A 53,701-nucleotide genomic window follows, 5' to 3' on the forward strand; every position below is an offset into this window, starting at 1 on the left:
GCCATCGCGGGTCCCGGACAGAAGCCGCCCAGCCCCCAGCCCACACCAAACAACAGCGCCCCCAGCACAAGCTTGCCATCCAGTCTGGTCGAGGGTTTGCCCGGATAGGCCTCGCCCATCGGCGAGGTCTTGCGTTTCGCGGCAACCCGCCATGCCACGACCATCGGCAGAACAGCCCCGCCCAGCACAAATATCAATGTCGGATCCCATGCGCCAAACACATCCAGAAAGCCGCGCACTTTCTGGGTGTCGGTCATGCCCGAGACCATAAGCCCCAATCCGAAGACTACCCCCGACAGCAACGAGACAAAAACACGCATCAGATCACTCCCAGAAGATGACGCGCCACAGCCACTGCAATCATGCCGAAGCCGACATAGACGCAGGTTGCAACAATCGAACGCAGCGAAAACCGCGACATACCGCAGACGCCATGTCCCGAGGTACAACCATTTCCAAGCCTCGCCCCGAACCCGACCAGAAGTCCGGCCACAATCAACACAAGCAAGTTACCGCTCGCATGTGTCTCCGGCGCACCCCAGACAAGCCCCACAAGCGCAGGCGCTCCAACAAGACCCAAAGCGAAGGCAACCCGTTCTTTGAAGACCTGCCCGCCCGGCTGCATCAATCCGGCAAGGATACCGCTCGCCCCCATAATCCGCGCATTGACCAAGAGCATGACCACGGCGGCACCGCCAATCATCAAGCCCCCCAATAGCCCCCAGATCCAGTCCAATGGCACGCTCATCCCGGCCTCCATATCGCCAAGCAAAACTTCAAGACGATATGTAGCACAACACATTCCGCTTTCAATATACGAATGTACTTAAAAACACCGCTGAGCTTTCTGAGCTATGCCCCATCCCTTGGACAGGATCTGGCGTAAATTACGCTATTCGTTGTACTTGCTGATCGGGTTGGTTCATATCATTTCTCTGCCAACAGGCTAGCGCCGGAGGCTGGCCGCCCAGGGCTGAATGCGGGCGCTGGTGGTTATAGAAGGTCATCCAGTTCCGGATGGCCGCCTTTATCTCCGACCCAACGCACGCTGGTCGCTAGATTTCGTCCACGACCAGTTCGCGGGCGGCCAGCGCTTCCGGGTGCTCAACGTGGTCGACGATGTCACCCGTGAATGTCTCGCGGCAATCCTGGATACCTCGATCTCGAGGCGCCGTGTCGCGCGTGAACTCACGGCCCTGATCGAGCGTCGTGGAAAGCCCGGCATGGTTGTCAGCGACAACGGAACCAAACTGACCAGTAACGCCATTCTGCGATGGTGTTCCGAACACAAGGTCGAATAGCACTACATCGCGCCGGGCAAGCCCGTGCAGAACGGTTTCGTCGAAAGTTTCAACGGCCGGATGCGTGAGGAACTGCTCAACGAGACCATGTTCTGCAATCTGGCTCATGCCCGTGTTGTGATCGCAACCTGGGTCACAGACTACAACACCGAGCGTCCCCATTCGGCCCTAGATTACCAGACCCCGGCTGACTACGCGCGGGCCCTGACCACCGCAATCGCCCGCCCCGCTGCTCGAGATGAAAGCTCCGCGCGTCGGGCGATTGCTCAACCTGCGCCAATCGGCGTAAACACTAAACGGACTCCAGTCGCTGCTGGAGGAAAGCCCCATGGCCGGTCAGTCGGGCCACGGCTGAAGACAAATCATATAGAAATGACTCTGGATCCACAATTTCCGGAAAATCGTTTAGAACCAACGAGCGTTGGTAATTTCATGGAGGCCTCGGAAGATCGAATGAACTTATGAGGCCTCTTAAATCGTTCAAAGAACCGCTACCCTTTATGGTCTTTGTCGCATCGAGATTTCTTGAAGCTGGATTGCTCGAACACGCCCGCCAAAATGCAGGCAATATTGATCAAATCTTTTTTCTTCATCGCCCCCCCGAGTAGAGCCGCCTCACCCTCGAAAGAAAAAAGCAGCCGAATTGGCTGCTTTTAAATCACCCCTTGGCCCAATTTTTGTAAAGCTGGGCGAGTTCATCGACCTGCTGCTCAACGCTTCTCAGAACAGGCTTAACTTGAGGGGAATGTCGATAGCGCTCCGGATCCTCGTCAATCTTCTGAAGCGCGCCACGCACGCCTGCAACAGTCTGGACTTCGACCACAAATCCATTTTCACCCTCAATAACATCAGAGCCAATCGCACCCTGATCAGAGGCAACAACCCAAGCTCCTGCAGCCAATGCTTCCCGAGTGACCAAACCGTAGCTTTCTGGCCAAGTAGATGGCGCCATCAGCACGTCGATTTGCGCGTACAGCTTTTCAACCTCATCCTGCGCAAACTTGCCGCGTCGAATAACCGGAGTGTTGCCCCAAGTCTCTTGAATCTCGATGTCAGGCGACAATGCGTGATCGATCACGAGCAGCTCGAGGTTATCAAAATCCGTCGTCAAAAGCGTATTCCGCACATGGTGATAGCCTTTGTGCCGGCTAGCTCCACCAATATGGGCCAAGCGCACTCGGCCATTCTTGGACGGCACTTTCACAACGTTCGGTAGGTTCGAGACACCATTCTCGACAACATGAAGTTTTTCAACTCCCGCTCCAGCAACGACACGACCGAACGCCTCGGAAACGGGCAAGATAGCCGCAGCGCCAAGAAGTGCGCGGCGCAAGCCCTGAGCACGTTCAGGAAGCTCTGACACGTCTTTCTTGTAATCGTAAAAACTGGCGTTGCCGGCGTTATCCAGCACGAACTGGTTTTTAGAGATCCACCAGGCATCATGCATTGTGATCACGTAGGGAATCTGACGCAAGCGAGCCGCATGAACAATGGATGTCGTCAATCGCTGGATACAATGGAAGTGGACAAGATCTGGCTGGACCTTATCCAAGATTTCTTCGAACGCCGCGCCCATTTGCTCGTCGGTGATCGGATGATCGACATTGGGGATATCCGGCGTCGCGATCGCCCATACCCGCACGCCGTCACGCGCGTACCGCTGTACCTCATATCCCTTGCGTCCGCCCTCGTAGGTGCAGATCACATCGATCTCGAACTCATCGCCATATTTCTCGCGCAGCACCCGAACATTGTCATGCACGACACGGGTCGCCCCACCAATAGCCTGCGGTGGGTAGAAAACGTTCACAATAGCAATGCGCTTTTTCCGCATAGATGACGGTCGGACAGCCTCAAAGATGCTGCGCAGATTTTCCCCCATTGCCGGGAGAGAATACTCCTTCAGAACCGTCTCACGTGCAGCGGCACCGACGGAGGCGCGAAGGGCCTTATCACCTATCAAGCGATCCAGAGCTTTCGAGAAATCTTCGGTCGTTTCACAGAGGAAGCCCGTTTCACCATTAACGATTTTTTCTTCATGTGTCCGGGTCGCGCTGACGACGGACGGAGTGCCAAACATAGCAGCTTCCATCCACTTGATCTCGCTCTTTGCATCCGTCAGCAATGAGGGCGAGAGAATGGAGAGATTGATGTCAGCTTGCGCGACAAGGCCACAATACTCTTCAAAATCCCATACAGGCTTCAGCATCTTCACGTTATGCTTTTTCAGATCCAAGTGATTGAACTTGTCGAAATATCCGATCAAGTGGATCTCGATTTTACGCCCATATTTTCGCGCCATTTCCGCAAGCGCTGGCTCGAGAATTTCGTGGAAATCCTCTTTATGCGCTTTTGTACCAGAACCATAGAACAGAACAATCGGACCATCGGCCTTTTTCAAAGCCATTTCATGGTCGGCAATCGCGAGCATATGCAATCGACCTAAAGCATTTTGATGCTCAAAGACTTGACCGCTGCGTACCTTCTTAGCCATCAATTCGCGCAGCGTGGCTGTGGACGCGATGCCGTATTCACATAGCTCCATTGCGCGCTCGAACAGGGGCACGCCACATGCCATAGCGTTATATTCGCGCCGGGTAATCTGGTTCGCGTAACTTTCGAAACTCGGGGGGAAATGTGCGGTATCGAATACGATATCGTCGATTTCATAAAAAGTCGCCAAGCCTGCTTGGCCGGCCTGAACGATCGCATCCATGATCTGAGGGAAAGCAGGAACTCTGAAGAAAATCACCGCCTGGAACCGGTCCAAGGCACCAAGAAAATCATTCAAGTCATTGGAAGGCGAGAACACCTGAACTTCAAAGCCCGCCTCACGCAGCTGCTCTGCCTTTTGATCAACGCGGTAGAGCTTGCATTGATAGAGATCCTCGTTGCCAACCAACGCAACACTACGGATAGGCTCGGACCGCGACGCATAATTATGCTCGGGATTTGGGCGATAGCTTTGAACAAGATGACGCAGATCAGCTCGTGCTTTGTCCAAGCCGAAAACCTCTGCTCGGTCCGCGATCGTGTCCCAGAGTTTCCAGAAGCCATCTGTCGCAAGCGCTTTATGACGATCACGCATGACGATGTCATGCTCGATCTGAAGCGCGCTCTTTTGGAGAACTTCTGCGGCCTCGTCAAATTTACCCTGACCCAATAACAACTCGGTCAGATTCAAGGAATTCCAACCGTTTTCACGCGTTATAGGAACTCTACGGCGCAAGACGCGCGCCGTCGCACCTTGTCCTGTCCGTTGAAGCAAGTCGGCCATAGCCATGTTTGCTTTTACATGACGCTCATTGGCTTCAAGCACTAGACTGTAGAGCCAACGGCCAAGAGGCGCATCTCCAGCAATGACTTTGGAGTCCCCTAAATTTCGCACGAAACTCTGGCTCACACGAGCAGATAGATCGACCCACTCCAACCCTGGGCGAGGATGGTCTCTTAGGTGCTCCAAAACGCGCTTAGCGCTGCTTTCCTTCGGGAGCCCCTCACTCCCCATCTTAAACCGATCTAGTTGCGATAGTATTTCTTGAGGAACAAGCGTTCCAAAGATCACCTTACCTAGACGAGGTAAGTTCGGAGCATCATCCAAAAGGATACCAACCGACAGCCAGTGCTTATAGAGCGCCTGCGCCTCGGTTAGGCCCGCAGGCCCTTTCAACAGGGGATGATAAGATTTCTTATAAAAGTCTGCATCAAAATGGAGATCAGGCCGTATAGGCTGAATCGACTTCCATCCATCCCTACAAAAACTCTGAACGATGGACACTCTTGAGGGCAGCTTTAAAGAATTTGATTTGGAAACACGGGAGAAACCGTAACTGTAGCCCTCTTCAAACAGGTTTGCCAAAATCGGCGCAAACCCGTTCAATATGAAGAGCTCAGCTTCATTCATTGCGTAAGGGCCAGGGCCCTTCTGCCTGCGAAGTTCCCTTAAAGCTTGAGGTCCATTTAATGCCTCAGGCAAGGAGACACCATACACTTCACCAATAAGTTGTGGATCCCAGCTATCTGGATAGCCCGTTTCGCCCTTCTCCAAGCCAAATTCCAAAAAATGCAAATGAATAGCGGTCGCGTCAAAGGTAGTTTTAAGAATATCAGGGTTAGCCGCAGCATAACTGGTATAATTGAACCCGGATGATAGCCAACCTGCACGCGGATGACTTTTCAAAATATTCGGCAAAGACTTACTTTGAGTCGCAACCAATCGTTCAAAATATTGAAACCACTCACCTGATGAATTTGCTTTATGAAATTCAGCGGGTATCAAACGACTAGAAAAATCGCTGAGTCCGATTTCGTTTTCAAAAACGCGTCGATACTCAGATGCTCCATAATTACAATAATGTTGTAAAGCATCATGCTCCAAGTTGCGTGAAGCCTTCAAGGCTTCCGCAACATCTGGATTATATTTTAAGTATTGATCTGAATTAAACCCAGGCAGATCGAAGACCACAGGTGTATTTTTTTTCAAAACTTTTTTTAAAGAGGTGCTGATCGACTTCATACACTTACGCCCTATTACTTGTTTTGATCACAAGCTGCATACCTTCTCTGCACATTTAATCCCCTACCAGTCAACCAAACAGACTTTCCATAAGACTGAAAATGAAACCGCCTTAGGGGTACATAGCAATTGAATTTACAACGCAACACCTAGCGAAGAAATGATAGAGTTCCCCAAAAACGAGCGGCAAACACGCTTCCCCCTTGAACGTAAACTCGCGAACTTGTTGTGGGTCAAAACCTTCTATATGACTAGCTCCCTGAATGAACATAACTTTCGATAGTTAAAGTTACGAAGACCGATCGCCTTAATAGCAAAGAAGCAAAGGACCGCATATGGAACCGAAACTAATAATTTGCGGCATGGAACATACGGGAACTACACTAGTTTCGGATTTATTCCGGCAGGTTCCTGGTCTCGACTCTGGATTTGAGTGCGGCGTACTGCTTCGCGAAACACCTAAAGAATTCCTCTCATTGCAGCCCTTTTCTCAAAATATGCTTAAGGGGTGGGGCTTAACTCCAGAGGAACTGGAGACAATGTGTAGATGTGAGAGTCACTCTGAATTTTACGAAAAACTTATACATTTTTCTCGTACACTCCCCGAAGGTACATCTCAAATTTTTGACAAAACGCCTCGCTATTTGTCGGAGCTATCTTCAGTATTAAAGCGCGTTTCGTCACCCGTAATTGTGACATACAAGGACCCAAGAGCCATTGTATGTTCAGATTTCAAACGGGCTAAAACAGAAAATTTCGATGCATGGTATTCAGATTATCTACCAAAGAAAAAACCTTATTTGATTAACTGTTATTCGGAATTCAAAAAACATTCGGCCTCTAAACGAACATTTTATGTGGGGTTAGAGAACCTAGCCATGAACGCGCGCGCTTTGATGGAAGGAATGTTTGATCATGCGGGCGAAAAATTTAAAATTGATTATGCAATCATAAAAGAACTTCGGTACGTAAACACGAAAAATAATACTGTTTCCGCCGATATTGCCTTTGAGTATCTTCGTGTACTTAAAAGTGAGTGGCAGAAGAAAATTGAAACTGACTTTCATGAAGCAAGCGACTGGTTCTACGCTTAAGAACCTCACGCTCGAAATCAAAGCCCCCCTTGTTACAGGAACAAAAGGGGGGCTTTAATCCGAGGTATCCAGCTAAAGATATAGAAACATTGAGTTGTTATTTGAGCCTCTCAGATTAGTTTGGCTTCAAGATATTGAAGCACACTTTGTACATCCACCTTCCAGCGCAAACGGTTCAAATCATCCCCAGAGGCGGATACCGTCGTACCGATTAAGGCGTGAACATCATAGCCTGCAGCCGTAGCGAAAGTTTGATAGTACGGAAGAAAGTGCCAAGTTTCTGAAGGCAACAATACCAACAGCTTTGCTGAGACATCCATGTAAGGCATATTCATGAACGCGTTGCCTATGGGACCTACTGCAATCTCAGCATCTCGAAATATCGAAATTTGATCTTCCACACTGTGCTCACCAAGCATCACCTCTACAAAGCCAAAACGTGCGGCCAATTCAGCTATAAGTTCGCTTTCATTTTCCAATATTCTATTTGGGGTATCCCTGCGTGAACAATATATGCGTTTCCCCTTACCTGTCCCACTAACCTTCGTTGCAATGGTTTCAAGAAAGTCAAACATTTCTTTTTGAGCGAAAATTGTGCTTACAGGTGGCCGAAAATTATTTAGCGGCGCAACAACGACTAAGTCGCGCACTTTAATCCATTCATGATCTGCTATCCTGTGGATCTGCCCCATACCAACCCCAGCAAGGCCCAACATTGTTGCCTGAGTACTGCCCGGTTTACACCATTGATTCGCTCGATGCTTGTAGCCAGTAAGCACCGAATAAGGTCGGAAACCGAGCAATTGCTGGGCAAGTCCAAGTCTTGCAAAGTTATCGTATGTCCAATGACCATAGTGGACAGGCCAAACGCCATTCAAAGCGACTACAGGACCATCTGACAAAACTTTAATAGGGGCGCATGGAGAAGCTCTAAGCTCAGCAAAATCTTCATTGACAGACATAATATGCGGGGGCCTCAAATTGCTCTCCGGCAGTAACTTGCCTTCTTCAGTCAGAACTAAGCCCTCTCCCGAAACACATGCGTTTCTCAATCTTACGACAGCCACTTCAGGATAATGTCGACTAGTTGCACCTAATTCAGAACGTTGCTCATCCCCTATTTTTTTGTCCGGGTCATGAACGGCAAGCGCCTTCATGGGAACATCTTGAGAATGCCTGAAAATTTGGACTGCTACTGAGTCAGATGGAGATGCATCAAAATCATGCACACAAACGGCACGATCAACCTTCCTATCAAGCTCAATACGAACAGACATTGTTAACCCCGCTAAAAGATTTTCCTTTGTACACCAATCATTGGGATGAGCCTGAAATACACATTCCCAATGGATACGAGTGACTTTAATCATTCTATTAAATCAGCTACAAGCAAGCGGTTCGAAGCCTCCCCCTTAGCTAAGCGGCTATTGGATTATAGCAGGGAAGATCAAATGAAAATCGCAATTGTAGGTGCTGGGTGGTACGGCTGCCACCTCGCTACGTTCCTAAAGCAAATCGGATTTGAAGTAGCCATTTTTGATAGATCGACCTCAGTTTTTTCCGGAGCGTCCGGCAAAAACCAAAATCGCCTTCATCTAGGCTTTCATTACGCCAGAGACTACACTACGCGTTTTCAATCGCGCGATGGCTTCTCTCGTTTCACCGAGCGATATCCTCATTTGTCTTCGCCGATAAGCTCAAACCTTTATGCCGTGCCCAAGGGAACGAGTTTAATAGATTTTCGGACTTATAAAGCAATCATGGCAAGCTCAGGTATTGAGTTTGAAGACATTGACATGAATCGACCAAATGTGAAAATGGTGTCGAATATTTCTGGCATCGTAAATACACATGAACGTGTTGTTGAAACGTCAAAAGCAGCTACTTTTTTTGGTAATTCCCTATCAAACATCTTAAGACTTAACACTCAAGTTGCATTAAGTGACATTGCAACATTTGACGATCGCGTTGAGGTATTTGGTGAATCTTTTGATTATCTCATTGATGCAACTTGGGGAAAGTTAACTCCACTGGACATTCAAGTTTTCTACGAACCAACGCTATTGTTATATTATCGCAGCAAAGTAGCAGACTGGGCGCTAACTATGGTAGACGGACCATTATGCTCAATTTACCCTACAGATAATCCAGAGATCATAACTCTATCATCAGTTCCTCATACTCCACTTGGGCGCTTCGATAATATTGCTGCAGCGGAGAGCTTTGTACGTTCTATTGATGACGCTATGATTGCTCATAAAAGATCACTCTTTGAAGCACAAATCGAGGAATACTTGCCTGCTTTCAAGGACTTGTTTTCCTACGAAGGTCCGCAGATCTCGATGAAAACCAAGCCTATTGGCGCAGAAGACAATCGTGCTTGTTATGTCTTCCGTCATGGCAGAACGTTTAGTGTAATGTCTGGCAAAATAGATACAATCTTCATTGCTGCAGAACGCATAATTAGCAGCATCGGTCGGCTAGACGAACAAAACTAACGGGAGAGTTTTTAATGAACAGCGTGATAATCGGAAATACGGGTTTTGTTGGTTCAAATCTATGCCAACAGACCAAATTCGATATAGAAATAAATTCAAAAAACATCGGTGATATTACCGGTGGAAACTTTGATACAATCGTTTGTGCTGGCGTGTCGGCGATAAAATGGAAAGCGAATCAAGACCCCTCTGCAGATCTTCTCGGCATTAAGAAGCTGACAGACGTTTTAAAAACGGTGACTGCAAAACAATTCGTTTTAATTTCAACAGTAGACGTATTTTCCGATCCCAACGGAAAAACTGAAGCTTCGAAAGTAGAAACTGAGGGACTACACCCCTATGGCCTTCACCGTTTCAATCTTGAGCGTGAGCTTTCCAATCACTTTCCTGCCTGTCATATTCTAAGGCTTCCGGCACTATTTGGATCTAATCTCAAAAAGAATATCCTATTTGACCTTGCGCACAAGAACATGCTGGAAAAGATCAATCCTGCGTCCTCTTTCCAATGGTACCCCTTGAATAGATTGTGGTCTGATATCTGCTCGATGACCGACGCCCAGTTACCTCTTGTACATCTTGCAGTAGAACCGATTGCCACTTCGAAGATACTATCTGAATTTTTTGCTGATGTGGAAGTTGGTTCTGATGCGGCGCCGGTGGCACACTACAACTTCCATACCCAGTTCGCGGAGCATTTTGGAGGGGTATCACCATATATTATGCCCAGTCAGAAAGTTCTAGCTGAAATAGGCAAATGGGTCTCGGAAAACAAATGATGCAATTAAGCGTATCCAACATTGCATGGCAAAAAGAGCACGATTATGAGGCGTACTCATTATTATCAGATATGGGTATCAATTGGATCGAACTGGCACCCGCTAGAATCGCGAATTGGGACTCCATTTCGATAGCGCTAATCGAAGATTACCTTGCGGACCTGCAGAAGTATAAATTGTCAGTCAGCTCACTCCAAGGCATCTTCTTCGGCAAAAAAGGAATATCACTAACAGGAGAAGATGAACAATTTGATGCCTTCCTTAAGCACGTCGAATTTGTTGCCAAAATCGCAGACACTGTCGGGTGCAAACCTGGCGTTTTTGGAGCGCCCCTTATCAAACTTCGAGGTGAAAAATCAAAAGCAGATCTCGATCAAATTGTCTGCGAACGCCTTAAGTTGGTAGGTGAAACTATACAACACACAAATTTCATACTAAGCCTCGAACCTGTACCAAGCTACTATGGGGCTGATTATTTAACATCTACATCCGAAATTTTAGCAATGCTAGAGAAGGTAAATCACCCCAACATCGGCTTACACCTTGACATAGCTTGTGTGCAGCTGGGTGAGCAAGATATCTCGAGCATTATAAAATCGCTTGAAAAATCTACTATTAAACATTTCCATATTTCAGAACCAGATCTCAAAAATTTCAGCAACCCTATTATGAGTCATAGAAATGCGGCTCAGGCTTTAAGGGCAATAAATTACGATCGCTTTGTGACAATAGAAATGAAAGCAGTAGAAAATACTTGGAAGGCAAACCTCCAACAAGCAATAACGTATTGCCGCAATACCTACTTTGGCCAACTTACCTAAACCTAACCTTTTAGATAGGTTTCCAAGATATACCGAACCATGCATATAGGCAGCCGACATAACGATTGACTTGGTTCGTATATATCGAGTTTCAGGGGAGCCAACCGGCTCCCCTTTTCCTTTCCCCTCACGCGGCGTTGCGCACCCAGATCACACCGTCATAGGCATAGCCCGACAGGAGCGTCTGCACGAGCTCCAGCCGGCCATTCCCGTCCGTCGTGAACTGCGCCGAGACGATCGAGGTCGGGTCTGCCGTGCCGCTATGCTCGACACTGGTGCCGTCCGAGCCCGTCCAGAGCGCATTGGTCACGCTGGTCGATTTGCGCGAAGCCGTGAAGTCGATATCGAGCACCGTGTTCGGGGCCGCATACAGCTCGATCTTCACCGCCTGCGCGGTGTTCCACGAACAGGACCGGCGCGTGAACTCGATGTAATCCAGAGTGCCCTGCCACTCGGCGTTCCCGTCCGCACGGCCCGTCGAGTTATAAAGCACCGCCGCCCCGGTATAGGTGCCCTTCGCCGTCAGGCCCCCATAGCTGCCGTCGTAATTCAGCACCTTATCGGCAGGCCCGTCAAAATAGGTCCCCGTCTCGGTGAAGCTCAGCCGGTGACAGCCATGCACGATCTGCGGCGAGATCAGCACGAAGGCGTTGATCGCGGGCGCGGTGATCTCCGGGGCAAAATCCGCCCAGCCGAAGCGGACCGCCTTCCGGCTGCCCCTGACCAGCGGCGCCAGACGCTCGGCAAACCAACCACGCAGCCGCTCCTGCCCGTCCGCGTCCGGATGCACGATGTCATCGGTCTCGAAGAAATGCGCCCGATGCGCATAGACCCAATCGTTGAAGCAGGTCACGGCGGTCATGTCATCGTAATACCCGTCCGCAAACAGCGTGCTCTTGGCCGCCAGCAGCTTCGCTTTGAGCCAGCTGTTGTAATTGGCCGCGGTCGAGACCGCATCGGCCTTGGTGGTGACATAGGGCGTGCGCCAGCTGATATCGGACCAGAGCACCTGCCCCGGGCGCGTGGCGATGACCGCAAGCATGGCATCGACCTCGGCCTCGAAACCCGCCTGATCCTGAGCATTGGTCGCATTGTTGCCGCCCGCATGCAGGCAGAACAGCGTGTCATCGCCGGGATAGGCGTCCAGCGCCTCCTGCAACAGCGGCTGGATCTGCGCCACCGTATAGCCGCCCACCGCGCGGCAACGGACCTCGACCCCCGGCGCGCCATTGGCCGCCAGCTTGGCCTCCATATCGGCCCAGGAGCCGCCCGAGGAATCCTCGGCAAGGCTGGCCCCGCCGAAGGTGCGGTTCATGATCGAGGCCCCGACAAAGACGATGCGCTTGAAACGCTTGCGCCCCGCCGGACGCCCGCCCAGAGCCCGCAGCGGGCGCGACACCGGCCCCGCCCCGAGCGCGTTCACCGCCCGCAGTTGCAGCAGGTGGCTGCCGGTGCCAAGCGCCAGCGTGTAGCTGCCGCCCGCCACATCGGGCAGCGCGGTCCAGCTGATCCCCTGATCGAGGCTGTATTCCAGCGCGGTCAGCGGGCTGCCGCCATCATAGGGCGCGACCAGATCGAGCGTCACCTCGCCCTCGCCCGCCCCCGGCGCAAGCCGTGCCTCGCGCACCGGCTGCGGCAACAGCATCCCCGCATGCGAGACGCTGGCCGCCCCGCCCATCAGCCCCCAGGCCCAAAGCGTATCGGCCCCCGCGATGCCGGGAAACAGCGTGGCGATCTCCACATCGCGCAGCGCCCCTGCCGGAAGCCGCTGCGCCCCCGCAAGGCTGCGCGGTGCCTCATCGCCTACGCCGGCCAGCAGGTAAATGTCGAAGCCGCCCGAGTTCTGCACCCGTGCCGCCTGCGCATCGGCCCGCATCAGGGCGACAAATTCACCCGCAGGCAGCGGGAAGGTATAGCTGACCATAACGGTCCTCCTGTTCTGAAACGGATAGAGCCGGCGCGCGATCCGCCCGCGCGCCAGTCAAAGATCACGCGGCCAGCGCCGCGATCTTGGCCTCGGCCAGATCCTGCAGCACCTGCGCCGAAGGGCCGAGCCTGGTGATCGCGTCAGGCACCGAGGTTCTGGCGTAATCGACGGCGGCCTGTGTCAGCGCCGTGGGGCCCGCCCCTGCCCCCAGCCGCGCCAGCGCGAGCTGCGCGCCGGTCATCAGCGCCGAATGCAGCGCCTCGCGGTGACGGGCCTCGATCTCGATACCGAAGCGGCGTTTGACCTCGGCGGCGATCCAGCCGACCAGCGCGGTGACCCCCAGCGCCAGCAGTTGCAGAATGTGCGGCATCAGCGCCGCGATAATTGCGTCAAGCATGGGAGATCCTTTCAGAGCTTGAGAAGATGGGAATGGAGCGCGCCGCGCGTGGCGGGGCCTGCGAGGCCGTCGACCGTCAGACCGGCCAGGCGCTGGAAGGCGCGCACGTCGTTCGGGCCCTGCCCCAGCAGCACCAGCCCCGCGCGGGTATAGAGGGCCAGCCGGTCGGCATAGCCGTTCAGCCCGCCATTGATGCGGCGGGTGATCATCTCGATATCGCCTTTATCGGCATAGGCATTGAGGCTGCGCCCCGCCCCCGCCTGCCAGAACCAGACCGCCGACAGCCCGAGCCACGGATCGCCCATGACCGCATCGGGCACCGCCTCGAAATCCGGCCCCTCGGCCCAGACGGTGAAGCGGGCATAATTCGTCCGCCCCGTGATCTGGATCGGCCCGCGCCCGCGAAAGCGGTAGCCATCACCCGCCTGCAGATTGCCCAGATCGCGCCGCCCCTCATAGCGGCGCTGCGCGCGCGTCGGCCCCCAGGATTCGGCGGCATAGCGGAAGCGCGCGCTTTCATGCGCGATCTGCGCGACAAACTGCGCCAGCCGGTGTGGCAGGGCCATATCCCGCGCGCGGGGATCGGCCAGACCGGCCACCACCGACCGCATAAGCGGGGTTTCCCGACGGCCCGCGATGGCCGCCAGATGTGCTGTGCTCAGCATGTGGTTTCTCCATGAAAAAACCCCGCCCAAAGGGCGGGGTGTGGGGGTTAGGGTTCGGGCGTCAAAAAGAATTAATAAATATTACTTTTTGGATTGACCCGAATATCTGATATTCTAGATGGACTCACCGAATTTAGTTGCGTTTCAAATATCGACCTCCCGCATGCATACATATCAAACTGACAAAGTTCGGCGCCATATCGGTGAAGCTCTCGTGGCTTTCGGCCTTGCGGTGGTGGCATTCAACCTCTTGGGATGGAGCTTCGATCTTCAGCCCCTCGTCCGGTTTCCGGATGCGGCAATGGTGCCCAGCACGGCGGTCAGCCTTGCGCTTCTGTTTATAGGCAGCGCGGCGGTTTTCGCCCTGCCTCCCAAAAACAACACCGCAAGAATTTGCAGTCTTACGGCTGCGGTCATCGCAATGGTCAATATCGGGTTGCGGCTGACCGCAGATCTGGATCTGGATTACCTTATCCCCAACCGGACAGCGGGCGACCGGATGTCCGGAGGCACGATCCTGTGCATCATGGTCAGCGCGGCAACGATTTTGGCGCTCTCTTCCGAAAAGCTGCGGAAGTTCGAATTCCACCTCTCCGGCGCGATTGCCGGCCTTCAACTGATCATCGCCGTTTTCTTTCTGTGCCGGTTCGTTCCGGGCACACCGCAGGCCCCTCTCATCTTCGAGGCCATGTCACTCTACACGGCAGTTTGTTTTCTGGTCCTGTTCATCATCCTCTTCGTGGCAGCCGTCATCCTGCCGCTCCTGCAGCCGGAAGACATCGATGCGTGAGACCCCGCCAAACGGCGATCGTGTGGCATCCACCTTCCGCAAAGTTACGGCGCGTCAGAATTCGCGCGACGCGGGTATTTCCCTTGAACGGATAGATGGTCGCGGCCTAGGCTAGGAACATCAACACGCATTGTTTTGATACCCTCAAAAAGGATACTTGGGCGCGGGTGGCAGCATAGTCCCGCGCCTCTTTCTTTTAGCCCCTCACAAACAGCTTCCGCCACCTTCCGCCGTTTTCCGGCGGCGGGGTAAAGAGGGCGGCTCAGATCAACCGGCCGGCCCCCGAGCGGTTCGAAATGATCAGCTCGCGCGCCTCGGTCGCACCTTTGGCAGCCACGCTATATTTCAGCGCCACCTCCTCGAAGTCGAAACCCGCGAATATCTCGCGGATCTCGGGCGTGTCATTGATCGACAAGATGAAGCCGCCCTTGATCTGCGCCAGCTGCGCGGCCATCACCGCGAACTGGCTACGGTCAAACAGACCCTTGCCGTAATCGCTCTCGCCGCCATGATAGGGCGGGTCGAGATAGAAGAGCGTGCCCTTGCTATCATAGCGGCGCACCAGATCGGCCCAATCGAGGCACTCGAACACGACCCCTTCCAACCGCTCATGGGCATCTTCCAGAAGCGGCCCGATCCGCGACAGCGAGAACCGCGCGCGATCGGTCGAGACCCCGAACACCCCGCCCAGCTGGCCGCCGAAGGCCAGCCGCTGCAGATAAAGAAAGCGCGCCGCCCGTTCGAGGTCGGTCAGGCTTTCGGGCGGCGTGTTGCGCAGCCGTTCGAATTCCCGCCTCGACACGATCTGGAACTTCATCACCTCCATCAGCTGCGGGTAATGGCGCTGCAGGATTCGGAAAAGATTGACGATCTCGCCATTGATATCATTGGCCACTTCCAGCTTCGGCTTGAAGCGCCGCCGCAGGAACACCCCGCCCATACCCACGAAGGGCTCGACATAGGCGTGATGATCGATGGCCTCAATCTTTTGCACAAGACGCGCCGAGAGGTGTTTCTTGCCACCCAGCCACGGAGCAACGGGCTGGGCACTTTTGACTTGATTATACATATGATTCTGCCGGATACGGCGCCCGCCCTCTCTAGGGTCAGGCGACCATTCTTGCAGTAGCTTGGGTCGGTGCGGTTCGTTAGCGCGTGTCGCACGGTCGGGGTGGTGGAACACCCCGGCCCCTGAAATCAGGAGCCAAGCAAAAACCCCGCCCAAAGGGCGGGGTGTGTCAGTTCCAGAACTTGGACCCTGTGGCCCATAGGAAGGCTTTCTCGCCGATCCGCCCGTGGCAGGCGTGGCGCACATCGGCGTAGCTCTCGGCCAGCTGGGCCTCGGTCAGGCCGACCACCAGCGCCTCGAACTCCATGCGCCCGACCGCGCGGATCTGCGGCCTGTCATCGAACCGCGCGGGCACCCGCACCGCCTGACCGTGGCGAGCGCCCAGCCACCAGACAAGGCCGAGGAAATCGCAGCCCGAGCGGTAGCGCTCGGCCCAGCCCCTGATCCGCACGCCCTCTTCGGTCTGCGTGACCTGCGTAATGTGCAACGGCCCCGAGACCGGCCAGAGCTGGCTTTCCACCCAGGGCGGCACCGTCACGAAGACCAGATAGCCCACAACCAGCCGGAACCAGATCTCGCGCTCCCGCAGAAGCTGCCGCCATAGCGCCTCGAACATCACTTCTTCCCCGTGAACTTATGGCTTTGCGCGTCGATCATGGCGATCACGACCTTGGCCACCGACATACCGCCCACCCCCGCCAGAAACCCCGCCGTGGTGGCGTCTCCGGCATCGGGCCACATACCGACGCCCGCCAGCCAGTTCGCGATGACCGGCCCCAGATAGCGGGCAAAGACCGCCCCCGTGATCACGGCGGTGACCCCGTCGAGGAGGACTCGCAGAAAGCTGATCGGGCTCTTGCCCTTGATTTCCATGATCCAGCGCACCGCGCCGCCGACCCCGCCCGACACATAGATCTGACCCGCCGCGCCGGTCGCCCATGTGATGATCAATGACAGGTAGAGCCAGATATTTTCCCAGAGGCTGGGGTCTTTTTCAGGCATTGTTTCGTCTTTCCGGTTGGCCGCGCATATCGGGATGCGCAGGTGTTCCCATAAAAAACCGCCTCGGTGGGCGGGTCAGAGCGTGTCTTCAGGGGCGGGATCTTCGGGCGGGGCCTCGGGCGGCTCGGGCAAGGGCACCGGCCCGCTGGCCACCGTCACCGGCACGGGAAACCGCTGCGCCTCGGAGGCGCTGTCCCCGATCGGCAGGAGAAGCGTGACGGTCCAGTCATCGCCATCACGGACGGCGCTCTGGATGTAGCCGGCATCGAACGCAAGGCCCGTCTCGGGATCCACGGCCAGCGCGGCGAGATCCTGCGCCTGACCGTTGAGAGTCAGCGTGGAGCCAGACACCGAGAGCGTATCAAGTGCGTCATCCGTACCGGGGCGGCGGACGATTGGTGAAAAGATGATGTTCACGAGGTGATCCTTATTTCCAGCGACCAATGGCCTTCAGGTGGATGATTTTTGCGCTTCCCGCTGCCATTGCGACAACGGACCAAGCCCTGTAATTGGCAGAAGTTGCACCGACACCATTGAAGGTCATGCCACCGACGACGGTCGTGCCCGTCTCGATTGACCCCGTAATCGTCAGGTTACTATTGTCAACGAATGCTGCGGGATATGTCCAAGTGTTGCTGGTATCCTGGCGATATACAGCGCCCTGCGCCGTGGCCCACGCAGCGTCCGCAGCGCTTATCCTTGCATGACAAATTTGCGTCCCATCGGGAAGACGGACATAATTGCCATTCGCATTCGAGCCATATTCAGGATGCATCGCCGTCCACCCCGTCCAGACGCCGAACATACGATGACGGAAATACCGCTGCCTGAGTGCGGATGTCGGATAGATCGGGGTGAATTCCTGACAAATATTTCCGTTATCAATCGCCATCGTTCTCACGAAACCGATCGAGGCCGATCCGGGCAGATTTGTAGCAATGGGATAGCAGTTGATCAGCGAGCCTATCGGGGCATCATCGAGACTTGTGATGCCAACTGCGGTCGCATTGACCACCGGCCCCAATATGCCGTTATCACCCGCCTTCAACAGCCGGCCAGTGGTGGTGTCGAACTTGCTCTGCGTGACCGCCGTACCGCTTGCCAGACCACCGGCCACTTTCAACGCGCCGGACTGGCTCAGAAGGGACCGCCCGTCCGCCGTCAGATCCGCCATCGCCATTGCGCCCGCGCCGGTAAAATAGGGCAGCTTGTTGGCGGCGCCGGTCAGATGGGCGAAGGCTGCGATATTCTCGGAGGGCACATCGCCGATCATGGTCTCGATCCAGTCGCCCATGTCCTGCATGTACTGGCCCATCACCGGAAACCAGCCCAGAAAGCCTTGCGCATCGGCGGCGAAGGTCGGGCTGCCAAGGATCGGCGGGTCATTGGGCGCGGGGGTGAGGGTGGGTTTTGCCATCAGGCGACTCCTGTCAGGGAAAGGGTTGCAATCGTATGCCCGCCGCCCGAAAGCGCGGGGAAGAAGTCATCGGCCACGCCATAGACGGCGAGGGCGAAGGGCGTCATGTCATCGCCCGGGTAGAAATAGGCCGGCGCCCCGCGTGCCTGTTCGAGCGCGCGCTGGATGCGGCGGTTGGCGGTGGCCTCGAACGAGAGCTGCCATTCGGCCTTGCGGGCGGTGGCGCGTTTGACGATCGAGATATTGCCGAAATCATCCACCTCGCGGCGCGAGTAATCGGTGAAGCCCGATTTGGACCCTTCCAGCACCTCGCCCAGCAATTCGCCCCGCCCCATCACGATCTCGGAGACCGAGGCCGTGCCGCCGGGATTGGCGATGGTGATCTCGAGCGTGAAACCCGACAGCGCGCCCAGATCGGCAAAGATCTGTTCGGGGTCGAAGCTGTCCTCATAGGTGAAGAAATCCAGCCAGCTCTGGATCGCGCCCGTGTCCAGCAGATTGGCGGTGCGGTCATAGACCACACTGCCGCCACTGTCGCGGATCACCAGCTGCAGCGACACCGCCACCAGCCCGATAAAGGCCACCGCATCGACCCGCGCCGGCAGGCCGATGCGATAGGTGATCGCCTCGGGCCAGCTGGTGACCAGCCCGAGCGTCGCGTCAAAAGCCCGCCAGCGATTGGTCGAGCCCGCCGCCACCCAATATTGCGCCGACAGATCCGCGCCCTCGGGGGCAATGCCGGAGTTCTCGTCCGCCAGACTTTCGTAGATCTGGTGACGGGCGGCCAGAATGACCCGCTCGCCCGTCTGATAGACCGCAGCGGCGTCCCATTCGGGATGGTCTTCCTCGGTCACATTCGTGGCCTGCATCGCCCCCGCGCCAATCGCCACGGGGATGATCATCAGAGCTTGGGTCATTGCGCCTCGGCCTCCCGCCGTTCTTCAAGGGTGCGGATCTTGCGCAGATCGCTATTGCCATTGAGCTGCAGCTGGCGGTTCTCCTGCCGCAGGCTCTTCAGCTCGGCGATCACCTCGCGCAGAAGCCCGTCCTGCGCGCCCTCCCCGCCCGAAAGCATCCTGCGGGTCTGGTCCGCCGTCCAGATCCGGCTGGCACCGGTGGCCTCCAGCTCGGGGCCGTTCTCGCCCACCAACCGCAGCCCGCCGCCATGCAGCCCGCCGCGCGCGAATTGCGGGATCTCGATATCGACCCCCATCGCCTGCAGCTCCTGCGCCGCCGCCACCAGCGCCTCCTGCAGCCCCGATTGCTTGAGCTGTTCGGCGGCGGCATCGGCATTGAGCGTCTGCGCATAGGCCAGCGCTTTCTCATAGGCCGAGCGGTTGAGCGCATTGACCGCCGTCAGATAGGCCTCGCTGCCATCGGAGCGGCTGAGACCGGCCAGCGAGGGGTCGCTGGCGCTGGCCTTGAAGGTCTGGCCCGCCACCACATAGCTTTGCAGCCCCGTGCTGACATAGGAGCCCAGCTTCATCAGCTGCGTCACCGCGCTATAGACCGGCAGCGCCACCGCCTGCGCGGGCGAGAACGCGGCCAGCTCTTCGGCCAGCGCCGCATAGCTGGCCTGCGCCTGCGCCAGCTTCACCTCCTGCGCCTGGGCCTGGGCGAAGGCGGTCTGCGCCTGCACCGCGACCCGCAGCGCGTTGAGATGGTTGCGCAGCTGCACCATCGTTTCGCGCGCGGCCTGTAGCGGCACCTCGACCGTGCTGCCCAGCAGGCTGGCAAAGGCCGCGCCCGGATCGAAGCTGAAGCTGCCGCCCAGCCGGATCGTGGCCGAGGCCCCGCCCGAAAGCGCCGCCACCAGCGTCTTTTGCGCCGCGCTCAGCCCCGACTGGTCGACCGCCACCGCCACCGTGCGGGTCATCGCGCGGTCGGTGGCCAGAAGGGCCGCGCGCAGATCGGCCTCGAGCCCCTGCGCCAGATAGACCCGCACCCCGCGCGCCAGCGTCGAATTGCCCGCCAGCGCCAGCGCCATCTCCTGCGCATCGAGGCTGTTGACCGCCCAGAGCCGCACCTGTTTCTGCAGGCTCGAGGTGGTCGCCAGTGCCAGCGCGGTCAGATCCACGCCCAGATCGTTCTGCGCCAGATAGGTGACCGTCTTCACATGTTCCGAGGCCCCCGTCAGCGCCAGCCATTTCTGCTCGGCGCTCAGATCCGAGCGGGCGATGAAATCCACATAGCGGCTCACCCCCGTGGCGCTATCGGCCAGCATCGCCTTGAGATAGGCGGGGATCTGCGCGTCCTCGACCACATCGATGGCCAGATCGATCTGCTTGCGCAGCCCCGCATAATTGAGCGCGGCAGCGGCGGTGATCGCCTCGTCCAGCGCGCCCAGCTGCGTCTCGAGCACCCCGATCTGCGCATCGCTCAGCGCATTGCCCGCCGCCAGATAATCGCGGGCCTCGGTCAGCAGATCGACCTGGCTCTGGCTCAGGCTGGCCATCGCCTCGGCGCGTGCGCCCTCGATCTGCGCGATGCCCTGCGTCTGGCCCAGATCGGCGGCCACCCGCGCCTGTGCCCGCGCCAGCTCAAGCGCCGTGCCCGCCTGATCGCCCATCCGGTCGAGATAGGCCTGCGCCACCTGCGTCAGACCGGTGACCGCGTCCAGATCCCCCGCCTGAGCGGCGGCCAGCGTCATCTGGTAGCGCCCCTGCGCATAGGACAGCGCCGCCCCGGGCGAGGTCATCGCCGAGGAGGTGCCGCGCATCTCGGCGATAAAGGCCGCGATTGTATCGGCGGCCTTGTACCAGTTGGTGGCGGCCTGCGCCGAGGCCTGCTGGGCGGCGGTATAGGCCGAGATCGAGCTGTCGAGCGAGGTCGAGACTGTGCCCGACAGCGCCTCGATCTGCGCGGTGAAACTGGCGACCTGCGGCAGGATCTCGTCGAACACCCCCGCCATGCCGACCAGCGCCGCCCAGAGGCTGCGCCCGCCCGCCGTGCCAAGATCCAGCGCCTCGACCAGCGCGCGGTATTGCGCGCGCGAGGCGGGCATGCTCAGCCCCAGTTCCGCCAGCGCCTCGGTGGTCTGGCGCGTGGTGGTGGCCAGCCGTTCGCTCTCGGAATAGACGGCCTGATAATAGCTGCTGACCGCCGTGCCGAACGCCTCGTCGCCGCCCAGAAGCTGGGTCAGCTGGCTGGCCATATCGGCCCCCACCAGCCCCGTGGCGCGGAACGTATTGCCCAGAGTGTCCATCGCCGCATTGACCGTGGCCAGCGCCGAGGCCAGACGGGTGATCGTGGCCATCGCGCCCTCGCCTTCCGCCTGGAACGCCGCCAGCCCCTCGATCTGGCCGGCATAGGCATCGCCCAGACCGGTCAGCTTCTCTTCCAGCACCTCGAGCGCCTCGTCTTTCGACAGGCCCTTGGTCGAGAACTTCAGCGCATAGGTGAAACCGTCAAAGGCCTCGGCCCCGATCTCGAGACTGTCCGCCGCCGCCACGATCGAGGCCTGCACGTCATAGACCGCGCGGGTGACCGGATCGGCCAGATCGGCAGAGGCCGCGCTATATTTGGTCTTCGTGGACTTGGACAGCCCCCAGAATCTGGATTTCTCGATCAGCTGGTAGGTCTGCACGGTGACATCGCTGCCCGAGATCAGCGCGCGGATGCCGGTATCGAGCACCTTGGTCTTGCCGATCAGCCCCGAGATCAGCAGGCTGACGGCGGCAACCGGCAGGGCAATCGCCCCGACGGCTGCGGCAAAGCCCGACAGGCTGGAGGTGGCCCCGCCCAGCACCGAGCTGAGATAGGTGCCCGCCGCCCCGAAGCCGCCGCCTGCGCCGGTGAGGCTGGTCCAGAGCCCCGCCGCCCCCGACAGCGCGGACGACCCCAGACCGCCGATCGTGCCCGCAAGCCCCAGCCCGTTGGCCGAGGCCGCCCCGCCCGAAGCCGTCGCACCAGAGCCCGCCGCCGCCGTTCCGGCCACGCCGGTGAGCGAGCCGGTCAGCCCCATCGCCACCACGATGCGGTTCTTGGCCGCCGTGGCGATCATCTGTTTGAGCCAGGTTTTGAACATATCCCCGATATCTCCCAATGTGCCGCGGAAGCCCGCAAACAGCCCGTCGACCAGCGTGTCGGTCAGCTCGCCCGCCAGCGGCAGGCTATCGGCCAGCCCGGCATTGAGCTGCGCCATTGCCTTGTGCACCTCTTGCGGGGTCAGCAGGCCCTTCGTGGCCAGCGTGTTCAGCTCGGCCAGCTCGCGGCGGTATTTGTTGAGCGGATCGATCAGATCGCGCCAGCGTTCGGCCTCTTTCGCCTGTGCCTTCTCGAGCCGCTCGGCGGCCTTCGCACCTGCCGTGCCCGCCTTGGTCGCCGCCTTTTGCGCCGCCGTCAGCCGGTCGAGCGTGGCCAGATCCTTCTCCATCGTGTCGATCTTCTGGTTATGGCTCAGAAGCTGTGCATCGGCCAAAGCCAGATCCACCCCTTCCGCCACCGACTTGTCGCGCAGCGCCTGCGCCTCAAGCCGAAGCCCCGCGATGCGCGTGGCATTGGCCACGTTCTGCTTGTTGCGCGTGGCCTCGATCTGCACATCGAGCATGGCGATCTGGTTGTCGAGATTGGCCGAGAACCCCGAAGCCGCCGCCATCGCCGAGGCCAGACGCTGGGCGGCATCGGCGGCGCTATCGAGGCTCACGGGCAGCCCCGCCGCCAGCTTATCGGACAGCTCGAAGAGGTTGCGCATCTGGAACGCCTCGACCGTCGTCTGGGCCGCCGCCAGCCGTGCCTCGCGCAGACCCTTGGGGATCTTGCCCGTCTCGTCCACGGTCAGGCCCAGAAGGCGGTAGAGTTCCTGCGTGGCCGCCGCGACCTCCTGCGGGCTTTTGGCTTTGGCCATCTCGTCCATCGCGGTTTTGACCTTGCGCGCCTGATCGATCGTCAGGCCGTATTTCCGGTTCAGCTCATCAACCGCCGCACCGGCCTGATCGTAGAGCATGAAGGACGTGCCGGTCTGCGTGATGGCATCATCATAGTCCTGCAAGCTCCCGATCACGCCTTTCAGGCTGTTCTGGATGGCCTTGGTTTTTTCTCCGATCTGGTCGAACCCCTCGATCTTCTTGGCATCGAGGATGGCGATGTTCATCTCGCGCGCGGCCTCGGCATTGTCTCCGAACTCCTTGCGCAGCGCGGCCAAGGGGGTGGTCGCGGTCTCAAGCGCCGAACGCAGATCCCCGAGCGAGCTTTCCAGATCGCTGGTCGCGGTATCGAGGTCTTTGGCCTTCTTGCCGAAATCGGTCAGCAGGGGCAGCACGACCGCCCCCACGGCCACGATCGTGCCGAGCGCCGAGCCCACCATCGCGAGTTTGCCCGAGAACCCCAGCGCGCCCAGAAGCTGCGGCGCCTGCATCGCGAAGGCGCGCATCGCATCGGTGCCGCCCGCGATCTGCACGAAGAAGTCCTGCACCTGGAACGAGGCGTTCGAGAAGGCCGAGGACATCCGCCCCGAGACCCCGCCCGCCTTCTGCATCACGCCATTGGTGGCCGAAAGCTGCTGGCCCAGAAGCTTCAGCGTATTGGCCCTCGCGCGGTCATCGATGACCCCCGCCGCCTGCGCCGCATTGAGCACCTCGACCGCCTGCTTGTAGCGCTGCGAGCTGGCATAGAGCGGGTCGACCGAGGCGCGCAGGCTCTCATAGGCGCGCGCCGCACTGGCCGCGCTGCGGGCCTGTTCGGCCTGCGCCGCCTCCCCCGCCCGCACCGCCTGCGCCGCGCGATCGGCGGCGGTCGCCACGCCCAGATATTTGGCCGCCGCCTGTTCAAGCACCTGATTGGCCGCGCGCTGGCTGGCCACGCCGCTTTCGACAAAACCCGCCACCTGACGCTGGATATCGGCATAGCGCTGGCTGGCCGCAAAGGCCGGATCGATCGAGGCGCGCAGCTGGTCAAACGACCGCGCCGCCTTCCCCTCGACCGAGGCCCGCACCCCCGCCCAGGCCTGATTGATATTGCCCGCCATCTTCTGCGCCTCGGCACTCGCCGCCCGCGCTCCGGACTGGAACTGGCTCAGGTCCAGCCCCAGCTTCGCCTGCATCGCTCCCGCTTGGCCCATAGCCATAACGCACCTCATTCGCATAGAAAAAGGGGCAGACCGTGAGGTCCGCCCCTAGGGGATTGGTTGGAGGAATGATCGCTATCGGATGCTCATTCCTTGCTCAGTGACAATGGACACGCCCGCCATTGCTATTGTCAGCGTGGCAGCATTGGCCCGGTGGGGATGATTTACGGCAACCACCCCCATGTGCTTCGGCTACGCTGGCCGAAAGCGATAAGACATAGAGCGAGACTGCAATCAGGGCAGAGAACTTCATAGGAGCATTCCAACGTAAAATGAATGAGATCGGCATTGGCAAAAGAGAAACTGATTAAGCAATCCAAAAATATCACCAACATACTGATTGCCTAGGTCTATTCGTCCAAACTCGTTAATCCCACCGCCAGCGGATCCTCCCCCGCCTGCCTTGCCTCGAAATACCCCGCGCACATGTCGAACAGGAGTTCCGCCTCCCAGCCCTCGCTGATCCGGCCCGTGGCCTGCATGAAGGCGCAGAGTTCGGGCCAGTCGGTGGCGCGCAGATCCAGCCCCGTGGAGCGCACCGGATCGAGGCGGATCATCGCCTCGACCAGATAGGCCCCCGCATCCAGATCGGGCAGGCCCAGAGGCCGCCCCATCCGGCGCGCAAAGGCCAGCCGGGTCTCCTTCCACGAGCGGGGCGTGGAATGGAGATGGCCCAGCTGGCGGGCATAGCGGATCAGCGCGCGTTTGCGTTTCCCAGATAGCTCTCGCGGGTGGAGGCGAAGGCCAGCACCTGTTCGACAAAGCTCTTCTCGCCCTCCTGCCCGTTGAGCATCTGCAGGTTCAAAAACCAGCGCAAATCATCTTCGGAGGTGGTCAGCGCCGCTTCGCCCCGCGCGATATTCTCGAAGCCCGTGACCAGCGGCACGGCGCTATCGACCATCTGGCCGTGCAGATCCTCGAGCGAGCGGACCTCCTCGTCCTTCTTGGGCTTGTCCTTCAGCTTGGCGCGCTGCAGCGCCCGCAGCGCCGCCTGCACGCTCCGGCTTTCAGTGCCCCGCACCAGCACGATGCAGGGCTTGGTGCGCCCGGCATCGGCAAAGAGCGGCTCGCCATTGGCGGGGTCCTTCAGATGCAGGCGGGCGGGGGTGTCCGCGGCAGAGCGGCTGTCGAATTTGGTAAAGTCCATGAGGTAAATCCCTGTGGTTCCGGTTCAGAAGAAACGGCCCGGAATGCGTGAACCACGCGCGCCCCGGGCCGTACAGCCACGCCAGTCTTCCAGCGTGGATCAGGGGTTAGGGCGCCACGCGCACCAGCGCCGAGTTGATGCGGAACTGGCCGGTCATGCCCTTGGCGGTGGAGGCCGTGCGCGAACGGTCGCGGACATTGGCGACCTTGGCGTGGAGATAGACCACCTCGCCATCGGGATCGGTGATCTTCACCGACACGTCGTCATTGCTGTTCGATTTGGCCTTCAGGATCTCCTGCCCCGCATCCGTGTTGCCGGTCACGAGGAAGGTAAAATCGCAGGTGCCGCCATCGAGCGCGCCGTTGACGTGGAGCGTGCGGCCCTTGAGCGTGGTCTCGGTGGTGTCTTCCGAGGTGTCGCCGATCTCCCCGAACTCGAGGATCTCGCCCACCTCGGCAAAGCCGGTCATCGCGCCGAAGCCCGCCGCATCCAGCGTGGCCGGTTTGCCTTCGGCCACTTCCACGGTGGCGCCGATATAGGTGCGTTGGGTCATCGCTTAGCCTTTCTTCTCGGGGGTGGTGGTGGCGGGTTTGGCCTCCGCCGCAAGGGTGATCGCGCCAGAGCGGATCCGCCCGCCCAGCACATTGCGGTTGTCGATCAGATCGAGCACCGATTGCGCGATCTCGGTCTCTTTGCCCGCAGGCAGGACGTGACCGCTGGGCAGGGTCAGATCACTGGCCCCGGTATTCTTGACCTTCGGCATCGCGAAGCTCCTTTGCTATGAGGAAAGATCCCCGCGCCTTAGCCGCGCAGGGGTTTGAGATAGTTGAGGGTGAAGCTGACCACGGCGGTGCCGATCACCGCCTCGCCCTCGCCATTGAGCGTGGTGGTGACCTCTTCGGGGGTCAGCGTCAGCCGCTCGGCCCCGAAGGCCCCCATCACCGCCGCCTCGATCGCCGCCGCATCGCGGTCGAGCTGATCCTCGATCTCGGCACCGCCGAGGCGTTTGATCACCACCTGCAACAGCACCTCGCGCTCGAAGGCATTGAGCGTGCCCGGACGCCCCCGCTCGCGCGGGGTGGCGACCCCCATCACCGGCAGGTCACTGGCCGAGAAGTTGCCCGCCCAGGCCGAGACCAGCGTGACCCCCGCAAGATCGGGGGCGCTGGCAAGGGCGGCCTTGGCCCGCGCGCGATAGAGGGCGCAGCTCATGGCTGCACCTTGCGCAGCTCGCAGATGACAAAGGCATCCCCTGCGGGCGAGCCCGAGGGGCGGATCAGCTCGACGGTGTAAAGCGTCCCCGTCTGCGGATCGATCCGGTCGCCCCTAGCCAGCTCCGGCACCAGATCGCGGCCCACCCGCCAGCTGGGGGCGATGATGACGATCGGGTGGCCGTCCTGATCTTCCGCCTCGATCGGTTCGGTGCGGAAGATCGAGCGGATCTCGCGCGGGGCCCCGCCTTTGGGCGTGTAGAGCACCGGCCCGCCCAGCACATCGGCCAGCACCCCCGCCATGCCCTCGAAGACCCCCGTCACCGGATCGCGCCGTCCAGTAGCACCACACCGACGGCGGACGGATCGACCGTCGCCTCGAGCGCGACCCCCACCAGCGTATTGCCCGAGGCGGTGGTGGTCAGCACATCGCCCTCTGCCGCCAGATAGACCTTGGCCCCTGCCGTCCAGGCCTGCGCCTCCGTCTTGGGCAGCTCGAACACGCCACGGCGGACCAGCGTCACCGGATCGCCCAGAGCGGCATCGTGCTGCGCCACCCCCGTCACCGCGCCGATCTTCACCAGCTGGCCTGCGGTCACCGCAGCCTCTGCCGTCAGGGTGATATGCTCGCCCGGTGCTACATAGTTCTTCATCACAAGCTCCTGTCGCTTAACGTCAAAACGGCGACGGGCACCCGTCATGGATGCCCGTTCGCCCGATCATGGAAACCGGTCTATGCGACCCGCTTATTGGCCCGCATTCTTGTAGACGCCGCGATATTCCACCGCCGCCGCCCCGAAGATGTGGCGGGCATTCATCGTCACCACATCGGGGTTCATGCCATCGAGCGTCTCGACGGTGGGGGCCTCGTAGCCTTCGAGATAGGCGTGCTGGATCGGGGGCATATCGCTAGAGACAAGATACCAGGCCGTATCCGAGCCGCCCGCCGCCGCGCCGAGATTGCCCACGGTCGAGGGGGTGAGCGAGTTCGAGAACGGGTTGGCATCGGCATTCTTGGCCGGCGTGATGGCAGCGGCGAACTGCATGGCGGGCAGCTCCAGCGCCGGCGGCACGATCAGCCGGTCGGGCTCGATCGACAGGAAGTCATCGCTGTCTTTCGAGCCGAAGGCCCGCTGTTCCCACATCGCCTTGCGCGCGGCGGCCACCGAGGTGACCGAGATCGCCGCCGCCTGCGCCGCGAGATTGCCGTGATCGGCATGGAACAGCGTCTTGCCGTCGGATTTGAGCTTGGCATTGGTGCGGAACAGCGTCCAGACCATCGACGCCTCCATCAGCCGCGCGGCGGTGGCGAACTCGGTCGGGATGCGCTGGAAGGCCCCCATATCGTCATTGATCACCGCCTCGAAGGTCAGGTTGATGGTGCGGCCCCGACGTTCGACCTTCAGGCCTTCGGCCTCATCGACCAGACGGGCCTGTTTATATTCGCCGTTCTCGCCCACGGGCTTGAGCTGGAAGTCCCCGCCGAAGCGCACCGCATGCAGCTCGCGGAAATCGGCCGCCGAGATCGGCGCGCCGGTCACCAGCTGCCAGCTGGCCGCGCGGCGGTTATAGGCCTCGATCAGGGTGCGCTTCATCACCTCGGTGGTGATATAGGCGAAATCGCTGACGCCCAATGCGCCGCCCGTCATGGTGGTGGCCATCATGCCGCGCTTGACCTGTGCGGCCTCGTCATAGCCGCGCGAGCCACCCGCGAGATCCATCGCCATGCGCTTGAGGCGCAGCCCGCGATAGTCCGCTGCCGGACCGTCGGTCTTCTTCATCAGCGCGCCGATCATCCCTTCCATGCGGGTGTCGGTCTCGTCGCGGGTGATCTGCGCCGGTGCATGGCTGCGGGTGGGGGCCTCTGCCGCCGCCATCTGCGCCATCAGCCGCAGACCGGCCTCTGCCACCTGCGTGCCGTCATCGACAAGCGCGTCGATATCGGCCTGCATCAACCGGCCCGAGGTCAGAAACGGCGCCGCCATCTCGCGGATGCCCTTCACGCGGGCGCGCTCGGCGGCGACCGGATCGGGGGCCGGTTGCAGCGCGGGGGCCGGTTGCGGCGGGGTCGCCATCACCGGTGCCGGTTGCGGCGCGGGCGGGACCGGCGCGGGCGTCGGGGAGGTGGTTTGTGCGGTGGGGGTGGTCATGGTTGCATCCTTTGCAATGGACAATCGGGGAAGACGGGACAGCAGGCGCTCATAGGTGGCGCCCGCGCTCATGAAGGCCGCACGGGCCGCCTCCATCGTGGTAAATCGTGTCAGGCGCGCGGTGGGGCTCTCCTCGCCCGCAACCGCATCGGCAAAGCCCTGCGCCACGGCCTCTTCGGGGCCGTACCAGGTCTCTGCCTTCATGATCTCGCGCATCTCTTCGGGGGTCTTGCCGGAGGCGCTGGCATAGACGGCGGCATAGGTATTGGCCGAGGCCCCGATCACATCGGCCTCGCGGCGCATATCGGCCTCGGTGCCGAAGACGCATCCCGACGGGTCATGGATCATCAGCTGCGAGCCTGCCGACATCAGGCGCGTGCGTCCGGCCATCAGCAGCAGCGAGGCGGCAGAGGCGGCCAGCCCCTCGACCACGATGGTCACGCCCCCCGGATGGGCGGCAAGGATCGCGCGGATCTGCTCGCCCGCCCAGACATGGCCGCCGCCCGAATTGACGCGCGCCGTCACCGGCCCCTCGCCCAGGATCTGCAGTGCCTCGCGGACCATACGCGGGGCGAAGAACACATCTTCCTCCCACATATACCCCACATAATCGTCCAGCAGCACCGTCCCGCTCAGGATCAGCTCGCCGCCCACAATCAGGTCAGTCGCCTTCATCATCACTCTCCACTGTCTTTGCGGGCGGCTCGGCCCCTTTGGGCTGGACCGGCGCGAGGCCCGCCGCCCTGTCTTCGGCCTGATCCTGCGCCCGTTCGGCGCGGATCGTATCGGGATCGCGGCCCAGCTCGCGCTGGGTGCGCTGGCGCGAGTTCAGCCCCGCCTCGACCTCGTCGATCATGGCGGGGATCTCTTTGGTGGGGTCGACAAGGATCCGGCGCGGCGGGGTCCAGTCCAACGTGAAGGCAAGGCCCGTCTGGCCCGCCATCGCCAGCCCCTCGCGGAACCAGCGTTCCATGCCGCGACAGAACTGGCCGATCATCAGGTTGCGCTGCCACATGCGCACCAGCCGGTCCATCTCCATCCGGCCCATCCGCCCCGAGGAGAAGTTCACCCCCTTGAGGTCACCGGCCAGCGACTCGTAGCTGATCCCCAACCCCATCGCGACCATGCCAAGGCCACGGCGCATGAACTCGTCATAGCCATCGACCTTCGGCGGATCGGTGAAGTTGGGCTTGGCCCCCGCGGGGAGGTTGACCACCGCGCCCGGGGCCAGCTCTTCCAGCCCCGCCCCCGCATTGGCGGGCCGCGTGGCCGCGTCCTCCCATTCGATCACCACGGCCATCAGTGCCGCCATGCGCTGTTTGAGGATCTGCGCCTCCTGATAATCGCCCAGCTCGCCCAGCGTCATCATGACAGGTGCCAGCCACGGCACCCCGCGCAACTGGCCCGCCCGATCGAAGCGCCGGATATGCAGGACATCGGACCAATGCACCCGCGTCGAGGACAGCGCCTTGCGGTTCTGCACGGCACCGGGATGCTCGTTATAGAGGTGATAGGCCTCGATCGCGCCGGTGGGGCCGTATTCGATGCCCTCCACCACGAGGTTCTGCCCGTACGATTGCACCGTCTGGTCGAGGTAATCGGCCTCGATCAGCTCGACCTGATAGGGCAGACGCAGATGCGGATCATGGCGCGGGTTGCGCATCCGCCTGCGCACCAGCACCTCGCCATCGCCAAAGACCGTCCCCATCACGATACCCTGCATCTCGTAGAGGTCATATTCGCCGAGGCTGTCGATATCGGGGGTCAGCAGATGCTGCAGGGCCTCGGCCACAAGGCCGCGCTCGCGGTCGCTTTGCGCACGGATCGAGGGGGTGATCCCTTCGCCCACCACATTGGCGACCACCACATCGCGCCCGCGCGCCGCATAGGGGCGGTTGCGGATCATATCGCGCGAGAGATTGCGCAGCCGCGCGCGATGGCCGAAGGCCGCCGCATCCGCCGCAGCCCCCGGCGCTTTCCAGCCATAGGTGCGCCGCCCACGCGAGGCGGCGTCATAGTTCATCAGCTGCGCCGCCCCCGCACGGGCGCGCATGCGTTTGAGACCCGCTTCAGGACTGAAGAAGGTCACCACACGATCAATGGGGTTCATAGGTCAGAGGCCTCGCAAGGTCTTGGGGTAGCTCACGCTGAAGGCGCCGGGCCGCGCGCCGCGCAGCGCATCCTTCATCAGCACCAATGTGGCGCGCATCTCGTCGAGCGAGCGGTATTCCACCCGCTCGCCATTGATCTGCACCACCCGCGCGCCGGTGGCGATCGCACGTTCCATGCGGGTGATGTCTGCCTCGGTCCAGGCCATGCTCTAGCGTCCTCGAAGATAGCGGATCCCCATCCGCGCAGGCGGCGGGGGCGCGGATGATTGGGAGGGCACGGGGGCCTCCCCCGCACCGGTGGCCGCGCCTGCGCCGGAAGCCGGATCCGCCGGTGGCGTCCGATCCGGCCCATAGGCCTGCGCGAAGGGATTGACGGCCCCCAGAAGCGCCCAGTCGGGCGGGGCGTCCCAGTTGATCCGGCTGATCCCCTTATGCTCGGCAACCGCCAGCGCCTGCACCGACAGGTCGAGCGTCTCGTTACGTTTGACGCCGGTCTTCAGCTCGTAGCCTTTGGGGCCCTTGCGTTCGGCCAGCAGCTCGGCGCGGTGTTCCTCGTCCAGCCAGTCGGGCGTGTGCTGGGCCCCGGGGCCGCGTTCGAACCGCCCCAGCGCTGCCAGAACCGAATCCTTCAGCCGGTCGGTGGCCATGTTCAACAGCCTGATCGCCCGCGCCTTCTTGCCGTTCGAGCCGCGTTCGGGCGAGGCATACCAGACCCTGTCGCTATGCTTGAGACCGCCCCGCCCGATCGAGAGGAACCACAGATCCCCCTCGCCCGCACGCCGGCGCGCGCGCCAGAACCGTTCGGCATGATCGGACCATCCGGCAGGCCCGTTGAAATCCACCACCAGCGCGCAGGGCGCGAGTGCCCAGGGCTGGCCCGCCACCGGATAGGTTCGCGCCGCCAGCCCGACCAGCACGCCCGCATCCTCGGCATAGCGACCGGGATCGAGCGCGCGGAACTGGCCATCCTCGTTTTTGGCCTTCGGGGCGTCCTCGGGCGGTTGCGCCAGCGCGAAGCGGTCGATGATCACCCGCTCGCCCTGCGCGCCCCAGGCCATGACCAGCGCCTCGAAACGGTTGCCCTGCACATCGACCGAGGTGGTGATGAAGCGTGTCCAGCCGGGGGCTGTGCGCTGATCGAGGCGCACGGCATGATCGGCCAGCATGGCCGTGGTCAGCTCGCCCTCGACCTGCCCCCCATGCGGCACATAGGACTCGCCGCGTTCGGTAAAGTAGACACGGCTGAGCTCGGTATAATCGCCGAACTGCTCGGCCTGTCGCAGCGCCAGCTCGTAAGAGGTCACGATGCCTTCCCAGCTGGCAAAGGCCGCCGCCGCCCCGTTGAGCGAATAGCTCGCCACATCGGTGGCGCGCAGATCGGGATCGTCGATGGTGACCAGCGCCCGTTTGCCATCCTCCCCGACCGTGCTGCCCTCATGCAGCCAGCCGCCCCGCCCCCTGAGGATCTGGCGGTTCATCTCGTTCTTGTGGCGATGGCTGTAAAGCGCGCCGCAATGCGGGCAGCCCATCTCGGCGCGCGCGCCCGCCACGGCAGGCTCGAGTGTCGCGTCATAACGCAGGAGCTTGAAATGCGGCTCGAACAGCTGGCCACAGTCGCGGCATTGCCAGTAGAACCGCCCGCGCGTGCCCTCGTTATAGATCCGCACGATCCCGCCCGAGACGGGCGGCAGCTCATGCGGGTTCTGCGGCCCCGCCTTCCAGGTCTCGTCGGTGACCGGAAAGGCGGGCGTGCTTTCCAGAAGGACACAGCCGCGCGACATGAAGGTGCGGATCCGCTGGCGCGCCATCCCGTAGGGGCTGCCTTCGGGCGCGTCCTTCGGCCCCAGAACCTGCGGCATGTGGTCGTAATCGGTCAGCAGCACCAGCCGCTGCGAGCGCGAGGACAGCTGGCGTGCCACCGGATAGCCGATGGTCAGCCGCATCCCCTTGAAACGCTTGCGCGAGAAGGTGCTGTCATCACGCGCGCGGCCCAGCCGGTCGCGCACCGAACGCGAATTCTCGATCATCGGATCGAGCTTCTCCTCGACCCATGCATCCGCATCGGGCTTCGACATATGGATGATCTGCACCGGCGCGGGCGCGCACATCACCGAATGCACCGCCACCGTGATCAGCATCGTGGTCTTGGCCGATTGCGACGGGCCCACGAAACAGACCGATTTGAACTTGCGCGACTGGGTGATATCGGCGGGCTCGACCATATAGGGCGCCACCGCGCGGTCGAAGCGCGACCAGTCCGTGCCGATCGGCACATGCATGTAGGCTTCGGCGGCATCGGTGACCGAGATCCGCGAGGGTGGGTCCAGCAGCGGCAGCGCATCGGCCAGGAGCTCGCGCGGCTGGATCCATGCCGGAAGCGGCGGGATGCTCAGCACCGAGGCCCCGCGATCCATCATCTCGACCATATCTCAAAGCCCCATATCCTGCTGTTCGTAATCGGCAAGCTGCGTCACCTGCGCCGTGCCCATGATCGACAGCTCGATCATATTGCGCATCTTCATCACCACCTGATCGCAGCGCGCCTCGACCTTGGCGACCTCTTCGACCCCCAGCCCCAGATCGCGCTCGAGGTGGTCGGGCATCGTGCCCAGGGCCGTGGCCACCACCCCGATCAGGTCTTCCAGCAGCTCCGAGACCTTGGCGGCCCGCACCAGCTCGCCGCGCTGTTCGGCCACGCGGTTGCGGTGATATTCGGCCTCCGACCATTCGCGCAGCTGCTTGGCGGTCAGCCCGCCCTCCTCTTCCTCCTGCTCTTCGTCGAGATTGCGGAAGGCGAGCGACGCCTGCATGGCCAGCGCATCGCCGCGCGCCTTGCTCTCGCGCGACTGCTGTTCGCGGGCGCGCCGCCAGGCATAGCAATGCGACAGCTGGAACTCGTAGCTGACGCCGTTCTGGCCTGCCGTTTCCACCGGCATGCCCTGCCCCACCCATTTGGTCACCGTGTTCTCGGAGACATTAAAGGCCACCGCCAGTTGCGCGCGGTTCATCACGCCATCCGTCAGCCCCTCGGGCAGCGGAAAGCGCGCGACATCGAGCACGCTCCCGTCGGATAGCGTGACAAGGGTATCCATAAACTCTCTCCTGATTAGAGCGCGATCAACGAGGCACCCGCCCCGAAGGTCGCCAGCCGTCGGGTGGCCAGATCGCGCAACACCTGCTCAAGCGTCGTGGCGCTCATGGCCCATCCCCTTGAAAAGAATAACAACAACAACCCCAACCTCCCCTGCCGGAAGATCCCGAACAGGCGAAAGTCACGGGGTGCGAATTACCCGCATGCGGGCAGGCCCGCGGAAGGACCCGTGGCCGATCCGGCGCGGATGGCGGGGTCAGCCGAAGCGTTTGGCGATCATCTTGGCCAGCGTCCGGCCCAGATGCGCGGGCAGCCGCGTCTCGTAGATCCGTTCGGCCTCGGCGAAGAAGCCCAAGCGCTTCTGGTAGACCGGCACCTTGTCCGACAGGATCGCCACCCGCTCGGCAATGCCCGACGGCCCGCGCTTGTAGATGTCCTGCGTCAGCCCCGCCTTGGGCACGAAGTAGCGCGCCCGCTTGGGGCGGCGCTTGCGCGAGGCCGTGGTCTCGTTGGCGCTCCGGTCCCGCTGGGCATTCAGCGCCGAGAGCACCTGATTGCGCTCGCCCGTCGACCAGTTGCCATAGGCATCGAGCCGCGCGCCCTCGGCAGGGATCACCGACTGGATGATACCCTCGAAGGCGAGGTTCTGCGCCAGCAGCTTCTCGAAGCCCGTCTGGCCGCGCGGCCCGCCCTCTTCCTGCACCTTCAGGTAATGGCGCCGGCCAATCGTGGCCCGCTCTTCCACCGCCGCTTCCAGATCCGAGGCCCGCGCCTTCTTCACCCGAAAGGCGTTCTGCGTGAACCGCGTGGGCCGGTCGAAGACCACCGTCATCCGGTCCGCCACCTGCGCCCGCGCTTCTTCCACCGTGTCGTTAAGCGCCCAGGTCGAGGCGATCACCACATCGCGCTTGGCCAGCGTATCAAGCGCGGTCGTGAAGCCCGACACGTCGAGGATGGGCTGGGGCATGAGAGGCACCGATGTCTGGAAATGCAAAACGCCCGCAAGGTCTTTCAACCTTCGGGCGCTCGTGTGGTGACTGCAAAATGTCAAATCGGACTTATGCAGTCAACAACTATTTTGCCACGGAGAGAGTGCAGGAAGCGCAGAGGTGACATGGATCGTGTCGAGATACCCTGGAACACGCAACTGCATGGACACCTCCAGAAGTGCACCATACCAGTCAAGATACCTACGTCGCCGAGCGGCCATATCTGACCCGCCACCCACATACATAATCGGGCAAACCTTCGAGGTAAGCTCTAAACGATTGCGACATTTAGGGTGGCGATACCACCAGATATCGCCCTTTGCCTCTAAGGCGATAGGGTTTCCAGCCCGATCAAAATCCCACGCCATCGGCACCACCCGCCGCACACACGATCCCCGCCAGTCAGGCGCAGTCCCTGCCCGCGCATGGGTCGCCACCAGCACCGCCATCTCGCGCCCGAACATCGGGTTCAGCTCCAGCGCCTCGACCGCCGCCGCAATCATCGCCGCATCGGGGTGGATCTGTGGCGCAGGGCCAGCGCCGCCGCCATCGATCCGACAGCCCAGCTTGGCCTGCTGCATCATCCGCCACTCGGGCGAGACGCCCACGCGGTCGAACTCATGCGCCCCGCTATGATCGAAGTCCATCCGCGCGTTCTCCGGCCCGAAAGCCCATTCCAGCGCCGAGCGCACGCTCATCACCCGAGGCCCCGCCGCCACGATCCGGTCCCGCCGCACATCCGCCATCATCATTGCTCTGCCTCTGCCAACCGCGCGATTGTCTCGCATTTGCCCATTGCCGCCCGCCGCCGCTGGCGGAAGGCCAGATCCGCGTCACTGACCATCCGGTCCGCCGCGAGGTTCTCTTCGATCACCGTCAAGCGGCGCTGGTTGTCGCGGGCCTGTTCGCGCAGCTGGTTGGCCACGAAAGCATTCGGCCAGCGCCGGTTCTGCTTGAGCCAGAAGCGCAACTCGGGGGCCCAGCCATCGCGCAACGCCTCCTGCCCGATCCCGTTAGCGAAAACCGCGCGAAGAAGCGGGCTGCCATCATCGGAGGGCGGCTGGATCTCGGCGGCCCATTCGAGGATCTTCACCGCGATCGGGAACCGGTCCCCCGCCTTGCCGCCCGGATTGGCCGCCACCTGTTCGGCCAGCGCCGAAAGCGACAGCTCGCTCATATAGGCCAGCCGCTCGCGCAGCCCCGCCTGCATCTCCTCGAACCCCGCCTTGGTCAGGGTCGAGGGCTTGGCCAGCCCCTGCCGCAAAAGCGGCTCGATCAGCATCGCCTGCACACGCTTCTCGCCACTGGCCTGTTCTGCACTGTCCATGTCACCGCTCCTTTCTCTCGGCAAATCCCGACTTATCCACAGGCACCCCGCGTTTTCGTCCGGGATGCGGGTAACTGTTATGTCTCTGTCTTTGTCCCTGTCGTGCAGGACACTTTTGAATCTGTCCGAAATTCGTCCAAATCTGTCTTGCGGACAGATTCGAGACACTTTGGACAGAATGTCAGAAAGCCGAACGCGTCCGGTTCAGCTGCATCAGATGGGCCGACCACGCGCCAAGCGCCTGTTCGATCCAGACCGAGGTGCGATAGCCGGAACAACGTTCCGACAGCCAATCCTCGATCCACAGCACCGCGCCATCCTCTTCGGCCAGCTTCGCGTTATAGCTGGCCAGCGTCGTGCGCAGGCGCTGCAGGCGCTTGGCCTTGTTCGCCGCATCGTTCTTGGCCTGATTGTCCTGCTTGCGCGAGATCGCCTCGGTGACCATCAGCAGCACATGCGGATGGTAAAGCCGCCGCGCCCCGCCTTTCGTCAGACAGGATTGCCACTTGTGCAGCGGCCCGTATTCCATGCGGCACAGCGCCTTGAAATGCGCCGAGTCGACACGCAGGTGAAAGGCCAGCTCATCCATGTCATCGGGCAAGGTGCCCACCGGCGTCTGCTCCATCGACACGCAGATCAGATCGAAATAAAGCGCGCGGCATTCTGCCGTGCCCTTCGCCCGCATGGAGGAATTGAGCCAGCGCCCGTGCTCCCATGCCATGAAGTGATGGCTGTCGAGGCGGGTGTTTTCGTCGAAGGGATACTCCAGAAGATCCTGCGTATCGACCACAGCAAAGGCGCGCTCAACCCCCATGACGGACCTCCTGTGCCTCGACCATGACCGGCACCCCATGCGAGGCCGCCCATTGAACATCCGCCCAGATCTGCGGACAGGCCCGCCAGCCACGGCTGGCCGGAACCCACAAAGCGCCCGCCGCATTGCGGATCGGCGCGACCCAGCGGGCCCAGTGTTTCGGCTCACGCAGGCTCAGGTGCATATCGGCTTCCAGCATGGCCGCGCCCAGCACCACCGGCGAAACCGCCGCCACGCGGAAGCGCGCAAGCTCGGCAGCCGCCCGCGCCGCATCCAGCGCCACGGCCTCCGGCACCTGCCAGCAATCGATCCGCACCGGCGTGGTGACATAGACCATCCGCCCGCCCGAGCGCTGCGCCATCTCGACCGGCCCCACCCCGAAGACAATCGGGGCGGACCAGTCCTGCGGCTTGGCGGCGCGGGCGAGATCGGCCCAGCTATCAAACGGGCCGCTCATGATTCGCCCATCCGATTCTCAATGGATGAACACAGCAGATGTACGCCACGAAAAGCGGGCGACTTTTTAGTGGGTTTTGGCCCGTTGGTGAACCCCAACAATGAAGTTGACCTGCGTGCGTTTTGGCTAGATGCAGAAGAGATGCGGGACGGTTTGCGCCAACAAACCGCCCCATAGCGCTGCCCGACCGCGCTGAGTAGCCGGGAAACACTTGCACGACACCCACCCCTCAAAAGAGGTGCCGCGCGCTTTGCCACGAGGTTTGAGAACACATGACAAAACCTAAGGAAACGCCTTATGGCGTTCCGCTGAACGATATCAACTACAAACGCCCCTACCTGACACGAGCCGAGCGAAATACCGCACGGAAGCTTCGTGCCGAGGGACATTTCATCCACCATATCGCCGCAATGTTGGGCACAAATACTGCCCGCGTGTCTTCTGCTATCAGAGCCATGAACACGAAGAATCGGGCCAGCAACGACGGTCAGGGTTCGCTGTTCTGATTCCATCGGTCTCGCCCGACTAGGGGCGAGACCACATAAAACCGTCATTCCCATTATTCATCCCCCACGAATTCGAGAATATTGCGCGCGATTAACCGCGCCTGCGGCACGCTCAGGAAGGCGAAGGCTTCTGGCCTTTCGTCTCCTTCGATCACCCGCACCATCAACCCGCGCTGAGACATCGACACTTCGACCTCTGCACCATTGGTATGATTGAAGACTTTGGCGGAAACCGTGGTCCTCACCTCCTGCGGGCGGCGCGGCGGGGCGACTGTTCTCTCGACCATCACACATCCCCCTCGCGGGCCGAACGCCCGAAGGCCATAGCGGCGGTGATCGCGGTCACCGCCTCGGGGCCTTCCTTGTCGAGCTTGGTGAAATCGCCGGTGCGCACCGCATCGAGAAGAGCGGGGCCGATATCGCCCACCTCTTTCATCGTCCGCACCGCCAGCTCGTCAAACTGCGCCTTGACCGGATCGCCGGGCACCCGCGCCATCAGCATCGTGCGGATCGGAAACCGCCCCGCGATCTCTTCCAGCTGGAAGGCGAGGTTCCAGTCGAACCGGCCCTCGCCACTGATGATCTTGCTCAGCGTCCCTTCCGACATCTGCCGCCCCGTGGTCTCGCGGATCGCGGCCACCACGGCAGGGCCTTTTCCGGCATGCTGCACAAGGCTGGCAAACATCGCCCGCAGCGCGGCGCTTTCGTAGCTTTCAATCATTGGTTTACCTCGGAAAGCGGTTTTCCTTGCCCGTGAGGCGGCAGGAAGCCGATAAAAGTCGCATGACAGCCCAGTTCGAAACATCCTCCCAAACCAATCACTCCTTTTGCTCAGCCTGCAAAAGCGAAGCGGAAAAAAAGTGCTCAGGCCGTAAAGGGATGCCGCGAGAAATCGCCTCACGCAGCAGCAGCTGTTGCAGCTCCGCAGGAATAATTCCGTCACTCCCTCCACGTGCTTTGGGATACCCCCATCGGCGTACCCGCACCTCGCTACGCGAAACCATCTCGGCGACCACCGAGATGCCACCGCATATTTTGATTACTGTGTGAGCAGGTTCCATCATGGCAGGCAACTTGCGAATTTCGCATGATTTCGTCAACAGAAAAGTTGCGATTTCATCGATATTCATTCCTGAAACGATTTGCGACAATCGCAGGATGGAAGTCATCGACGCAAAATGGATCAAACGACACCTGAAGGGCGAGCGCGGCGAACAATCGCGCTTGGCGGATGCTATTGGCGTATCGCCTGACATCGTTTCAAAGATAATATCTGGAAAACGGCGCGTTAAATCGGAAGAAGCACCAAAGATCGTTGCCTTCTTTAATGCCGATCAACGATTGACGTCGAGCAACCATCATCTGCTCGAGATCTATGATTCCTTATCTGAAGAGAAGAAGAGGCAGGCAGAAGAGTTCCTTCGGTTTCTTGCAGATAAATAAGAAATAAATGCAGCTCTTCCCGCTGCATTTCAGATAACCTATCCATAAGGTGTAATAGCTCGTAGCGCAGCATAGGGCCTCCTGTCCGCGTAAGCTTAACAAGTCGCCCCCCTCAAATAAAGACGCTATATCTTATAAAATCAGAATTAGCGTCCTAATCTTGCGATCTACAAGACAAAATCATAAGTGGCACGTCTGAGTTCTCTTTGAAAACAAGGGGTTTCCTTTTCCTCATCTAAAACTTTGCGTTTTTCGCAAAAAATAAGCTTGACTAAAAAGTTGCGAATGTAGCAACATTAGCGCAGTTCAAGGAAGCGGAGCCGCGCAATGCAGACGATGTCACAAACCACCAACTCACGGATGCCCCTCTGGGCCGCCGTCGGCATTGGCGCGGCTCTCCTTGCCCTAATGATCCATCTCGACCCCGTCGCGCAGATTTCCCACGCACATTGGCAGGTCGAGCACCCCGCTTTCTGAGATCGGTTGCCTGATTACTGCTCGCAACCCAACTGCCGGGCGGTGCGCTGCTCGCCGCCGCCCGGCCCTTTCCAACCCCGAAGGATATTCCCATGACGGAACGCCCCCTGCGCGGCCTCGACCAGATCCTGTCGCTGGTCGATGACGGCATGTATCTGCAGCGCCTTGTCGAAGAGATGGAGGGCAACAATGTCGAGATGCGCCAGCATGCGTTGGATTTCGGCAATGGGGCCAAGTCCAAGATCGCAATCACGCTGGAAATGAAGATCGACCGTTTCGGCCAGCTCGATCTGCAGATCGATCACAAGATCACCGGCCCCAAGCCGCCCAAAGGCAAGGGCGTGGGCTGGCTGACCGGCGAAGGCGGCATTTCCGCCCACAACCCCGCGCAGTCCCGCATGGAAATCCGCGATGCAGGCAATGGCCAGCGCGCCTTTGCCACATCCAGCTTCACCGACCGTTCCCAACCCAAAGAGGCCTAAGCCATGACCGAAGAGAATATCGCGCAGACGATCCTCGACAAGCTTCCCGAACTTCTGCAGATCGACCGCATCGCGCCCCCTGGTGATTATGGGATTTCCCCCGATCTGAGCGAGCCGTTTTTGCTATCGGTGCCCGAGAGCCGCCGGGTTCAGAACCTGCGGGCGGATATAATTGCCGCCGCCGAGACCTTCGCCCCGATCCAGCGCCGCGGCACCAGCCGCATTCTGGATCTGGCCAGCTTTCAGGCATGGGTGAACCGCCATAAGGACGAGGACAGCGTGATTTTCGGCGAGATCTCGGAGACACCCAGCATGACCGCCGTGATCGATTACAACCGCGCAGGCCCTGCCGAAGCCAGTCTCGACCGCGATCCCCGCGCCCGTCATGGCCGCCACCGCGCGCATTACGAATTCCCGCTGTCGCAGGAATGGAAGGACTGGACCAGCATCGACGGCGAAGACCTGTCCGGCCCCGATATGGGCGAATTTATCGAGGCCCATGCCAAAGACGTGCTGAACCCCACCGCCGCCCTGCTGGGCAACGGGGCACCGCAGGACGATTGGGAACGCGATTTCATCGCCGTGGCAGGCATGCTGAACGGGCGCTTTGCTACCTATCAGCGGCTGAACATGCTGTCGCGCGAGTTCACCGTGAACGAGGTGTCGAACCTCTCGACCTCGTTCAACCGCGATACGGGCGAACAGGTGATCCAGTTCCAGAACGAACACCGCGACCCCGAGGGCAATCCGGTCAGCGTGCCGAACCTCTTTATCATCGCCATCCCCGTTTTCGATGGCGGGCCGCATTACCGCATCCCCGTGCGCTTCCGCTACCGCAAGAAAGGCGCAGGCGTGGCGTTCATCATCTCGATGCATGACCCGAAAGTGGCGCTGCGCAACGCGGTCGAGGAAGCCTTCACCATGACCACGGCAGCCACCGACCTGCCCCTCTACATCGGCAAGCCGGAAGCCCCGACTGCCGCCTAAGCATCCGGCCCCATCCTCCCTGTTTCGGGGGCCAGATATGGGGCGGCGCAAATTCACCCCGCGCCGCCCCGAGATCCAGACCCAGGCCCTCCCCGACCTTCGGCCAGAGCCAGACAGGCCCTGCCCCAAGTTCAGGAATTCGGCGCATCCCACGCGCGCCGGACAGGCGGAAGCGGCGCATCACCAGTGATCTGTTTTCGGGAAATGCCGCTTCCGCCGATTTTCATGAAAGGACAGCCCATGCCTTCTACCTCTTCGGCGCGCGCGATCGAGAAGCGCGCGGTCATCATCCCCGACGGTCTCGGGAAGACAGATTTCTGCGCCCGCTCGGTCAGCCTGTCGCGCGCCCCTTGGGAGAGCAAATCCAGCCTGCTGGCCGACCGCCCCGAAACCGCGCCGCGCCAGCCGGTCATCCTCACCCAGCAGCCGCGCCGCAGCGTGAAGGGTGCGGCCCTCGGGGCGGTCATGATCCAGCTGATCGCCGAAGAGCTGCGCCGCCCGCGCGACGCGCACGACCCCACCGAAATTGTCATCTGAAAGGACGCCCCCATGACCAGCCCCATCATGAAATATTTCACCTACAAGCACCTGCCGGAGCACCTGCAGGAGGTCAGCCGCCCGTTCGGCATTCTGGCCGAAGCTATGGACGGCACGCTGCCAGACGGCCCCGAGAAGAGCGCGGGCCTGCGCAAGTTGCTGGAAGCAAAGGATTGCCTGGTACGGGCCGCCCTCGAAAAGCCCGCTGCCTGATCCTCCGGCGTCCGCCCGCCTCTCGCGCGGGCTGCGCCCTTCCCCCGAAGAGGTTGCCATGTTCACATCCCGCCGCAAGTCCAGCGCCATCCGTGCCGCGAAGATCACCTATCTCGACCATCTGGCGAAAAACCGGCCCTTCTTCCTGATGGGCCTGCCGAGCCGTGCCGACCGGATCGGCGCGCTGCGCCTCGCCGCCCGCACGCATAATCTGACGATGGACGATCTCTGCCCGCATGTCGGGGCCTGCACGCCCGGCAAGTGCAAGGGCCATAAACCCTCGGGCACCGCTGCCCTGCCCGCCCGCCCCAAGCTTCTGCCAAGCACCTGATCTTCCGGTGCCCGCCCCCGTGCCGGGGCGGCATCCCGAAGAACAGGAATTCGCGCGGCGGTCGCGCGGATGATCTGCGGGGGCAATGCTGTCCGACGCGCCCCCGCAGATCCGGACATTTAGGAGCAGCCATGCATCTCTCGAACATTCTCCGCAGCGGCTATGTCCAACGCTGGCATACAAATGCCGATCTGGCGCATATCGCCGAAACGAATAGTTCCCATCAATGGGCGGCCACCATGATCGCGCTGGCGCTTGACCCGCAGGCCAGCCGCGCGACGATCCTCGCCGTGCTCACCCATGATGTGGGCGAGATGTGGGCGGGCGATCTGCCCTATGATTTCAAGCGCGACAATCCCGATATTGCCTCGCGCCACGCAATCTTCGAGGTCGAGCAACGCAATGCGGCACTCGCGCCCCTATGCATCGAAGGACCAGACCTGAACTTGGTAGGCATTGCAGACCGTGTCGCGGCGGTTCTTCACGTCGCACAGTTTCGGCCAGACATCATGGGCAATTCGAAATGGGCGCGCGACACCCACGACGTCCGCAAGCAGCTCGCGCAATGCAGCTATCCGGGCGCAGCTGATGTGCTTGCAGCCGTGGACCGCGCCATCGCCTGCACATGACCATCGCCATCATCGCAGGCGCGGCGTTCACCGCCTGCCTCGCAATCCTCTTTTATCACGAATGGACTTTCAGATGACCACGATCACCCTGCTATCCCCCGCCGAGAGCCGCGTCCTGCCGCTGATCGCGCTGCCCTACAAAGAGGCCGCGCACCGCCTGAACCTCTCGGAGCCCTGCATCAAGATGCACATCCGCCAGATCGCCCGGAAGCTCGGCGCGCGCGACCGCTATGGCGCGATCGCACTGGCCACCCGCTTCGGCGTGGAGATCGAGATCCGCCGCTCCAAGCGGCTCCCCTGCTGAAAGAGAGCGATATGGAAAACGAGGACAAAGACATGGCAGCCTATCTTGTCGCTGCTGCCCGTGCTGGAAGTAGCGAGGGCAGCACCCGGGAACAGTTCATCTACGCAGCCGGCATCTTTTGGGACAGCTGGCACAAGGCGCGAGAATTCATGTCTCGCCCAACCATACAGGATAACACCCCATGACCCAGACACCCACAAACGCGCCCGAACGGATCTGGGCAGACATGGACGAACGGGACGGCAACGGAAAGGCAGTCCTCGGGGAATGGTTTTGGACCCCACACGGACCTGATGGAGTCGAATACGTCCGCGCCGACCTGATCGAACGCCTGACCGCAGAGCGTGACGCGCTGCAAATGGCGCTTGGTCAGGGATATCAAGAGGCGCATGACAAGGCACTCTCGGCTCTGCAAGACGAATGCCAAAAGCTAAACCGTTCCCTTTGCGCAGCTGTAGAGCGTCGCGAGTATTGGAAAGGGCGCGCAGACGACGCGAAAGCCGACTGTGACGAACGGGTGAGGCAGGAGGCATGGGCCGAGGCCATGACCCACCTCGACAAGCAGCTGAACGACGCGCTGTCGCGCCGCATGACCCGCATGGATGACCTTACCGATCTGGAATGCCGCTGCCTTTGCGCACGGGCCGGAGAGTATGTCGGGGCTGGCAACACGCACCATAGCGACGTGCAGGACGCATATCGTGCCCTGCGCCGCAAGGGGCTGCTAAATGCAGGCCTCACCGTTGAGGGGCACACCGTGCTTGCCGAGATCCGCGCTCGGCGAACCGATGCCAGTGAAGACGGGATCAAAGCGCTGCTCGCGGACCTGTCCAACGATAGCCGAGACTCGGTCAAACGCCGCGCGATCGATACCATCAGGGCGCTTCAAGCAAGGGTGACGCAGACATGACCACCCGCCGATGCCAGAAACACCTGACGCGGCGAGTCGCCGTATCCGTGCAGAGGCATGGGCCGAAGCCCGTGACCTTGGCCTTTTCAGCTACTGAAACCTAAAAATCCCGTTTCCCAGTCCGAGGAGGACCTACCCCATGAAAGAAACAATCGGAAGCTATGCCGACATCATCGGCACCGTTGCAATGATAGTGATGCTCTGTTCGTTTACAGTTGAGGCGGTGGCAAAGGACAAGGCCATGATGGCTGCGATCTTTTCGCCTATGGCGGTGATCTGCATGATTTTGTTCGCCTTTCTTTTGGCCGATCGGCTCGGCCTGGTCGACTAATCCAGCCCCCACAGGTCACCGCCGAATGACATGCGCGCCCGACCACATACCCCCAGCGCGGGCCACCGGCCCCGCTCAGAACAGCAGAGGCAAGGAGGCCCTAATGCACCAAGCTGAACACTTCCTGCACGCCCACCTGACGGGCAAAGCCACGGTCGCCTCAGTGGGCGTCCTTTACGGGCTTCTGATTGCAGCAGACGCCGCAACGAAGCAGATCGACTGGCCAAGCGTTCACGCCGCGATCCGCGCCAATCTCGGCGCTGACGACGAAGCGGCGTGGCAGCGAAAGTTAGATCGCATCAAGACGGCAGGCTGGGAGATGCACGCCGCTGTCACCGCTCGTCTCACGATGCCCCTGACAAGCGAATGAAGGAGAGATAGATGCCGAACCCGATCCCAGAGGACGTGCTTGCGGTCACGGCCCCAAACATCCTCAGCGCTGAAGAGTGGATACGCCGAACCGAGGCCGCGAAAGACTTTCTCGTTCAGCGCCACGGCTACAGGGACGACGACTTTTACACGGTAGCCGACGACGAAGAGCCGTGCCTCGACGGCTGGTCAAAGTATCGCCCCGAGTGGATCTCGCAATCAGGCTTTGTTGCTGATCAGGCTATCCCGCGCGGGCTGCTCCTGCACTGGCCTCCGGGCCTCGATATTACTGGCGAGCCTCACGACCCTCACGACCCGATCTATCTGCTGGAAGACGCCGAGTTCTGGGCAAGCCTGACCGACGACGAAATGCGTGCGCTCTGTGAAGATCCCGCCCCCGCCACACAGGACACCACCCCCGCCGAAGCCAACGCCAAAGACGAACAGGCCGAGCGCCAGCGCGCCACCGGCCACCACGAGGACAGCGCACCCGCCAATCGGGTCGTGAGGAAGGAAGGGAACGATGGGTGAGCACGACCATAACTTCGGGCTGAAGCCGCAAAATGATGATCCGACCTTTTCGGTCATATCGGCCTATGGCTCCGACCTTTGGGTAGCCTCCACCCTGGGGCGCAAGATCGCGTGGTTTAGGACCAACCGCGAGAAGCTGGGCCGCGAGGGCTTCCCGAAACGAGACCCGCTGACCGGTCTCACCATCAAGGCCGATGTCATGGCATGGATTGAAAAACGCCGCCGCGTGAGCGACGGCACGGTGGCGCCGGCACAGGCCGAGGCGCAGAACCGTAAGAAGGAAAGAACGAATGCGTTTTAAGGATGCGCTCTGGGACGGGTCAGACCCGCTCTACGCCCCCTGTACTGCCAAATCGAAGGGCCGCGTCTACTGGCGGGCCACAAAGACCGCCCAGACGATGGGCTATGTTGTGGGGCCTGTCGCCCTGCCCGGACAGATCGGCGATAACCGCGACGAGGAACGCGCCAGCCGCGCACGCGAGCTGACGCGCGACATGGTGCGCTGGATGGAGACCGCCGAGAACGAGAAGCGCCTCGAGCGCGGCACCTTCCACCACCTGATCGCCCGCTATCTGAACGACGAGATCTCGCCCGTGCAGGACGTCAAACAGAACACCCGCGAGCAATATCGCCACTATGGCAACTACTGGCGCGGCGCGATCGGCGACATGCTGGTAACGGATGCCGATTACGCGGCGATCAGGCGCTGGGAAAAGGCGATGAAGGAAAACGGGCGCAGCACCCATTTTATCGCCACCTCCTTCCGGCACCTGCGGATCTTCGTCAATTACGGGGTGCAGATCGAGTTCGAGGGCGCGGCCAAGCTGTCCCTGATTCTCTCGAAGACGCGCTTCAAATCGCCCAAGCCCCGCACCATCGCCCCCACGGCGGAACAGATCGCCGCCGTGATCGAGAAGGCGGACGAGCTGGGCTATCGCGCCTTTGCCACCGGCTACATGATGCAATGGTGGTTCGCCCTGCGCGCCGTTGATGTGCGCGGCCAGTATCTGCGCCCGACCGATGACGACCGGACGGGGATCATGCGCGGCGGGCGGCGCTGGCAGGACGGGCTGACATGGGACATGATCGATGCGGACCTCACGCAGATCCGGAAGACGCCCTCGAAAACCGAGCGCAGCGATAGCGAGGCCATGATCTTCGACTTGACCGCCGTGCCGGAGCTGCGCGCGCGCCTGGACGAGACGCCAGTCAATGATCGCGTGGGGCCGGTGATCATCGACAAGAACGGCATGCCTTACGATCGTCACCACTGGGCGCGGATGTTCCGGCTGGCGGCACGGGCGGCGGGCCTGCCGAAAGAGCTGAAGATGATGGATGCGCGCGCCGGTGCGATCAACGATGCCAAGCGCCACGGCGCCACGCCGATCCAGCTGCAGCATCAGGCGAACCACACCAATATGCGCACGACCGACCGCTATATCCGGGAGAAGAATGACTCGGTGGCAGAGGTCGTGAAACTGCGCCGTTCCACGTGAATCAGGCCCGATTACAACGTTACAACGGTTGGATACAACTCGTTACAACTCGGAACGGCGTTTCAGCTAAGTGATTGAAAAATGGTACCGCTTCCCTGGCTTGAACAGGGGACCTCTGGATCCACAATCCAGCGCTCTAACCAACTGAGCTAAAGCGGCACTGTGAGGCGGGATTTACCGATTGCTGCGGAGGATTGCAAGGGGGGTGTGACAGGTTTTTGGCATTTTCCTTGCCTCAGCCCATAATCACGTCTAGGCAACGCGCAACACCCCAATCGGAGACAGGATATGAGCATCAACAGCGAACATGAAACCGCCGCGAACCTGCAAATCGGTCCGACCGATCGCGGTATGGTGCGAATCTATCTGGAAGGGGACGGGCTCGATCTGCCGATGGATTTCGATCCTGACGAGGCCGAGGAGATCGCCGAAGAACTGCGCGCGGCAGCCGATGCGGCCCGCCAGATCCAAGCCGAAACCGGCAGCGGCAAATCGCCCAAGAAAAAGAAATAATCTCAGCGGGCGGCTTCGGGCAGAACCGGCAAGGACGGGTCACGAAAGCCTTGAAGCCGCGCGGCTGCCACCCGCGCGAAATCCAGCGTCAGCGCCTTGCGACGGGCGGGGGCCAGACGCGCCTCGGGGGCGTCGCGCAGCATTTCAGCCCCATAGCCATCGGCGATAAACAGCCCCGTATCCTCGGGCAGAAGCTCCAGAGGGAATGTAGCATCCACCGCCCAGAAATAGCGGTCGCACCAGTCCAGATAGCCCTGCCATTTACGGTCGGATGTAAAATCCGCACGGCTCGACTTGCATTCGACAATCCAGATCTCGCCCTTACGGGTCAGCCCCATCACATCGGCACGTAGGCGCGGGCGGAGCGGCATCTCCAGCACCGAGGCCAGCCCCAGATCGGCCAGCGCACGCGCCACACCACGGGCCAGCACCTGACCCGGCTGCATATCGGAAAGAGATCGGCTATCGGACATAGCCCGAAAATGAACGAAGGCAGAACATAAGTCCAGCCCCCTTCCCCTCACAAGTTACCCCCGCATGTCATCAAGGGGCTTGCGCAGAGCTGCACGCTTTCCTATCTGTGGATTCGGCGGTTACTGCTCTTCTCGTAACGGGAACGTCTTTCCAGTGGCCTATACCGATTCCGAGGGAGCTGGCTCTGTCAGGGTCTTGGCCTTGTTACCTGGCGCCCACCTGATTTTTCAGGTCCTCGGGAAATTCAACCTCCCAACGGTTGCTGCGGTTTCCGCCACCTCATGAAAAAGGCCCCGAGTTTCCTCGGGGCCTTTTCAATTCTGTAAACCCGATCACAGGTTCTCGGTCTGGGGCATGCCCAAGACGTGATAGCCGCAATCGACCATAATCGTCTCGCCAGTGGTGCAGGCACCATAATCCGACGACAGCCAGACAGCCGTGCCGCCAATCGATTCCAGCGTCGCGTTCGACCGCAGCGGGCTATTGGCCTCCGTGTGGCGGAAGGTCTTGCGCGCGCCACCAATGGCCGCCCCCGCCAGCGTCTTCATCGGACCGGGCGAGATCGCGTTCACGCGGATGCCCTGCGGACCAAGGTCGTTGGCCAGATAGCGCACCGAGGATTCGAGTGCCGCCTTGGCCACGCCCATCACGTTATAGAAGGGCGTCACGCGGTTGGAACCGGCATAGGTCAGCGTGATAATCGAGCCGCCATTCGGCATCAGCTCTTCGGCACGGCGACCGATATCGATCAGGCTGAAGCAGCTGATCGACAGCGAGTTCTTGAAGTTCTCGCGGGTAGTATTGATGAAACGGCCCGCCAGCTCGTTCTTGTCGGAATAGGCAATCGCATGAACGATGAAATCGAGGCTGCACCACTCGTCTTTCAGACGGGCAAAGGCCGCATCCATCGAGGCATCATCGGTCACATCCACATCCACAAGGAAGGACGAGCCCAGCGACTCTGCCAGCGGCTGCACGCGCTTGCCGAAGGCCTCGCCCTGATAGGAAAACGCCAGTTCCGCGCCTTCCTCGGCCAGCGCCTTGGCGATCCCCCATGCGATGGAGCGGTCATTGGCCACCCCCATGACAAGCCCGCGCTTGCCCTTCATCAACTCGGCCATTCAGGCGACCCCTTACTCTTGGTACTTGCTCATGACGAGCGATGCGTTGGTGCCGCCAAAGCCGAAGCTGTTGGACAGGACGGAATCATGCTCGACATTGTCGATCAGCCGGGTCGCGATCTCTTCGGGACGCAGCGCCGGATCAAGCTCGGTCACGTTGATCGAGGGCGCAATGAAGCCGCCCTGCAGCATCAGCAGCGAATAGATCGCCTCGTTGACGCCCGCAGCCCCCAGCGCGTGGCCGGTCATCGACTTGGTCGAGGAGATCGGCGCATGGTCTTCGCCCAGCACGCGGCGGACGGCTTCGACCTCGCGCACATCGCCCACGGGGGTCGAGGTGCCATGCGCGTTGATATAGGTAACCTTACGGCCTTCCGGCAGGGTTGCGGTGGCCAGACGCATCGCGCGCTCGCCGCCCTCACCCGAGGGCGCCACCATGTCATACCCATCCGAGGTCGCGCCATAGCCGGTGACTTCGGCATAGATCTTGGCACCACGGGCCTTGGCATGTTCCAGCTCTTCGAGAACCAGAATACCGCCGCCGCCACCGATGACAAACCCGTCGCGGGTCGCATCAAAGGCACGCGCAGCCGTTTCCGGCGCATCGTTATATTTCGACGACATCGCGCCCATCGCGTCAAACAGGCACGACAGCGTCCAGTCGACTTCCTCGCCACCGCCCGCAAAGACGACATCCTGCTTGCCCATCTGGATCAGCTCGGCCGCGTTGCCGATGCAATGTGCCGAGGTCGAGCAGGCCGAGGTGATCGAGTAGTTCACACCCTTGATCTTGAAGGGCGTCGCGAGACAGGCCGAGACGGTCGAGGACATGGCTTTGGTCACCATGAAGGGGCCCATCCGCTTGGGGCTGCCCTTTTCAACGGTGATGCTATGCGCCTGGAACACGCTCGAGGTCGACGGACCACCCGAGCCTGCCACAAGCCCCGTGCGCTCGTTCGAGACCTGATCGTCCGACAGGCCCGAATCCGCGATCGCCTGCTGCATGGCGATATAGGCATAAGCCGCGGTCGGCCCCATGAAGCGCAGTTGGCGCTTGTCGATCAGCGCCTCGAAATCGACCTCCGGCACACCGGCGACCTGGCTACGGAAGCCACGGTCGGCATAGTCTTGCTGGAAGGTGATCCCCGATTTGCCCGCGCGCAGGCTGGCGGTGACTTCTTCGGCGGAGTTGCCGATCGGGCTGACGATGCCCAGACCGGTAATAACGACACGGCGCATAGCTGGCCTCCTCGTAATCTGTCTCGGATCAGCTCTCGGAGAGAGCGACCTTCATATCCTTGACCACATAGATCACCTCGCCATCGGCTTCGACGATCCCGTTGGCCACGCCCATGGTCAGGCGGCGTGTTTGCACGGCTTTGGTGAAATCGACCTTGTAGGTCAGCATCTTGCGTTCGGGGCGCACCATGCCGGTCAGCTTGACCTCGCCCACACCCAGCGCATAGCCGCGCCCTTGCCAGCCGCGCCAGCCAAGGTTGAAGCCGGTAAGCTGCCACAGACCGTCAAGGCCCAGACAACCCGGCATGATCGGGTTGCCGGGGAAGTGGCAATCAAAGAACCAAAGATCCGGCTTGATGTCGAACTCGGCCACAACATGACCCTTGCCGAATTCGCCGCCATCACCGGAAATCTCGGTGATACGGTCCATCATCAGCATGGGCGGTGCGGGCAATTGCGCATTGCCGGGGCCAAACAGCTCGCCGCGTGCGCATTTCAGTAGTTCGTCCCGGTCGAAGCTCGTCGGAAAGCCTGCCATGGAATATTCTTCCCCCCTTGGGTCCAGTTTCGTTCCCTCTAACACCCGTCTAGGCAAAGACGCAAGGCTGCTGACGCTTTGCGACCTGCGTCAAATGCAACTGGGGGTGCCAATTCCGCGCGACATATGCGACATTTTTATGAAGTTTGCACGCAGCCAGATTGAAACTTTCCCGCCCCAAGCGCATATTGGGGTAAGGAGAAACGGATTAAATGGCACCCAACGCACGCGACCGTGGCCAGCAATGGCTTGCCAAAGGGGGATTGCGCCCCACCCGCCAGCGCCTCTCGCTGGCGTCCTTGCTTGTGGGCGATGGCGAGGACCGTCATGTGACCGCCGAGCTGCTGCATACCTCGGCACTGGATGCCGGCGAGCGTGTCTCGCTTGCCACCGTCTACAATACCCTGCGCGCGTTCTGCGATGCGGGCCTCATGCATGAGGTCACGGTAGATGGCACGCGCAGCTATTTCGACACCCGCATGGATGACCATCCGCATTTCTTCTGGGAGGACGAGGCCCGCATTTCCGATGCGCCCAAAGAAGACATGCAGATCACCAAGCTCCCGACCCCGCCAGAGGGATACGAGATTGCCTCGGTCGATGTGGTGGTGCGGCTGCGCAAGCTGTAGCCACGCCCTTCAGCCTTTCACGAAGACCCGCCCCTGCAGATCGCTCTGCCCGCTGTCATGGACCTGCGGAATGGCCCCCTGCCGGACATGGATCAGAAAATCGCGCCCCAGCCTCAGCTTGTCCTCGACAGAAAACGCCGCCCATTGCGGTCCGTAGATGTCATGCAGATGGAACGGCCCCTGCGGATGGCCGGTCAACCGGTTGGTAAAATGATGCAACGTGTCCGTCAGTGTCATGGCGCAACATCTCCCTGTGAGATCCCCTTCGACAACGACATAAATCCGTTACAGTTCCGCCTCTTTGATCTGGCGCATTTTGCCATGACGCCCGCATGAAGAAAGGCGCCCCCTGAAGAGCGCCTTTGCAAAGAAGCCGTGGCCCTTTCGGACCCGAAACGCCGGACCCTCAGTCCTTGGCGCGTTCCTGATAGGCCAGATCCTCGGTGTTGATCACGATGCGGGTGCCCACGCCGATATGCGGCGGCACCATCACACGGATACCACCGGTGCAGGTCGAGGGCTTATAGGACGAGGACGCCGTCTGGCCTTTGACAACCGGCTCGGTCTCTTCGACTTCCACGGTGACCTTCTGCGGCAGTTCGATCGCGATCACGCCATCATTATAGGTTTTCAGCCAGCAGCGGATCCCGTCGCGCAGGAACACTTTCGCATCGCCGATCACGTCCTCGGACACGGCAACCTGCTCGTAGGTGGTGGGTTCCATGAAGTGATAGCCTTCGCCATCTTCATAGAGGAAGTCGAATTCACGCTCTTCGACATGCGCGCGCTCCACACCTTCGGTGGTTTTCCAGCGTTCGGAGACCTTGGTGCCATCCGAGATGCGGCGCATATTGACCTGGGTCACCGGAGTGCCCTTGCCGGGGTGGAAGCTTTCTGCCGTCAGAACGACATAGAGGTGGCTGTCGATTTCGACAACATTGCCCTTGCGCAGCTGCGAGGCGATGACTTTAACCATTGCATTTCCTTTGAACGAGATGCCCGCTTGGGCAAATGAGGCTCAGGCACGGCGTGAAGACTGGCGCCCGGATGCCCCGTCGCCTAAACCATCTGAAGACGGATTTCCAGTTCAAAGCCTGTTCGAAAGCGCAAGAGATGACCGAAACACCCTGGTGGCACCCCCATCGCCACGCCGACCGCCGCCCCCTTTTGCTGGCACGCAACAAAGTTCAGGCCGCGCTCCGGCAGTGGTTTGCCGATCAGGACTTTCTCGAAACCGACCCCGCCTGCCTGCAAACCAGCCCCGGCAATGAGGCGCATCTGCATGCTTTCGCCACCGATCTCATCGGCCATGACGGGGTGGCGCATCGGATGTATCTGCACACCTCGCCCGAATTCACGATGAAAAAGATCCTTGCGGCGGGCGAGCCCCGGATCTTCGCCTTCGCCCATGTCTGGCGCAACCGCGAAAACGGCAACCGCCATAGTGCCGAATTCACCATGCTGGAATGGTATCGCGCCGATACCCCCTATGACCGGCTGATCGAGGATGCCCATGCGATGCTGGCCATTGCCGCACGCGCCTGCGGAGCGAATCACCTGCAATATCGTGGCGCCACCTGCGACCCTTTCGCGCCGGTCGAACGGATCTCGGTGGCCGAGGCCTTCCAGCGCTATGCGGGCATCGACCTGCTAGCCAGCTGCCGCGCCGATGGCTCGACCGACCGCGCTGCATTGGCCGCCGAATGCGCGCGGGTGGGTTTCGCCATTTCCGAAGATGACGGCTGGGCCGATATCCTGTCAAAGGTGCTGGTGGATCGGGTCGAGCCACATCTGGGCCACGGGCGGATCACCGTGCTCGACCGCTATCCGACCGCCGAGGCCGCCCTCGCCCGCCCCTGCGCCGATGACCCGCGCGAGGCGGAACGCTTCGAACTTTACGCCTGCGGGGTGGAGCTGGCCAATGCCTTCGGAGAGCTCACCGACCCCGCCGAGCAACGCCGCCGTTTCGAGGCCGAGATGGACGAGAAAGAGCGCATTTATGGCGAG

Annotated in this window: 65 protein-coding genes, 1 tRNA gene, 1 other RNA gene and 1 pseudogene (2 of these 68 running past the window's edge); 26 read left to right on the forward strand and 42 right to left on the reverse strand. The window is 60.7% G+C overall.

Annotated elements, in window-relative coordinates; all coding sequences use genetic code 11:
* The 3 genes from WDB86_RS06350 to WDB86_RS06360 all read right to left on the reverse strand — a co-directional run.
* Positions 1-320 carry the 5' portion of a DUF6691 family protein gene (locus WDB86_RS06350; protein ID WP_406736912.1) on the reverse strand. 85 nt of this gene lie to the left of the window's left edge, so only the first 320 of its 405 coding nucleotides appear in the window; it begins with the start codon at positions 318-320; its stop codon lies off the left edge, out of view.
* Positions 320-748, reverse strand: a complete 429-nt coding sequence (locus WDB86_RS06355; protein ID WP_406736913.1) for a YeeE/YedE family protein — start codon at positions 746-748, stop codon at positions 320-322. The genes WDB86_RS06350 and WDB86_RS06355 overlap by 1 nt, the downstream gene beginning before the upstream one ends.
* 139 nt (positions 749-887) lie before the next feature.
* Entirely contained in the window at positions 888-1,031 is a 144-nt protein-coding gene (locus WDB86_RS06360; RefSeq protein ID WP_406737026.1) for an integrase core domain-containing protein, read from the reverse strand.
* Positions 1,032-1,037: 6 nt separating this feature from the next.
* Here WDB86_RS06360 and WDB86_RS06365 point away from each other — a divergent pair.
* Positions 1,038-1,500: pseudogene (locus WDB86_RS06365) on the forward strand (integrase core domain-containing protein); the annotation flags it as partial.
* Between the two features lie 459 nt (positions 1,501-1,959).
* Here WDB86_RS06365 and WDB86_RS06370 read toward each other — a convergent pair.
* Positions 1,960-5,817 carry a glycosyltransferase gene (locus WDB86_RS06370; protein ID WP_406736914.1) on the reverse strand — a complete coding sequence of 1,286 codons (3,858 nt, stop codon included), beginning with the start codon at positions 5,815-5,817 and terminating at the stop codon, positions 1,960-1,962.
* A gap of 335 nt (positions 5,818-6,152) precedes the next feature.
* Here WDB86_RS06370 and WDB86_RS06375 point away from each other — a divergent pair, with 335 nt between their 5' ends.
* Complete coding sequence (locus WDB86_RS06375; RefSeq protein WP_406736915.1) at positions 6,153-6,911, forward strand: sulfotransferase; 759 nt, start codon at positions 6,153-6,155, stop codon at positions 6,909-6,911.
* 110 nt (positions 6,912-7,021) lie between these two features.
* Here the strand turns inward: WDB86_RS06375 and WDB86_RS06380 are convergent, their stop codons facing one another.
* The gene (locus WDB86_RS06380; RefSeq protein ID WP_406736916.1) at positions 7,022-8,281 is read right to left on the reverse strand and encodes a glycosyltransferase family 61 protein; all 1,260 of its coding nucleotides are present in this window, start codon (positions 8,279-8,281) and stop codon (positions 7,022-7,024) included.
* An 81-nt stretch (positions 8,282-8,362) separates the two neighbouring features.
* Here WDB86_RS06380 and WDB86_RS06385 point away from each other — a divergent pair, with 81 nt between their 5' ends.
* From WDB86_RS06385 to WDB86_RS06395, 3 genes are read left to right on the forward strand one after another with little or no spacing between them, the layout of a single operon-like run.
* Positions 8,363-9,409: an FAD-dependent oxidoreductase gene (locus WDB86_RS06385; protein ID WP_406736917.1), complete on the forward strand. Its 1,047-nt coding sequence runs from the start codon at positions 8,363-8,365 to the stop codon at positions 9,407-9,409.
* A 14-nt stretch (positions 9,410-9,423) separates the two neighbouring features.
* Positions 9,424-10,185, forward strand: a complete 762-nt coding sequence (locus tag WDB86_RS06390; RefSeq protein ID WP_406736918.1) for a hypothetical protein — start codon at positions 9,424-9,426, stop codon at positions 10,183-10,185.
* Positions 10,182-11,006 carry a sugar phosphate isomerase/epimerase family protein gene (locus tag WDB86_RS06395; protein WP_406736919.1) on the forward strand — a complete coding sequence of 275 codons (825 nt, stop codon included), beginning with the start codon at positions 10,182-10,184 and terminating at the stop codon, positions 11,004-11,006. The genes WDB86_RS06390 and WDB86_RS06395 overlap by 4 nt, the downstream gene beginning before the upstream one ends.
* Positions 11,007-11,133: 127 nt before the next feature.
* Here WDB86_RS06395 and WDB86_RS06400 read toward each other — a convergent pair whose 3' ends face one another.
* From WDB86_RS06400 to WDB86_RS06410, 3 genes are all read right to left on the reverse strand, one after another.
* Complete coding sequence (locus tag WDB86_RS06400; RefSeq protein ID WP_406736920.1) at positions 11,134-12,930, reverse strand: SGNH/GDSL hydrolase family protein; 1,797 nt, start codon at positions 12,928-12,930, stop codon at positions 11,134-11,136.
* 64 nt (positions 12,931-12,994) lie between these two features.
* Entirely contained in the window at positions 12,995-13,330 is a 336-nt protein-coding gene (locus WDB86_RS06405) for a hypothetical protein (RefSeq protein WP_406736921.1), read from the reverse strand.
* Positions 13,331-13,341: 11 nt separating this feature from the next.
* Positions 13,342-13,995: a glycoside hydrolase family 19 protein gene (locus WDB86_RS06410; RefSeq protein ID WP_406736922.1), complete on the reverse strand. Its 654-nt coding sequence runs from the start codon at positions 13,993-13,995 to the stop codon at positions 13,342-13,344.
* 214 nt (positions 13,996-14,209) lie between these two features.
* Here WDB86_RS06410 and WDB86_RS06415 point away from each other — a divergent pair, with 214 nt between their 5' ends.
* On the forward strand, positions 14,210-14,785 hold the full coding sequence (locus WDB86_RS06415; RefSeq protein WP_406736923.1) for a hypothetical protein: 576 nt from the start codon (positions 14,210-14,212) through the stop codon (positions 14,783-14,785).
* 262 nt (positions 14,786-15,047) lie between these two features.
* On the opposite strand, the gene WDB86_RS06420 is transcribed toward WDB86_RS06415, so the two are convergent.
* The 24 genes from WDB86_RS06420 to WDB86_RS06535 form a co-directional block, all read right to left on the reverse strand.
* Complete coding sequence (locus WDB86_RS06420; RefSeq protein WP_406736924.1) at positions 15,048-15,854, reverse strand: DNA adenine methylase; 807 nt, start codon at positions 15,852-15,854, stop codon at positions 15,048-15,050.
* A gap of 169 nt (positions 15,855-16,023) precedes the next feature.
* Complete coding sequence (locus tag WDB86_RS06425; protein ID WP_406736925.1) at positions 16,024-16,470, reverse strand: hypothetical protein; 447 nt, start codon at positions 16,468-16,470, stop codon at positions 16,024-16,026.
* On the reverse strand, positions 16,470-16,856 hold the full coding sequence (locus tag WDB86_RS06430; RefSeq protein WP_406736926.1) for a hypothetical protein: 387 nt from the start codon (positions 16,854-16,856) through the stop codon (positions 16,470-16,472). The genes WDB86_RS06425 and WDB86_RS06430 overlap by 1 nt, the downstream gene beginning before the upstream one ends.
* A 75-nt stretch (positions 16,857-16,931) precedes the next feature.
* Positions 16,932-17,273 (reverse strand): hypothetical protein, encoded by a 342-nt coding sequence (locus WDB86_RS06435; RefSeq protein WP_406736927.1) that lies wholly within the window; start codon positions 17,271-17,273, stop codon positions 16,932-16,934.
* Between the two features lie 10 nt (positions 17,274-17,283).
* Positions 17,284-18,273, reverse strand: a complete 990-nt coding sequence (locus tag WDB86_RS06440; RefSeq protein ID WP_406736928.1) for a hypothetical protein — start codon at positions 18,271-18,273, stop codon at positions 17,284-17,286.
* On the reverse strand, positions 18,273-19,190 hold the full coding sequence (locus tag WDB86_RS06445; RefSeq protein WP_339109272.1) for a hypothetical protein: 918 nt from the start codon (positions 19,188-19,190) through the stop codon (positions 18,273-18,275). Before WDB86_RS06445 ends, WDB86_RS06440 begins: the two co-directional genes overlap by 1 nt.
* Positions 19,187-24,337, reverse strand: a complete 5,151-nt coding sequence (locus WDB86_RS06450; RefSeq protein WP_406736929.1) for a hypothetical protein — start codon at positions 24,335-24,337, stop codon at positions 19,187-19,189. Before WDB86_RS06450 ends, WDB86_RS06445 begins: the two co-directional genes overlap by 4 nt.
* 350 nt (positions 24,338-24,687) lie before the next feature.
* The gene (locus tag WDB86_RS06455) at positions 24,688-24,951 is read right to left on the reverse strand and encodes a hypothetical protein (RefSeq protein WP_406736930.1); all 264 of its coding nucleotides are present in this window, start codon (positions 24,949-24,951) and stop codon (positions 24,688-24,690) included.
* Positions 24,952-25,031: 80 nt separating this feature from the next.
* Positions 25,032-25,484 (reverse strand): hypothetical protein, encoded by a 453-nt coding sequence (locus WDB86_RS06460; RefSeq protein ID WP_339109268.1) that lies wholly within the window; start codon positions 25,482-25,484, stop codon positions 25,032-25,034.
* 106 nt (positions 25,485-25,590) lie between these two features.
* A complete protein-coding gene (locus tag WDB86_RS06465; RefSeq protein WP_339109267.1) occupies positions 25,591-26,037 on the reverse strand; it encodes a hypothetical protein in 447 nt (148 codons plus the stop codon).
* Between the two features lie 3 nt (positions 26,038-26,040).
* A complete protein-coding gene (locus WDB86_RS06470; RefSeq protein WP_406720430.1) occupies positions 26,041-26,247 on the reverse strand; it encodes a hypothetical protein in 207 nt (68 codons plus the stop codon).
* Between the two features lie 38 nt (positions 26,248-26,285).
* Complete coding sequence (locus WDB86_RS06475; RefSeq protein WP_406736347.1) at positions 26,286-26,696, reverse strand: hypothetical protein; 411 nt, start codon at positions 26,694-26,696, stop codon at positions 26,286-26,288.
* A complete protein-coding gene (locus WDB86_RS06480; RefSeq protein ID WP_406720717.1) occupies positions 26,693-27,019 on the reverse strand; it encodes a hypothetical protein in 327 nt (108 codons plus the stop codon). Before WDB86_RS06480 ends, WDB86_RS06475 begins: the two co-directional genes overlap by 4 nt.
* Positions 27,016-27,348 carry a DUF2190 family protein gene (locus WDB86_RS06485; RefSeq protein ID WP_406736346.1) on the reverse strand — a complete coding sequence of 111 codons (333 nt, stop codon included), beginning with the start codon at positions 27,346-27,348 and terminating at the stop codon, positions 27,016-27,018. The genes WDB86_RS06480 and WDB86_RS06485 overlap by 4 nt, the downstream gene beginning before the upstream one ends.
* A gap of 93 nt (positions 27,349-27,441) precedes the next feature.
* The gene (locus WDB86_RS06490; RefSeq protein WP_406736345.1) at positions 27,442-29,523 is read right to left on the reverse strand and encodes a head maturation protease, ClpP-related; all 2,082 of its coding nucleotides are present in this window, start codon (positions 29,521-29,523) and stop codon (positions 27,442-27,444) included.
* Positions 29,507-30,955: a phage portal protein gene (locus WDB86_RS06495; RefSeq protein WP_406736344.1), complete on the reverse strand. Its 1,449-nt coding sequence runs from the start codon at positions 30,953-30,955 to the stop codon at positions 29,507-29,509. The genes WDB86_RS06490 and WDB86_RS06495 overlap by 17 nt, the downstream gene beginning before the upstream one ends.
* 3 nt (positions 30,956-30,958) lie before the next feature.
* Positions 30,959-31,162: a phage head-tail joining protein gene (locus WDB86_RS06500; protein ID WP_339109260.1), complete on the reverse strand. Its 204-nt coding sequence runs from the start codon at positions 31,160-31,162 to the stop codon at positions 30,959-30,961.
* Positions 31,163-31,165: 3 nt separating this feature from the next.
* The gene (locus tag WDB86_RS06505; RefSeq protein WP_406736343.1) at positions 31,166-33,382 is read right to left on the reverse strand and encodes a terminase gpA endonuclease subunit; all 2,217 of its coding nucleotides are present in this window, start codon (positions 33,380-33,382) and stop codon (positions 31,166-31,168) included.
* A 3-nt stretch (positions 33,383-33,385) separates the two neighbouring features.
* The gene (locus WDB86_RS06510) at positions 33,386-34,048 is read right to left on the reverse strand and encodes a DUF1441 family protein (protein ID WP_339109258.1); all 663 of its coding nucleotides are present in this window, start codon (positions 34,046-34,048) and stop codon (positions 33,386-33,388) included.
* Between the two features lie 255 nt (positions 34,049-34,303).
* Complete coding sequence (locus tag WDB86_RS06515; RefSeq protein WP_406736931.1) at positions 34,304-35,014, reverse strand: hypothetical protein; 711 nt, start codon at positions 35,012-35,014, stop codon at positions 34,304-34,306.
* Between the two features lie 99 nt (positions 35,015-35,113).
* Positions 35,114-35,788: a hypothetical protein gene (locus WDB86_RS06520; RefSeq protein WP_406736932.1), complete on the reverse strand. Its 675-nt coding sequence runs from the start codon at positions 35,786-35,788 to the stop codon at positions 35,114-35,116.
* Positions 35,785-36,363, reverse strand: a complete 579-nt coding sequence (locus tag WDB86_RS06525; protein ID WP_406736933.1) for a hypothetical protein — start codon at positions 36,361-36,363, stop codon at positions 35,785-35,787. Before WDB86_RS06525 ends, WDB86_RS06520 begins: the two co-directional genes overlap by 4 nt.
* A 181-nt stretch (positions 36,364-36,544) precedes the next feature.
* Positions 36,545-37,177, reverse strand: coding sequence for a hypothetical protein (locus WDB86_RS06530; RefSeq protein WP_406736934.1), 633 nt, complete (start codon positions 37,175-37,177; stop codon positions 36,545-36,547).
* Positions 37,167-37,634 carry a DUF1937 family protein gene (locus tag WDB86_RS06535; protein WP_406736935.1) on the reverse strand — a complete coding sequence of 156 codons (468 nt, stop codon included), beginning with the start codon at positions 37,632-37,634 and terminating at the stop codon, positions 37,167-37,169. Before WDB86_RS06535 ends, WDB86_RS06530 begins: the two co-directional genes overlap by 11 nt.
* Positions 37,635-37,906: 272 nt before the next feature.
* On the opposite strand from WDB86_RS06535, the gene WDB86_RS06540 reads away from it, so the two are divergent.
* The gene (locus WDB86_RS06540; RefSeq protein ID WP_406736936.1) at positions 37,907-38,140 is read left to right on the forward strand and encodes a hypothetical protein; all 234 of its coding nucleotides are present in this window, start codon (positions 37,907-37,909) and stop codon (positions 38,138-38,140) included.
* A gap of 53 nt (positions 38,141-38,193) precedes the next feature.
* On the opposite strand, the gene WDB86_RS06545 is transcribed toward WDB86_RS06540, so the two are convergent.
* The 3 genes from WDB86_RS06545 to WDB86_RS06555 form a co-directional block, all read right to left on the reverse strand.
* Positions 38,194-38,427 carry a hypothetical protein gene (locus tag WDB86_RS06545; protein ID WP_406736937.1) on the reverse strand — a complete coding sequence of 78 codons (234 nt, stop codon included), beginning with the start codon at positions 38,425-38,427 and terminating at the stop codon, positions 38,194-38,196.
* A complete protein-coding gene (locus WDB86_RS06550; protein ID WP_339109249.1) occupies positions 38,427-38,861 on the reverse strand; it encodes a hypothetical protein in 435 nt (144 codons plus the stop codon). The genes WDB86_RS06545 and WDB86_RS06550 overlap by 1 nt, the downstream gene beginning before the upstream one ends.
* Before the next feature lie 97 nt (positions 38,862-38,958).
* Positions 38,959-39,270, reverse strand: coding sequence for a hypothetical protein (locus tag WDB86_RS06555; protein WP_406736938.1), 312 nt, complete (start codon positions 39,268-39,270; stop codon positions 38,959-38,961).
* A 28-nt stretch (positions 39,271-39,298) separates the two neighbouring features.
* On the opposite strand from WDB86_RS06555, the gene WDB86_RS06560 reads away from it, so the two are divergent.
* The 15 genes from WDB86_RS06560 (at position 39,299) to WDB86_RS06630 (ending at position 47,180) form a co-directional block, all read left to right on the forward strand.
* Entirely contained in the window at positions 39,299-39,583 is a 285-nt protein-coding gene (locus WDB86_RS06560; RefSeq protein WP_406736939.1) for a helix-turn-helix domain-containing protein, read from the forward strand.
* A 569-nt stretch (positions 39,584-40,152) separates the two neighbouring features.
* Positions 40,153-40,542, forward strand: coding sequence for a hypothetical protein (locus WDB86_RS06565; protein ID WP_406736940.1), 390 nt, complete (start codon positions 40,153-40,155; stop codon positions 40,540-40,542).
* Positions 40,543-40,545: 3 nt separating this feature from the next.
* Positions 40,546-41,529 carry a DUF2303 family protein gene (locus WDB86_RS06570; protein WP_406736941.1) on the forward strand — a complete coding sequence of 328 codons (984 nt, stop codon included), beginning with the start codon at positions 40,546-40,548 and terminating at the stop codon, positions 41,527-41,529.
* Between the two features lie 240 nt (positions 41,530-41,769).
* A complete protein-coding gene (locus WDB86_RS06575; RefSeq protein WP_406736942.1) occupies positions 41,770-42,066 on the forward strand; it encodes a hypothetical protein in 297 nt (98 codons plus the stop codon).
* Between the two features lie 12 nt (positions 42,067-42,078).
* Positions 42,079-42,279 (forward strand): hypothetical protein, encoded by a 201-nt coding sequence (locus WDB86_RS06580; protein WP_406720407.1) that lies wholly within the window; start codon positions 42,079-42,081, stop codon positions 42,277-42,279.
* 58 nt (positions 42,280-42,337) lie between these two features.
* Positions 42,338-42,610 (forward strand): hypothetical protein, encoded by a 273-nt coding sequence (locus WDB86_RS06585; RefSeq protein ID WP_406736943.1) that lies wholly within the window; start codon positions 42,338-42,340, stop codon positions 42,608-42,610.
* Between the two features lie 131 nt (positions 42,611-42,741).
* Positions 42,742-43,239 (forward strand): HD domain-containing protein, encoded by a 498-nt coding sequence (locus WDB86_RS06590; RefSeq protein ID WP_406736944.1) that lies wholly within the window; start codon positions 42,742-42,744, stop codon positions 43,237-43,239.
* A 73-nt stretch (positions 43,240-43,312) separates the two neighbouring features.
* Positions 43,313-43,543: a response regulator transcription factor gene (locus tag WDB86_RS06595; protein ID WP_406736945.1), complete on the forward strand. Its 231-nt coding sequence runs from the start codon at positions 43,313-43,315 to the stop codon at positions 43,541-43,543.
* 11 nt (positions 43,544-43,554) lie between these two features.
* Complete coding sequence (locus WDB86_RS06600) at positions 43,555-43,728, forward strand: hypothetical protein (protein WP_406736946.1); 174 nt, start codon at positions 43,555-43,557, stop codon at positions 43,726-43,728.
* The gene (locus WDB86_RS06605; RefSeq protein ID WP_406736947.1) at positions 43,725-44,453 is read left to right on the forward strand and encodes a hypothetical protein; all 729 of its coding nucleotides are present in this window, start codon (positions 43,725-43,727) and stop codon (positions 44,451-44,453) included. The genes WDB86_RS06600 and WDB86_RS06605 overlap by 4 nt, the downstream gene beginning before the upstream one ends.
* A gap of 139 nt (positions 44,454-44,592) precedes the next feature.
* The gene (locus WDB86_RS06610; RefSeq protein WP_406736948.1) at positions 44,593-44,784 is read left to right on the forward strand and encodes a hypothetical protein; all 192 of its coding nucleotides are present in this window, start codon (positions 44,593-44,595) and stop codon (positions 44,782-44,784) included.
* Between the two features lie 103 nt (positions 44,785-44,887).
* Complete coding sequence (locus tag WDB86_RS06615; protein ID WP_406736949.1) at positions 44,888-45,154, forward strand: hypothetical protein; 267 nt, start codon at positions 44,888-44,890, stop codon at positions 45,152-45,154.
* An 11-nt stretch (positions 45,155-45,165) separates the two neighbouring features.
* Complete coding sequence (locus tag WDB86_RS06620) at positions 45,166-45,684, forward strand: hypothetical protein (protein WP_406736950.1); 519 nt, start codon at positions 45,166-45,168, stop codon at positions 45,682-45,684.
* Positions 45,677-45,985 (forward strand): hypothetical protein, encoded by a 309-nt coding sequence (locus tag WDB86_RS06625; protein ID WP_339109234.1) that lies wholly within the window; start codon positions 45,677-45,679, stop codon positions 45,983-45,985. The genes WDB86_RS06620 and WDB86_RS06625 overlap by 8 nt, the downstream gene beginning before the upstream one ends.
* Positions 45,975-47,180, forward strand: coding sequence for a tyrosine-type recombinase/integrase (locus WDB86_RS06630; protein ID WP_406736951.1), 1,206 nt, complete (start codon positions 45,975-45,977; stop codon positions 47,178-47,180). The genes WDB86_RS06625 and WDB86_RS06630 overlap by 11 nt, the downstream gene beginning before the upstream one ends.
* Positions 47,181-47,262: 82 nt before the next feature.
* Here WDB86_RS06630 and WDB86_RS06635 read toward each other — a convergent pair.
* A tRNA-His gene (locus WDB86_RS06635) sits at positions 47,263-47,339 on the reverse strand.
* 129 nt (positions 47,340-47,468) lie between these two features.
* Here WDB86_RS06635 and WDB86_RS06640 point away from each other — a divergent pair.
* Complete coding sequence (locus WDB86_RS06640) at positions 47,469-47,693, forward strand: DUF6324 family protein (RefSeq protein WP_339109232.1); 225 nt, start codon at positions 47,469-47,471, stop codon at positions 47,691-47,693.
* A 2-nt stretch (positions 47,694-47,695) separates the two neighbouring features.
* Here the strand turns inward: WDB86_RS06640 and WDB86_RS06645 are convergent, their stop codons facing one another.
* Positions 47,696-48,166, reverse strand: a complete 471-nt coding sequence (locus WDB86_RS06645) for an MmcB family DNA repair protein (protein WP_339109231.1) — start codon at positions 48,164-48,166, stop codon at positions 47,696-47,698.
* A 117-nt stretch (positions 48,167-48,283) separates the two neighbouring features.
* On the opposite strand from WDB86_RS06645, the gene ssrS reads away from it, so the two are divergent.
* Positions 48,284-48,442: non-coding RNA, 6S RNA (ssrS, locus tag WDB86_RS06650), on the forward strand.
* 57 nt (positions 48,443-48,499) lie between these two features.
* Here ssrS and WDB86_RS06655 read toward each other — a convergent pair.
* The 3 genes from WDB86_RS06655 to fabA are packed head-to-tail and all read right to left on the reverse strand — an operon-like array spanning position 48,500 to position 51,065.
* Positions 48,500-49,288 (reverse strand): enoyl-ACP reductase, encoded by a 789-nt coding sequence (locus WDB86_RS06655; RefSeq protein ID WP_406736952.1) that lies wholly within the window; start codon positions 49,286-49,288, stop codon positions 48,500-48,502.
* 12 nt (positions 49,289-49,300) lie between these two features.
* Entirely contained in the window at positions 49,301-50,527 is a 1,227-nt protein-coding gene (fabB, locus tag WDB86_RS06660; RefSeq protein WP_339109229.1) for a beta-ketoacyl-ACP synthase I, read from the reverse strand.
* Between the two features lie 28 nt (positions 50,528-50,555).
* On the reverse strand, positions 50,556-51,065 hold the full coding sequence (gene fabA / locus WDB86_RS06665) for a bifunctional 3-hydroxydecanoyl-ACP dehydratase/trans-2-decenoyl-ACP isomerase (RefSeq protein WP_339109228.1): 510 nt from the start codon (positions 51,063-51,065) through the stop codon (positions 50,556-50,558).
* 212 nt (positions 51,066-51,277) lie between these two features.
* On the opposite strand from fabA, the gene irrA reads away from it, so the two are divergent.
* Positions 51,278-51,694 carry an iron response transcriptional regulator IrrA gene (gene irrA / locus WDB86_RS06670; RefSeq protein WP_339109227.1) on the forward strand — a complete coding sequence of 139 codons (417 nt, stop codon included), beginning with the start codon at positions 51,278-51,280 and terminating at the stop codon, positions 51,692-51,694.
* Positions 51,695-51,703: 9 nt separating this feature from the next.
* Here irrA and WDB86_RS06675 read toward each other — a convergent pair whose 3' ends face one another.
* Both WDB86_RS06675 and efp read right to left on the reverse strand, forming a co-directional pair.
* Complete coding sequence (locus WDB86_RS06675; protein ID WP_339109226.1) at positions 51,704-51,931, reverse strand: DUF1413 domain-containing protein; 228 nt, start codon at positions 51,929-51,931, stop codon at positions 51,704-51,706.
* A gap of 169 nt (positions 51,932-52,100) precedes the next feature.
* Positions 52,101-52,670 (reverse strand): elongation factor P, encoded by a 570-nt coding sequence (gene efp, locus WDB86_RS06680; protein WP_339109225.1) that lies wholly within the window; start codon positions 52,668-52,670, stop codon positions 52,101-52,103.
* Between the two features lie 137 nt (positions 52,671-52,807).
* Between efp and epmA the strand changes: the two genes are divergently transcribed.
* A protein-coding gene (epmA, locus tag WDB86_RS06685; protein WP_406737027.1) for an EF-P lysine aminoacylase EpmA crosses the window boundary here: on the forward strand, positions 52,808-53,701 show its 5' portion. It continues 162 nt past the right edge of the window; 894 of the gene's 1,056 nt are visible here — the first part of the coding sequence; the start codon lies at positions 52,808-52,810; its stop codon lies off the right edge, out of view.

Origin of the sequence: Thioclava sp. GXIMD4215, assembly GCF_045291555.1 — a bacterium.
Lineage (GTDB): Bacteria > Pseudomonadota > Alphaproteobacteria > Rhodobacterales > Rhodobacteraceae > Thioclava > Thioclava litoralis.

Excerpts from the sequence above, each read along its gene's own strand:
- WDB86_RS06355 (WP_406736913.1), bottom strand. The coding sequence starts at position 748 with ATGAGCGTGCCATTGGACTGGATCTGGGGGCTATTGGGGGGCTTGATG.
- WDB86_RS06370 (WP_406736914.1), bottom strand. The coding sequence starts at position 5,817 with ATGAAGTCGATCAGCACCTCTTTAAAAAAAGTTTTGAAAAAAAATACA.
- WDB86_RS06375 (WP_406736915.1), top strand. The coding sequence starts at position 6,153 with ATGGAACCGAAACTAATAATTTGCGGCATGGAACATACGGGAACTACA.
- WDB86_RS06380 (WP_406736916.1), bottom strand. The coding sequence starts at position 8,281 with ATGATTAAAGTCACTCGTATCCATTGGGAATGTGTATTTCAGGCTCAT.
- WDB86_RS06385 (WP_406736917.1), top strand. The coding sequence starts at position 8,363 with ATGAAAATCGCAATTGTAGGTGCTGGGTGGTACGGCTGCCACCTCGCT.
- WDB86_RS06390 (WP_406736918.1), top strand. The coding sequence starts at position 9,424 with ATGAACAGCGTGATAATCGGAAATACGGGTTTTGTTGGTTCAAATCTA.
- WDB86_RS06395 (WP_406736919.1), top strand. The coding sequence starts at position 10,182 with ATGATGCAATTAAGCGTATCCAACATTGCATGGCAAAAAGAGCACGAT.
- WDB86_RS06400 (WP_406736920.1), bottom strand. The coding sequence starts at position 12,930 with ATGGTCAGCTATACCTTCCCGCTGCCTGCGGGTGAATTTGTCGCCCTG.
- WDB86_RS06405 (WP_406736921.1), bottom strand. The coding sequence starts at position 13,330 with ATGCTTGACGCAATTATCGCGGCGCTGATGCCGCACATTCTGCAACTG.
- WDB86_RS06410 (WP_406736922.1), bottom strand. The coding sequence starts at position 13,995 with ATGCTGAGCACAGCACATCTGGCGGCCATCGCGGGCCGTCGGGAAACC.
- WDB86_RS06420 (WP_406736924.1), bottom strand. The coding sequence starts at position 15,854 with ATGTATAATCAAGTCAAAAGTGCCCAGCCCGTTGCTCCGTGGCTGGGT.
- WDB86_RS06425 (WP_406736925.1), bottom strand. The coding sequence starts at position 16,470 with ATGTTCGAGGCGCTATGGCGGCAGCTTCTGCGGGAGCGCGAGATCTGG.
- WDB86_RS06430 (WP_406736926.1), bottom strand. The coding sequence starts at position 16,856 with ATGCCTGAAAAAGACCCCAGCCTCTGGGAAAATATCTGGCTCTACCTG.
- WDB86_RS06440 (WP_406736928.1), bottom strand. The coding sequence starts at position 18,273 with ATGGCAAAACCCACCCTCACCCCCGCGCCCAATGACCCGCCGATCCTT.
- WDB86_RS06445 (WP_339109272.1), bottom strand. The coding sequence starts at position 19,190 with ATGACCCAAGCTCTGATGATCATCCCCGTGGCGATTGGCGCGGGGGCG.
- WDB86_RS06450 (WP_406736929.1), bottom strand. The coding sequence starts at position 24,337 with ATGGCTATGGGCCAAGCGGGAGCGATGCAGGCGAAGCTGGGGCTGGAC.
- WDB86_RS06455 (WP_406736930.1), bottom strand. The coding sequence starts at position 24,951 with ATGGGGCGGCCTCTGGGCCTGCCCGATCTGGATGCGGGGGCCTATCTG.
- WDB86_RS06460 (WP_339109268.1), bottom strand. The coding sequence starts at position 25,484 with ATGGACTTTACCAAATTCGACAGCCGCTCTGCCGCGGACACCCCCGCC.
- WDB86_RS06465 (WP_339109267.1), bottom strand. The coding sequence starts at position 26,037 with ATGACCCAACGCACCTATATCGGCGCCACCGTGGAAGTGGCCGAAGGC.
- WDB86_RS06470 (WP_406720430.1), bottom strand. The coding sequence starts at position 26,247 with ATGCCGAAGGTCAAGAATACCGGGGCCAGTGATCTGACCCTGCCCAGC.
- WDB86_RS06475 (WP_406736347.1), bottom strand. The coding sequence starts at position 26,696 with ATGAGCTGCGCCCTCTATCGCGCGCGGGCCAAGGCCGCCCTTGCCAGC.
- WDB86_RS06485 (WP_406736346.1), bottom strand. The coding sequence starts at position 27,348 with ATGAAGAACTATGTAGCACCGGGCGAGCATATCACCCTGACGGCAGAG.
- WDB86_RS06490 (WP_406736345.1), bottom strand. The coding sequence starts at position 29,523 with ATGATGAAGGCGACTGACCTGATTGTGGGCGGCGAGCTGATCCTGAGC.
- WDB86_RS06495 (WP_406736344.1), bottom strand. The coding sequence starts at position 30,955 with ATGAACCCCATTGATCGTGTGGTGACCTTCTTCAGTCCTGAAGCGGGT.
- WDB86_RS06500 (WP_339109260.1), bottom strand. The coding sequence starts at position 31,162 with ATGGCCTGGACCGAGGCAGACATCACCCGCATGGAACGTGCGATCGCC.
- WDB86_RS06505 (WP_406736343.1), bottom strand. The coding sequence starts at position 33,382 with ATGGTCGAGATGATGGATCGCGGGGCCTCGGTGCTGAGCATCCCGCCG.
- WDB86_RS06510 (WP_339109258.1), bottom strand. The coding sequence starts at position 34,048 with ATGGATACCCTTGTCACGCTATCCGACGGGAGCGTGCTCGATGTCGCG.
- WDB86_RS06515 (WP_406736931.1), bottom strand. The coding sequence starts at position 35,014 with ATGCCCCAGCCCATCCTCGACGTGTCGGGCTTCACGACCGCGCTTGAT.
- WDB86_RS06520 (WP_406736932.1), bottom strand. The coding sequence starts at position 35,788 with ATGATGATGGCGGATGTGCGGCGGGACCGGATCGTGGCGGCGGGGCCT.
- WDB86_RS06525 (WP_406736933.1), bottom strand. The coding sequence starts at position 36,363 with ATGGACAGTGCAGAACAGGCCAGTGGCGAGAAGCGTGTGCAGGCGATG.
- WDB86_RS06530 (WP_406736934.1), bottom strand. The coding sequence starts at position 37,177 with ATGGGGGTTGAGCGCGCCTTTGCTGTGGTCGATACGCAGGATCTTCTG.
- WDB86_RS06535 (WP_406736935.1), bottom strand. The coding sequence starts at position 37,634 with ATGAGCGGCCCGTTTGATAGCTGGGCCGATCTCGCCCGCGCCGCCAAG.
- WDB86_RS06540 (WP_406736936.1), top strand. The coding sequence starts at position 37,907 with ATGACAAAACCTAAGGAAACGCCTTATGGCGTTCCGCTGAACGATATC.
- WDB86_RS06545 (WP_406736937.1), bottom strand. The coding sequence starts at position 38,427 with ATGGTCGAGAGAACAGTCGCCCCGCCGCGCCGCCCGCAGGAGGTGAGG.
- WDB86_RS06550 (WP_339109249.1), bottom strand. The coding sequence starts at position 38,861 with ATGATTGAAAGCTACGAAAGCGCCGCGCTGCGGGCGATGTTTGCCAGC.
- WDB86_RS06555 (WP_406736938.1), bottom strand. The coding sequence starts at position 39,270 with ATGAATATCGATGAAATCGCAACTTTTCTGTTGACGAAATCATGCGAA.
- WDB86_RS06560 (WP_406736939.1), top strand. The coding sequence starts at position 39,299 with ATGGAAGTCATCGACGCAAAATGGATCAAACGACACCTGAAGGGCGAG.
- WDB86_RS06565 (WP_406736940.1), top strand. The coding sequence starts at position 40,153 with ATGACGGAACGCCCCCTGCGCGGCCTCGACCAGATCCTGTCGCTGGTC.
- WDB86_RS06570 (WP_406736941.1), top strand. The coding sequence starts at position 40,546 with ATGACCGAAGAGAATATCGCGCAGACGATCCTCGACAAGCTTCCCGAA.
- WDB86_RS06575 (WP_406736942.1), top strand. The coding sequence starts at position 41,770 with ATGCCTTCTACCTCTTCGGCGCGCGCGATCGAGAAGCGCGCGGTCATC.
- WDB86_RS06580 (WP_406720407.1), top strand. The coding sequence starts at position 42,079 with ATGACCAGCCCCATCATGAAATATTTCACCTACAAGCACCTGCCGGAG.
- WDB86_RS06585 (WP_406736943.1), top strand. The coding sequence starts at position 42,338 with ATGTTCACATCCCGCCGCAAGTCCAGCGCCATCCGTGCCGCGAAGATC.
- WDB86_RS06590 (WP_406736944.1), top strand. The coding sequence starts at position 42,742 with ATGCATCTCTCGAACATTCTCCGCAGCGGCTATGTCCAACGCTGGCAT.
- WDB86_RS06595 (WP_406736945.1), top strand. The coding sequence starts at position 43,313 with ATGACCACGATCACCCTGCTATCCCCCGCCGAGAGCCGCGTCCTGCCG.
- WDB86_RS06600 (WP_406736946.1), top strand. The coding sequence starts at position 43,555 with ATGGAAAACGAGGACAAAGACATGGCAGCCTATCTTGTCGCTGCTGCC.
- WDB86_RS06605 (WP_406736947.1), top strand. The coding sequence starts at position 43,725 with ATGACCCAGACACCCACAAACGCGCCCGAACGGATCTGGGCAGACATG.
- WDB86_RS06610 (WP_406736948.1), top strand. The coding sequence starts at position 44,593 with ATGAAAGAAACAATCGGAAGCTATGCCGACATCATCGGCACCGTTGCA.
- WDB86_RS06615 (WP_406736949.1), top strand. The coding sequence starts at position 44,888 with ATGCACCAAGCTGAACACTTCCTGCACGCCCACCTGACGGGCAAAGCC.
- WDB86_RS06620 (WP_406736950.1), top strand. The coding sequence starts at position 45,166 with ATGCCGAACCCGATCCCAGAGGACGTGCTTGCGGTCACGGCCCCAAAC.
- WDB86_RS06625 (WP_339109234.1), top strand. The coding sequence starts at position 45,677 with ATGGGTGAGCACGACCATAACTTCGGGCTGAAGCCGCAAAATGATGAT.
- WDB86_RS06630 (WP_406736951.1), top strand. The coding sequence starts at position 45,975 with ATGCGTTTTAAGGATGCGCTCTGGGACGGGTCAGACCCGCTCTACGCC.
- WDB86_RS06640 (WP_339109232.1), top strand. The coding sequence starts at position 47,469 with ATGAGCATCAACAGCGAACATGAAACCGCCGCGAACCTGCAAATCGGT.
- WDB86_RS06645 (WP_339109231.1), bottom strand. The coding sequence starts at position 48,166 with ATGTCCGATAGCCGATCTCTTTCCGATATGCAGCCGGGTCAGGTGCTG.
- WDB86_RS06655 (WP_406736952.1), bottom strand. The coding sequence starts at position 49,288 with ATGGCCGAGTTGATGAAGGGCAAGCGCGGGCTTGTCATGGGGGTGGCC.
- fabB (WP_339109229.1), bottom strand. The coding sequence starts at position 50,527 with ATGCGCCGTGTCGTTATTACCGGTCTGGGCATCGTCAGCCCGATCGGC.
- fabA (WP_339109228.1), bottom strand. The coding sequence starts at position 51,065 with ATGGCAGGCTTTCCGACGAGCTTCGACCGGGACGAACTACTGAAATGC.
- irrA (WP_339109227.1), top strand. The coding sequence starts at position 51,278 with ATGGCACCCAACGCACGCGACCGTGGCCAGCAATGGCTTGCCAAAGGG.
- WDB86_RS06675 (WP_339109226.1), bottom strand. The coding sequence starts at position 51,931 with ATGACACTGACGGACACGTTGCATCATTTTACCAACCGGTTGACCGGC.
- efp (WP_339109225.1), bottom strand. The coding sequence starts at position 52,670 with ATGGTTAAAGTCATCGCCTCGCAGCTGCGCAAGGGCAATGTTGTCGAA.